General features: G+C 34.7%; 50 protein-coding genes, 2 tRNA genes, 2 pseudogenes and 1 riboswitch (1 of these 55 running past the window's edge). Of the genes and pseudogenes, 34 read left to right on the forward strand and 20 right to left on the reverse strand.

Features of this window, described 5'->3' with window-relative positions; all coding sequences use genetic code 11:
- Positions 1–77: 77 nt before the first annotated feature.
- The 3 genes and pseudogenes from ACPDHL_RS10515 to ACPDHL_RS10525 form a co-directional block, all read left to right on the forward strand.
- Positions 78–236 (forward strand): annotated as a pseudogene (locus tag ACPDHL_RS10515) (helix-turn-helix domain-containing protein); the annotation flags it as partial.
- 101 nt (positions 237–337) lie between these two features.
- The gene (locus ACPDHL_RS10520; protein ID WP_430532725.1) at positions 338–1,651 is read left to right on the forward strand and encodes a DUF3945 domain-containing protein; all 1,314 of its coding nucleotides are present in this window, start codon (positions 338–340) and stop codon (positions 1,649–1,651) included.
- Between the two features lie 11 nt (positions 1,652–1,662).
- Complete coding sequence (locus ACPDHL_RS10525; protein WP_430532726.1) at positions 1,663–3,726, forward strand: DNA topoisomerase; 2,064 nt, start codon at positions 1,663–1,665, stop codon at positions 3,724–3,726.
- A gap of 64 nt (positions 3,727–3,790) precedes the next feature.
- Here ACPDHL_RS10525 and ACPDHL_RS10530 read toward each other — a convergent pair whose 3' ends face one another.
- Complete coding sequence (locus tag ACPDHL_RS10530; RefSeq protein ID WP_002992177.1) at positions 3,791–3,982, reverse strand: hypothetical protein; 192 nt, start codon at positions 3,980–3,982, stop codon at positions 3,791–3,793.
- Positions 3,983–4,169: 187 nt separating this feature from the next.
- Positions 4,170–4,697: an antirestriction protein ArdA gene (locus ACPDHL_RS10535; RefSeq protein WP_430532727.1), complete on the reverse strand. Its 528-nt coding sequence runs from the start codon at positions 4,695–4,697 to the stop codon at positions 4,170–4,172.
- 249 nt (positions 4,698–4,946) lie between these two features.
- Here ACPDHL_RS10535 and ACPDHL_RS10540 point away from each other — a divergent pair, with 249 nt between their 5' ends.
- The gene (locus ACPDHL_RS10540) at positions 4,947–5,678 is read left to right on the forward strand and encodes a hypothetical protein (protein ID WP_430532728.1); all 732 of its coding nucleotides are present in this window, start codon (positions 4,947–4,949) and stop codon (positions 5,676–5,678) included.
- A gap of 13 nt (positions 5,679–5,691) precedes the next feature.
- Here ACPDHL_RS10540 and ACPDHL_RS10545 read toward each other — a convergent pair whose 3' ends face one another.
- Both ACPDHL_RS10545 and mobC read right to left on the reverse strand, forming a co-directional pair.
- Positions 5,692–6,162, reverse strand: a complete 471-nt coding sequence (locus tag ACPDHL_RS10545; protein ID WP_430532729.1) for a JAB domain-containing protein — start codon at positions 6,160–6,162, stop codon at positions 5,692–5,694.
- Between the two features lie 200 nt (positions 6,163–6,362).
- Entirely contained in the window at positions 6,363–8,366 is a 2,004-nt protein-coding gene (mobC, locus tag ACPDHL_RS10550; protein ID WP_430532730.1) for a conjugal transfer protein MobC, read from the reverse strand.
- A gap of 166 nt (positions 8,367–8,532) precedes the next feature.
- Here mobC and ACPDHL_RS10555 point away from each other — a divergent pair, with 166 nt between their 5' ends.
- Positions 8,533–9,000 carry a YbaK/EbsC family protein gene (locus ACPDHL_RS10555; protein WP_430532731.1) on the forward strand — a complete coding sequence of 156 codons (468 nt, stop codon included), beginning with the start codon at positions 8,533–8,535 and terminating at the stop codon, positions 8,998–9,000.
- Between the two features lie 198 nt (positions 9,001–9,198).
- Here ACPDHL_RS10555 and ilvA read toward each other — a convergent pair whose 3' ends face one another.
- From ilvA to ACPDHL_RS10585, 6 genes are read right to left on the reverse strand one after another with little or no spacing between them, the layout of a single operon-like run.
- Entirely contained in the window at positions 9,199–10,443 is a 1,245-nt protein-coding gene (ilvA, locus tag ACPDHL_RS10560) for a threonine ammonia-lyase IlvA (RefSeq protein WP_430532770.1), read from the reverse strand.
- A gap of 5 nt (positions 10,444–10,448) precedes the next feature.
- Positions 10,449–11,486 (reverse strand): ketol-acid reductoisomerase, encoded by a 1,038-nt coding sequence (gene ilvC, locus ACPDHL_RS10565; protein WP_430532732.1) that lies wholly within the window; start codon positions 11,484–11,486, stop codon positions 10,449–10,451.
- Position 11,487: 1 nt separating this feature from the next.
- Positions 11,488–12,039, reverse strand: coding sequence for an acetolactate synthase small subunit (gene ilvN, locus ACPDHL_RS10570; RefSeq protein ID WP_430532733.1), 552 nt, complete (start codon positions 12,037–12,039; stop codon positions 11,488–11,490).
- 16 nt (positions 12,040–12,055) lie between these two features.
- Positions 12,056–13,756 carry a biosynthetic-type acetolactate synthase large subunit gene (gene ilvB / locus ACPDHL_RS10575; protein WP_430532734.1) on the reverse strand — a complete coding sequence of 567 codons (1,701 nt, stop codon included), beginning with the start codon at positions 13,754–13,756 and terminating at the stop codon, positions 12,056–12,058.
- The gene (gene ilvD / locus ACPDHL_RS10580) at positions 13,753–15,438 is read right to left on the reverse strand and encodes a dihydroxy-acid dehydratase (protein WP_286468088.1); all 1,686 of its coding nucleotides are present in this window, start codon (positions 15,436–15,438) and stop codon (positions 13,753–13,755) included. Before ilvD ends, ilvB begins: the two co-directional genes overlap by 4 nt.
- Positions 15,439–15,452: 14 nt before the next feature.
- Positions 15,453–16,325, reverse strand: a complete 873-nt coding sequence (locus ACPDHL_RS10585) for a branched-chain amino acid transaminase (RefSeq protein WP_430532735.1) — start codon at positions 16,323–16,325, stop codon at positions 15,453–15,455.
- Positions 16,326–16,840: 515 nt separating this feature from the next.
- Between ACPDHL_RS10585 and ACPDHL_RS10590 the strand changes: the two genes are divergently transcribed.
- From ACPDHL_RS10590 to mobB, 3 genes are all read left to right on the forward strand, one after another.
- Positions 16,841–17,242 (forward strand): PDZ domain-containing protein, encoded by a 402-nt coding sequence (locus ACPDHL_RS10590; RefSeq protein WP_430532736.1) that lies wholly within the window; start codon positions 16,841–16,843, stop codon positions 17,240–17,242.
- 124 nt (positions 17,243–17,366) lie between these two features.
- Complete coding sequence (locus tag ACPDHL_RS10595) at positions 17,367–17,795, forward strand: hypothetical protein (protein WP_430532737.1); 429 nt, start codon at positions 17,367–17,369, stop codon at positions 17,793–17,795.
- A gap of 3 nt (positions 17,796–17,798) precedes the next feature.
- Positions 17,799–19,067 (forward strand): conjugal transfer protein MobB, encoded by a 1,269-nt coding sequence (mobB, locus tag ACPDHL_RS10600; RefSeq protein ID WP_430532738.1) that lies wholly within the window; start codon positions 17,799–17,801, stop codon positions 19,065–19,067.
- 333 nt (positions 19,068–19,400) lie between these two features.
- Here the strand turns inward: mobB and ACPDHL_RS10605 are convergent, their stop codons facing one another.
- Both ACPDHL_RS10605 and ACPDHL_RS10610 read right to left on the reverse strand, forming a co-directional pair.
- Positions 19,401–20,201, reverse strand: coding sequence for a hypothetical protein (locus ACPDHL_RS10605; RefSeq protein ID WP_430532739.1), 801 nt, complete (start codon positions 20,199–20,201; stop codon positions 19,401–19,403).
- A 215-nt stretch (positions 20,202–20,416) separates the two neighbouring features.
- Entirely contained in the window at positions 20,417–23,374 is a 2,958-nt protein-coding gene (locus tag ACPDHL_RS10610; protein WP_430532740.1) for a type I restriction enzyme HsdR N-terminal domain-containing protein, read from the reverse strand.
- 680 nt (positions 23,375–24,054) lie between these two features.
- Between ACPDHL_RS10610 and ACPDHL_RS10615 the strand changes: the two genes are divergently transcribed.
- From ACPDHL_RS10615 to traN, 15 genes and pseudogenes are all read left to right on the forward strand, one after another.
- On the forward strand, positions 24,055–24,822 hold the full coding sequence (locus tag ACPDHL_RS10615) for a ParA family protein (RefSeq protein WP_430532741.1): 768 nt from the start codon (positions 24,055–24,057) through the stop codon (positions 24,820–24,822).
- 4 nt (positions 24,823–24,826) lie between these two features.
- Positions 24,827–25,255: a DUF3408 domain-containing protein gene (locus ACPDHL_RS10620; protein WP_430532742.1), complete on the forward strand. Its 429-nt coding sequence runs from the start codon at positions 24,827–24,829 to the stop codon at positions 25,253–25,255.
- Positions 25,256–25,267: 12 nt separating this feature from the next.
- Entirely contained in the window at positions 25,268–25,540 is a 273-nt protein-coding gene (locus tag ACPDHL_RS10625; protein ID WP_430532743.1) for a DUF3408 domain-containing protein, read from the forward strand.
- A gap of 3 nt (positions 25,541–25,543) precedes the next feature.
- The gene (locus tag ACPDHL_RS10630) at positions 25,544–26,053 is read left to right on the forward strand and encodes a hypothetical protein (RefSeq protein WP_430532744.1); all 510 of its coding nucleotides are present in this window, start codon (positions 25,544–25,546) and stop codon (positions 26,051–26,053) included.
- A gap of 171 nt (positions 26,054–26,224) precedes the next feature.
- Entirely contained in the window at positions 26,225–26,533 is a 309-nt protein-coding gene (locus ACPDHL_RS10635; RefSeq protein ID WP_073145514.1) for a DUF4134 domain-containing protein, read from the forward strand.
- An 11-nt stretch (positions 26,534–26,544) separates the two neighbouring features.
- On the forward strand, positions 26,545–26,889 hold the full coding sequence (locus ACPDHL_RS10640; RefSeq protein ID WP_286468036.1) for a DUF4133 domain-containing protein: 345 nt from the start codon (positions 26,545–26,547) through the stop codon (positions 26,887–26,889).
- Positions 26,873–28,954, forward strand: a pseudogene (locus ACPDHL_RS10645) (TraG family conjugative transposon ATPase); the annotation flags it as partial. The gene ACPDHL_RS10640 and the pseudogene ACPDHL_RS10645, both read left to right, overlap by 17 nt.
- A gap of 553 nt (positions 28,955–29,507) precedes the next feature.
- Positions 29,508–31,319, forward strand: a complete 1,812-nt coding sequence (gene ltrA / locus ACPDHL_RS10650) for a group II intron reverse transcriptase/maturase (RefSeq protein ID WP_430532745.1) — start codon at positions 29,508–29,510, stop codon at positions 31,317–31,319.
- Between the two features lie 94 nt (positions 31,320–31,413).
- The gene (locus ACPDHL_RS10655; RefSeq protein WP_430532771.1) at positions 31,414–31,869 is read left to right on the forward strand and encodes a hypothetical protein; all 456 of its coding nucleotides are present in this window, start codon (positions 31,414–31,416) and stop codon (positions 31,867–31,869) included.
- A 63-nt stretch (positions 31,870–31,932) separates the two neighbouring features.
- Positions 31,933–32,541 (forward strand): DUF4141 domain-containing protein, encoded by a 609-nt coding sequence (locus tag ACPDHL_RS10660; protein WP_430532772.1) that lies wholly within the window; start codon positions 31,933–31,935, stop codon positions 32,539–32,541.
- 2 nt (positions 32,542–32,543) lie between these two features.
- Positions 32,544–33,539: a conjugative transposon protein TraJ gene (gene traJ, locus ACPDHL_RS10665; RefSeq protein WP_430532746.1), complete on the forward strand. Its 996-nt coding sequence runs from the start codon at positions 32,544–32,546 to the stop codon at positions 33,537–33,539.
- Positions 33,540–33,569: 30 nt separating this feature from the next.
- Complete coding sequence (gene traK / locus ACPDHL_RS10670; RefSeq protein ID WP_430532747.1) at positions 33,570–34,193, forward strand: conjugative transposon protein TraK; 624 nt, start codon at positions 33,570–33,572, stop codon at positions 34,191–34,193.
- Positions 34,194–34,204: 11 nt separating this feature from the next.
- The gene (locus ACPDHL_RS10675; RefSeq protein ID WP_430532748.1) at positions 34,205–34,489 is read left to right on the forward strand and encodes a hypothetical protein; all 285 of its coding nucleotides are present in this window, start codon (positions 34,205–34,207) and stop codon (positions 34,487–34,489) included.
- Entirely contained in the window at positions 34,467–35,750 is a 1,284-nt protein-coding gene (gene traM / locus ACPDHL_RS10680; RefSeq protein WP_430532749.1) for a conjugative transposon protein TraM, read from the forward strand. Before ACPDHL_RS10675 ends, traM begins: the two co-directional genes overlap by 23 nt.
- 29 nt (positions 35,751–35,779) lie before the next feature.
- Positions 35,780–36,703 (forward strand): conjugative transposon protein TraN, encoded by a 924-nt coding sequence (traN, locus tag ACPDHL_RS10685; protein WP_430532750.1) that lies wholly within the window; start codon positions 35,780–35,782, stop codon positions 36,701–36,703.
- 719 nt (positions 36,704–37,422) lie between these two features.
- On the opposite strand, the gene ACPDHL_RS10690 is transcribed toward traN, so the two are convergent.
- From ACPDHL_RS10690 to ACPDHL_RS10705, 4 genes are all read right to left on the reverse strand, one after another.
- The gene (locus tag ACPDHL_RS10690) at positions 37,423–37,689 is read right to left on the reverse strand and encodes a helix-turn-helix domain-containing protein (RefSeq protein ID WP_286468028.1); all 267 of its coding nucleotides are present in this window, start codon (positions 37,687–37,689) and stop codon (positions 37,423–37,425) included.
- A 112-nt stretch (positions 37,690–37,801) separates the two neighbouring features.
- Positions 37,802–39,064, reverse strand: a complete 1,263-nt coding sequence (locus ACPDHL_RS10695; RefSeq protein WP_430532751.1) for a site-specific integrase — start codon at positions 39,062–39,064, stop codon at positions 37,802–37,804.
- Between the two features lie 299 nt (positions 39,065–39,363).
- Positions 39,364–39,438 (reverse strand) — tRNA-Pro (locus ACPDHL_RS10700).
- Between the two features lie 6 nt (positions 39,439–39,444).
- Positions 39,445–39,528 (reverse strand) — tRNA-Ser (locus ACPDHL_RS10705).
- Positions 39,529–39,856: 328 nt separating this feature from the next.
- Between ACPDHL_RS10705 and ACPDHL_RS10710 the strand changes: the two genes are divergently transcribed.
- The 3 genes from ACPDHL_RS10710 (at position 39,857) to ACPDHL_RS10720 (ending at position 42,598) form a co-directional block, all read left to right on the forward strand.
- A complete protein-coding gene (locus tag ACPDHL_RS10710; RefSeq protein WP_430532752.1) occupies positions 39,857–40,393 on the forward strand; it encodes a GNAT family N-acetyltransferase in 537 nt (178 codons plus the stop codon).
- 88 nt (positions 40,394–40,481) lie between these two features.
- Positions 40,482–41,552, forward strand: a complete 1,071-nt coding sequence (locus ACPDHL_RS10715; RefSeq protein WP_430532753.1) for a GNAT family N-acetyltransferase — start codon at positions 40,482–40,484, stop codon at positions 41,550–41,552.
- A gap of 50 nt (positions 41,553–41,602) precedes the next feature.
- Positions 41,603–42,598 (forward strand): alpha/beta fold hydrolase, encoded by a 996-nt coding sequence (locus tag ACPDHL_RS10720; RefSeq protein WP_430532754.1) that lies wholly within the window; start codon positions 41,603–41,605, stop codon positions 42,596–42,598.
- Positions 42,599–42,743: 145 nt separating this feature from the next.
- Here the strand turns inward: ACPDHL_RS10720 and ACPDHL_RS10725 are convergent, their stop codons facing one another.
- Positions 42,744–43,244, reverse strand: a complete 501-nt coding sequence (locus tag ACPDHL_RS10725; protein ID WP_430532755.1) for a hypothetical protein — start codon at positions 43,242–43,244, stop codon at positions 42,744–42,746.
- A 139-nt stretch (positions 43,245–43,383) separates the two neighbouring features.
- A riboswitch (SAM-I-IV-variant riboswitch) is annotated at positions 43,384–43,489 on the forward strand.
- A gap of 82 nt (positions 43,490–43,571) precedes the next feature.
- Here ACPDHL_RS10725 and ACPDHL_RS10730 point away from each other — a divergent pair.
- The 5 genes from ACPDHL_RS10730 to ACPDHL_RS10750 all read left to right on the forward strand — a co-directional run bounded on the left by ACPDHL_RS10730 (position 43,572) and on the right by ACPDHL_RS10750 (position 49,423).
- Positions 43,572–44,864 (forward strand): Na+/H+ antiporter NhaC family protein, encoded by a 1,293-nt coding sequence (locus ACPDHL_RS10730; RefSeq protein WP_430532756.1) that lies wholly within the window; start codon positions 43,572–43,574, stop codon positions 44,862–44,864.
- A gap of 65 nt (positions 44,865–44,929) precedes the next feature.
- On the forward strand, positions 44,930–45,676 hold the full coding sequence (fabG, locus tag ACPDHL_RS10735) for a 3-oxoacyl-[acyl-carrier-protein] reductase (RefSeq protein WP_430532757.1): 747 nt from the start codon (positions 44,930–44,932) through the stop codon (positions 45,674–45,676).
- 261 nt (positions 45,677–45,937) lie between these two features.
- Positions 45,938–46,726, forward strand: coding sequence for a class I SAM-dependent methyltransferase (locus ACPDHL_RS10740; protein WP_430532758.1), 789 nt, complete (start codon positions 45,938–45,940; stop codon positions 46,724–46,726).
- A 13-nt stretch (positions 46,727–46,739) separates the two neighbouring features.
- On the forward strand, positions 46,740–47,285 hold the full coding sequence (locus tag ACPDHL_RS10745) for a putative glycolipid-binding domain-containing protein (protein ID WP_430532759.1): 546 nt from the start codon (positions 46,740–46,742) through the stop codon (positions 47,283–47,285).
- Positions 47,286–47,899: 614 nt separating this feature from the next.
- Positions 47,900–49,423, forward strand: coding sequence for a transferase (locus ACPDHL_RS10750; protein WP_430532760.1), 1,524 nt, complete (start codon positions 47,900–47,902; stop codon positions 49,421–49,423).
- 529 nt (positions 49,424–49,952) lie between these two features.
- On the opposite strand, the gene ACPDHL_RS10755 is transcribed toward ACPDHL_RS10750, so the two are convergent.
- The gene (locus ACPDHL_RS10755) at positions 49,953–50,756 is read right to left on the reverse strand and encodes a DUF4197 domain-containing protein (protein ID WP_430532761.1); all 804 of its coding nucleotides are present in this window, start codon (positions 50,754–50,756) and stop codon (positions 49,953–49,955) included.
- A gap of 26 nt (positions 50,757–50,782) precedes the next feature.
- The gene (locus ACPDHL_RS10760; RefSeq protein ID WP_430532762.1) at positions 50,783–51,316 is read right to left on the reverse strand and encodes a hypothetical protein; all 534 of its coding nucleotides are present in this window, start codon (positions 51,314–51,316) and stop codon (positions 50,783–50,785) included.
- Between the two features lie 119 nt (positions 51,317–51,435).
- Here ACPDHL_RS10760 and ACPDHL_RS10765 point away from each other — a divergent pair, with 119 nt between their 5' ends.
- From ACPDHL_RS10765 to sucC, 3 genes are all read left to right on the forward strand, one after another.
- Positions 51,436–53,772: an ATP-dependent helicase gene (locus ACPDHL_RS10765; RefSeq protein WP_430532763.1), complete on the forward strand. Its 2,337-nt coding sequence runs from the start codon at positions 51,436–51,438 to the stop codon at positions 53,770–53,772.
- 28 nt (positions 53,773–53,800) lie between these two features.
- A complete protein-coding gene (locus tag ACPDHL_RS10770) occupies positions 53,801–54,421 on the forward strand; it encodes an L-threonylcarbamoyladenylate synthase (RefSeq protein WP_430532764.1) in 621 nt (206 codons plus the stop codon).
- Positions 54,422–54,568: 147 nt separating this feature from the next.
- Positions 54,569–55,762 (forward strand): ADP-forming succinate--CoA ligase subunit beta, encoded by a 1,194-nt coding sequence (gene sucC, locus ACPDHL_RS10775; RefSeq protein WP_410880172.1) that lies wholly within the window; start codon positions 54,569–54,571, stop codon positions 55,760–55,762.
- A gap of 285 nt (positions 55,763–56,047) precedes the next feature.
- Here the strand turns inward: sucC and clpB are convergent, their stop codons facing one another.
- Positions 56,048–57,671, reverse strand: partial view of an ATP-dependent chaperone ClpB gene (clpB, locus tag ACPDHL_RS10780; protein WP_430532765.1) — the 3' portion only. The gene runs 962 nt beyond the window's last position; 1,624 of the gene's 2,586 nt are visible here — the last part of the coding sequence; its start codon lies beyond the right edge, outside the window; the stop codon is at positions 56,048–56,050.

Consider the following 57,671-nt stretch of genomic DNA (forward strand, 5'->3'; position numbering starts at 1 on the left):
TTTTTGTATTATTGTATAACTTTTTAAAGTGGCACCATTTGACCGAAATAGGTGGCACGGTCTGACCGAAATACCCAGTAATGGCACTTTTTAAAATAAGCCCTCGTTCCTTACAACGCTACCGCTCAGACGGTAGACTTCCTTATTATACAATTAGTGGTAAACTCTACTACAAACGCTCAGATGTCAATCAGTTTATCAGAGAATGTTTTAAACATCCTGTACGCAAGAAGTAAATAGCAGCTAAAAGCCAAGAGTGACCTTTAAAGCATACTATTTACTGACCAGGCTCTCTTGGCTTTAGTTTTAAGTTTTTAATCATTTAAAACTAGGTATTATGAGTACAGAAATCACCCAAAGACAAGTAGAGCACGATGTGCTTCTTGTCAATGACAAAACAAAAAACAAGATTCAAGTAGTAAAGGGATTAGATAAAGATGGAAAACTTGAAACCGTACCAGCTACAAAAAAGAATCAAAATCAATTTTTAAAAGTAGATCGCCATGGTGATTTCTTTTCCAACTTCTTTTCTAATTTTTTCAGCCAACTTAAAAATCCAACACAGTTTACTTTTTTTAGAGTGCCGGAACTATTGACAATCAAGATGGCTAACCAAATGCAAAAGGAGCTTAAGCAATCAGGACCTACTCATGAACTGTTTTTAAAACATGAGATAACAGAGATAGGCAATGAGCCAAAGAAAGAAAACAAGGTAGCTGAACCCACAAAAGAAGAGGGAAAGCACAATTCCAACAAGTTTGATATTAAAGATATTGATTGGGATTCACTCTCAAGACTTGGCCTTTCAAAAGAGAAGCTTCAAGAAATGGATTTATTAGAACCACTCTTACAAGGCTATAAAACCAAGGATTTAGTGGCTGTAAATCTTGATTTAGGCTCAGCGGTGTTTTCTTTGGATGCAAGACTGTCTTTACAGAAAAACGAAGAAGGTAAGGTGGTTATGGCACTGGAAGGAGTAAAAAAATATCCAAACTTAAATGTACCGCTTTATGGTCATGAGTTTTCAAAGCAGGATAAACACAACCTTTTAAAAACTGGTAATATGGGCAGGGTAGTGGATCTTGTCCATCCAACAACAAAGGAGAAGATTCCATCGGTTGTGAGCGTAGATAGACTAACCAATAACCTTGTAGTGACAAGAGTTGAAAAAATGCAGCTACCACAAGAGGTAAAAGGAATTGTTTTAAGTGAACAGCAACTCCAAACTTTAAAAGAAGGTAAACCACTTCTTGTAGAAGGAATGACTTCAGCTAAAGGGAATTTATTTAATGCTGAGATTCAGTTTAACGCAGCTAAAGGTCATATTGAGTTTTTGTTTGACAATACTAATAAACAGAATCAGAATCAATCACAAAACCAATCTCAACTCTCTGATGATTTAAAAAGTTTTAGAGGGAAAGAACTTACTGAAAAACAGCAAGGTGATTTATTGGAAGGCAAGGCTGTTTATATCAAAGATTTGTTAGATAAAAGAGGGAATACGTATCAAGGCTATGTGACGTATAACAAAGAAACCAAGCAGGCTGATTTCTCTTTCCAAAAACCGAACAAAGAACAGCAGTCAAAGGCGCAATCACAAGCAGAAAAACAAACGGATGAGCCAAAGAAAAGCAAAGGACGTAAAATGTAAAGCTAAAGACTATGATTGTAATTCTTGCAGAAAAACCAAGTGTAGCTAGGGAGATAGCAATGCTTGTTGGAGCCAAAACAAAAAAGGATGGTTACATAGAAGGAAACGGCTACTGTGTTACTTGGGCATTTGGTCATTTAGTATCACTAGCTATGCCTGAAGATTATGGATTTCAGGGCTTTAAAAGAGAAGCTCTGCCTATCTTACCAAGGTCATATTTGTTACTTCCAAGAAAGATCAAAAAAGCAAACAAATACACTTCTGATCCAAGGGCTTTAAAACAGCTTAAAGTCATTGATAAACTCTTTAAAACGTGCTCAGAGATTATTGTAGCTACAGATGCAGGTAGGGAAGGAGAGCTTATCTTCCGCTATATCTACCAGTATCTAAATTGCGATAAACCTTTTAAAAGGTTGTGGATAAGTTCATTAACTGAAAAAGCTATTAAAGAGGGCTTACAAAACCTTAAGGTAGGAAGTGAATTTGACGGACTTTTTAGAGCAGGCCACAGTAGAAGTAGAGCAGACTGGCTTGTTGGAATAAACGCCTCACAAGCACTAACTGTGTCAATGAATGATTCGGTGTATTCACTTGGTAGAGTACAAACTCCAACGCTGAGTCTTATCTGTGAACGGTATTTAGAGAATACTTCCTTTAAAAAGAAACTATATTATCAAATAGAACTACAACACTTAAAAGACGGTATATTATTTAAATCGCTCTCAACTGATAAATGGGATGATAAACAAAAGGCAGAGCAAGCACTCAAACTCATTCAAAAAGAACATGAAGTTAAAATACAAAAGGTTGAAAACAAAACAATAAGAGAAGAGTCTCCACTTCTTTTTGATTTAACCTCACTTCAAAAAAGAGCCAATGAGCTGTTTGGTTTTTCAGCCGATGAGACGCTCAGTATTGCTCAAAGCTTGTATGAAAAGAAGTTTATCACCTATCCACGGACATCGAGTAAGTATATTCCAGAGGATTTATGGACTGAGGTTCCTAATTTACTAAAGGTACTTTCAGATGATAATAGGTATAGTAACCTACTTTTAAAATTAAAGATGGTAAGGCTTAATAAGAAAATAGTTAATGATGTAAAAGTTACTGATCATCATGGGCTATTAACTACAGATAGACTTCCTTCAGCTATTAACGCTAAAGAAGAGAGCATCTATCATCTGATAGCTCAAAGAGTATGGGAAAGTATATCTGAACCTTGTGTAAAAAAGCAAACTGAGGTAACTTTAAGTGCTATGGATTATGAGTTTAGTTTTAAATCATCTTCAATAATAGAGCTTGGATGGAGAGAGATAAGAAAAGAACTTTCTACTACTGACGAGGTAGTAATAGATTTACCTGATTTACAACAAGGCGAGAATCTAAAAATTAAAGAATCAATTGCTCTTGAAAAATCAACAAGACCAAAAGCTTTATATACAGAGAGTTCACTTTTATCAGCTATGGAAAACGCTTCTAAAGAGGTAGAAGATAAATCACTTCAGACCGTTATTAAAGAAGTTGGAATTGGAACAGCAGCTACAAGGGCTTCTATTATTGAAACGCTTTTAAAAAGAGACTACATCACAAGAAAAGCTAAGTCGCTTGTTCCAACTGAGAAAGGACTCAAAGTGTATGAAATAGTCGAGGATAAACTTATCTCCGATGTACTTCTAACAGCTAAGTGGGAATCTGCTTTTAAAGAAATTGAAGAGAATAAAACCAATATGGAAGATTTCCATAGGCAAATTGAGGCTTATACTACAGAGATAACAGCAGAGCTTTTAGCTACTAAATCAATCACAGAAACAGATCATCTATCTTGTCCTAAGTGTAAAGGGCATACACTTCAACTAAGAGAAAAGGTAGTGAAATGTTTAGATACTGATTGTAGTTGGGTGTTGTTTAGGGAGGTATGTGGAGTAAAACTAACTATTGATGATATCACTGACCTAATACAACAAAGCAAAACTAAACTCCTAAAAGGATTGAGAAGTAAAGCAGGGAAAAAGTTTGATGCTTACCTTATCTTAAAAGAAGATTGTACTACAGGGTTTGAGTTTAAAAACAAGTAACTAAAATTAAATAAATAAAAAGGAGTTATCTAAAAATCAGGTAACTCCTTTTGATTTATATCTATTAGTGTTTATGCTTTTTAGCATGTTTTTTCTGTTGTCCAGGAGCGTAAGGTTTAGCAGACTTTGATCCTGTTACTTTTTTCATTTGTCCAGGAGGTACATCGTTATTTCCATGTGATTTTACATGTACAGAACAAGAAGCTAAAAGTAAAGTCGTTAAGGCTAAGACACCTAATTGTTTAATTCTTTTCATATTTTTTGTATTACTATTTAGTAAGATAAAAAGTACTGATTTGTTTGTACTTATTTAAGCTTATTAAACAATGAGAAAACAAAGTTAAATAAATTTTAAAACCCATCCGTTTAAAACTAATAAAGTAAAACAAGAAGTTATCTAATTCAGATAGCTTCTTGTTTTAAAAACTAATTGAAATAATCAATTAACTATTTCTAAATACATGACCATTTTCATAAGTATAATCAGTCATAAAAAGATCTCTAGCAAAGCTGTCATAATCAAAGTATGATTTTACAAAATCAGATAAATCGTAACATTCATCAATGATTTGATAAGCGAAATCTTCTTCACTGTTATAATATCCTTGATAATCATCTTCAAATGATTCAAATAACGAATCTATATCATCAGATTCAATATTGTAATTACCAATGCTTATCCAAGCTGAAAGAGCTTCTAAGGTTTTATAATCTAAATCTGATATTTTTTCAATGATTGAAAAGGTATTTTCTGAAAGACTACTTTCTGAGATTAATACAGATGGGATGTTTTCCCAATCTTGAAACATAAACTCTGGATCTATTTCATCACAATGTAGTTCTGTACAGAATTCATAAAATTCTTCTATAGAGCTAAAGTTACTTAACTCAATCCATTCTCCTTTAATTGAACCATCGTTATACTTAGCATAAGTACCAACATAAACTTTTGAATGTATTAAATTTTCCATGATAAATAGTATTTTGACCTTAGGGTCTGGTTAATTTCATGGCATTTGAGTTTTGATTTTTAGGTTAGGCAAGTTTTACAAAATAAATACGCTCATAGTGTGAGGAAGATTTATTGCGGTAATCCATAGGACATGAATTTGTAAGAGCTAAAAGCTAAAAAATTTTGCCTATTGAAATACCAGTGCTAAGTCATTGACTAATACTATCTAAATTTTAATACTTCTTATGTTTGTAGTTAATTTTAAATAATGAATAAGGGATTATTGTTTAATGAGTACAAGGAGTGTTATGTTAAAGCTAGATCAAGAAACACTGTATTAACTGATTTAGAAATAAAGAATAAAACGCTCTATTTTAAAAGAGGAGGAATCATAGGGGGAATTTTAGGCATTCTGATAGTAATACTTTTATTTCCAAATAATTTATGGTCTTTTAGATTTTTAATGTTTTTTATTAGTTTATTTTCTTCAATTTATATTTCTCTTTGTCTGTTTGATATACTCAAAGCAATTAGAGTATTTCGAGATAGTAAAATGGAGAATTTGAAGAATATCCTAAAAGGAGATTGGAGAACTCAAAGTATGAAGAAAGATGAACAAGTTAACTTTAAGAATAATTTAATTGCAAAAGAGATTTTACAAAAAGATAATGAACAGAAAAATGTAATTATACTTGAAGCTGATTTAAAACACCTTCTATCTCTTGTTGATAGAAAAAAAACTAATTTTAAAGATACTATTAACTCAAATAGTAAAATTATAGTTTTTTTCATGGGAGGTATTTGGACTTTGTACATAAAAGAGGTAAGTAGTAATACTTCGTTGTTAAACGTAGTTTTCTTAGGCCTTACTCTTTTTGTAGCAGTGTATTTCTTTAAATGGTATGTAAATAAAATAGTTTTAGATGAGGTAAAAGAATGTTTAGTTATTTGTGATGAACTTACTGAAATTAAGAACAATATTATAAGAAAGGATAACTAAAAAAATAAAAGCGTCATAAGACGCCTTCATCAGCAAAAGAGTAATAACTCTCAGAAGTTATTATTAAATGATCTAAAAGAGCAATATCAAGTATTTGACTTGCTTGTTTAATTTTTTGAGTGATTTGTCTATCTGCATCACTTGGCTGTAATTTTCCAGAAGGATGATTATGTACTAAGATAAAAGCAGTTGCTTTTGCTTTTAATAAAGCAGCAAATATCAATCTAAGATCAACGACTGTTCCAGTAATACCACCTGATGATATTTCAAGAACACCAAGTACTCTATTGTTGTTTGAAAGCATAAGTACATTAAATTGTTCTAATAGTTCAATCTTATTTTCATCCCATGCTTTTAAAGCTACTTCAAAAGCGGAGTAAGAAGAGTCAATACGTGGTCTTTCAGATACTTTAACTTTAGACTTGTAGATTAGTTCTATCTCTGATGCCACTAACCAATTGTTGTTTAAAACTGCACTTTCCATAATATTATATTTTTAAATTAATTATGGAGCAGCTATAGGTAATGCTTAAGCAAGCTCAAAAAGCAACGCAATAAAGCGTAGACAAGGTCAAGCATTTATGGGGGAATTTTTTGAAAGCGAACCGCGGAGTATTACCTAGCTTAGTGAGAGAATTGATAAAAAATAAAACCACTACTAGCTTAAAGAACTAAAAGATAAGACTACTTCTTCTTATTAATCAAATGAGCCAATTCAGGATCGTTTTCAATGCGTTTGAGCTCGGATTCTATAATAGACTCAACATCAAGTTTAACTTGCTTGTAATTCGCTTGAATCGTCTGATCTAAGGTATTATTACCCTTAGCATCTAAAAAAGAAGTTATCTGAGGTATCTTTTGATAGGATTTCATTTCTTTAGAGACTTTTTCATTATCAATCACTATTTCTGAGTGAAATATCTTTTGCTCTATACGCTGTTCAAAATTATCAGATACAGCTCCTACAAACATTCCTTGAGTAAGTGTTGATATTTTAGATGCAGGAATAAGCGTGTCAAGCTGAGTGGAGAAGGAGGTAGAACGGTCATTTCTATTAATGGATATGCTTTGACGTTTCTGAAGTATTTTACCAAAGCGTTCTGATAAGGCTTTAGCTGTATCTCCAACTACTTGACCAGAGAAAATGTTTCCAACTGTGTTTTGAATTACCTTACTTTCTTTATCTCCGTAATCTCTGTTAAGCTGTGAGAAATCTTGAAACCCTAAACATACCGCTACTTTATTACTACGAGCAGTAGCAATAAGATTGTCGAGTCCTCTAAAGTAAATAGTTGGTAACTCATCAATGATAACAGAGCTTTTAAGTTGACCTTTTTTATTGATTAGTTTTACAATACGTGAGTTATAAAGCCCAAGAGCAGCAGAGTAAATGTTTTGACGATCAGGATTGTTGCCAACACATAGTATTTTAGGCGCTGCCGGATTATTGATGTCTAAAGTAAAATCATCTCCTGTCATTACCCAGTATAGCGATGGAGAAATCATACGAGAAAGGGGAATTTTAGCAGAAGCTATTTGTCCCTGTAATTGGTCTTGCGCTCCTCCTTCCCAAGCATCCATAAAAGGAGAGAGGTAATTCTCTAAATCAGAATAGGAGGTAAGGATGGTAAATACATCAGAATATTTTTTATTTAAAAGCTCAATAGCGTGTGGAAACGTACAGTATTTCCCATTTTGATAAATCTTTAAAAACCATATAATAGCTGCTAAAAGTATGATTGGAGATTCCACAAAAAAGTCACCTTGTTTTTGTATCCACGAGCGGTTAAGGTTAAGCATGATGGTATAAGCAGATTCATAAGCATCAGATATATCTGTCATAAAAGACGGGTTAATTGGATTACAACGATGACTGCGACTTGGATCATCAAAGTTTATAACGTAGAACTTGGGAGTAATAGCGTATTTATCTTTGTGTAACAGTAAATGATTATAAGCGATAGTTGATAAATCATCAAACTTAAAATCGTAGATATACATGGAGAATCCCTTTTCAATTTGTTGTTTGATAAAGCTATTTACCACAGCATAGGATTTACCTGAACCTGGAGTACCAAGTACAATTGTAGCTCTAAATGGATTAACGATGTTTATCCAACCACTATTCCATTTACCTTTGTAATAAAACCTTGAAGGAAGGTTAATAGAGTATTCATTCTCAATTAATCGTGTCTCTTGCATAAAACTCTCGTTTTCAAAATTAAATACGTCCTGCATAAGGTTATCGTATAAGAGCCTACTAATCCAAGCTCCTGAGACAAGAAGTAAAATATAGCCTAAGAAGGTACTTGCTATATACAGTATAGCACTCCAAGAGTAGCTAAAATCAAGTAAGAAGAAATTGAAAAAGAACAGAGTAAAACCAACTGTTAAAACACCTATGATCTTAGAGATTGTTATCTTTTCATGTTTTACACCTTTGCCTCCCCACTGGCTTAAAGAGAGTAAAACCAGACAAAAGAGTTTAGTATAAAGTAAATGTGAAAACAGTCCTGCTGTTTGATTAAAGTTAACTAGTATTCGATCTACAACAGCGTGTGTTACTTCAAGACTTAAAAAAAAAGAATAACAGTACCAGTATAAGTGCATAAGCATAAGTAAAACACTTACTGCTCGCATAAACGCTAAGATTTTAGCAAGCGCTTTTAAATCATCTTCTGAATGCATGATAAATGTAATTAAGATTAACGATTTAAAGTAAAAGTAGATTTAAGAACACTAATTGAAATGGTACTAGATAGTATTATTTGACCTTCATTGATAACAAGCCTACACTATTAAAACTTGTCAATTGTTTTATAATTCCTATTTTTAAAAACCAATATTAATTATTATGAACCATTTAAAAGTGAAAGACTATCTAAAAAGCAAGGGCTTTGAAGATCGTTTTATTGAATTTAAGGAGAGTACAGCTACTGTAGGAGAAGCTGCAATTGCGATTGGTTGTGATAGCGACCAAATAGCAAAGAGTATAACGCTTTATGCCCCAGAAGAGGGGGCTGCTATTTTGGTCGTCGCATCAGGAAATAGTAAAATAGATAATAAAACTTTTAAAGACACTTTTGGTATCAAAGCCAAGATGCTTAAATATGAAGATGTAGAAGAGTTAGTAGGTCATCGAGTAGGAGGAGTCTGTCCTTTTAAGGTAAAAGAATCAACAAAAATCTATTTTGATGAATCTTTAAAAAAACATCAAGTACTCTATCCAGCAGGAGGGAGCGCTAATACTGTAGTCCAATTAAAACAAGAAGAACTACTTGGCTTATGTGATTTTGTTGATTGGGTATCTGTTACAAAGTAGATTAATACGATTGTTTGCTTTTCATAGATGGTTAGCAATTTTTTTAATGTTTCTTCATTTGGATATATTATTACTGTTTTTTTAACTAAAAAAGGAAAAGCATAGAAAATATAAAAGAAATTGTCGTTTTTGCTTAAAGTGAATAATAAAGTAAAGAGAGTTAAAGGAGTGGAAGTTTTATCCACTCCTATTTTAACACTAGAAGATCAAATGTGTAAACAATTCTTTTTGTTTGTTCAAATGTTGATAGCTTATTTTTTTAGTTTTCATTTTTTGTTCTACCTTATCTAAATCAGAACTGTATCTTAATTCTAAGCCAACAACAGCTGGACCTTCTTCACGGTTGTTCTTTTTAGTAAATTGGAAATAAGTAATGTCATCATTTTCTCCTAAGACATCATTTACAAATTCTTTTAATGCTCCTGGTCTTTGTGGAAAGTTAATGATAAAATAATGCTTCAATCCTTCAAACATCAAGGATCGCTCTTTAATTTCTTCCATTCTTGTAATATCATTATTGCTTCCACTAACAATGCACACCACATTTTTACCTTTGATTTGATCTTTATAGGAATCTAAAGCTGCAATACTTAATGCACCAGCTGGTTCTACAACAATGGCCTCTTCGTTGTATAATTGTAAAATTGTTGTACAAACCTTTCCCTCAGGCACTAAAACGATGTTGTCTAATGTATGTTGGCAGATCTCAAATGTTTTGTCGCCCACTCGCTTAACGGCAGCTCCATCTACAAATTTATTAATGTTCATTAATGCAGTATTTTTACCGATTTCCAGCGATGTTTTCATAGAGGCGGCTCCTTGTGGTTCTACACCAATAAGTTTAGTTTCGGGACTCAATTGTTTAAAAACCGAGACGACTCCTGCTGCTAAACCACCACCTCCAATTGGAAAGAATAAAAAATCAATCTTAGATTTGGTATCTTCCACAATTTCCAATCCCACAGTTCCTTGTCCGGAAATAACTAATTCATCATCAAACGGATGAACAAAAACTGCCTTATTTTTCTGACTGAAAAAAAGAGCTTCGTTATAGGCATCGTCAAAAGTATCACCTTTCAAAACCACTTCTACGTTTTCTTTTCCAAAGAGTTTTACCTGCTTTATTTTTTGTGCGGGTGTAGTAATAGGCATATAAACCACAGCTTTTATGTTTAGTTTCTTACACGCAAAAGCTACTCCTTGAGCGTGATTACCTGCACTTGCACATACAACACCTAGTTTTATTTCATTCTTAGAAAGTGAACTAATTTTATGATATGCACCTCGTAATTTATAGGATCGTACAGGTTGCAAATCTTCCCGTTTCAAATAAACCTGAGCAGCAAATCGCTCGCTCAGGTTTTCGTTTTTTATAAGGGGAGTATGCACCGCCACACCTTTCAGGCTTTTGGCTGCCTTTTTTATATTTGTTAAATGTATCATTTGGTTTAAGGTCTTAACTTTCGAACTTGCATTCCAGTTTGCCATAATTCACTAAGTTGTATTTCTTTAAGTTCTGCATTGAGTTTTTCTCTATAATCTAGTTTGCTGTTGGCTTCGATAACGATGGCTGCTTCTTTACCAGAAAGTACGTCATCATATAGTTCATTAAAAATAGGTGTAGTAGCATCTCTAAATTTACCTTTCCAATCCAATGCTCCGCGTTGTGCAGTGGTACTACAATTGGCGAACATCCAATCCATTCCGTTTTTGGCTACCAAAGGCATTAAACTTTGGGTGAGTTCTTCTACAGTTTCATTGAAGGCTTCACTAGGTGAATGTCCCCGTTGACGGAGAACATGATATTGTGCTTCAAAAATTCCAGCAATAGCCCCCATCAGAACACCTCGTTCACCTGTTAAATCGCTATATACTTCTTTTTGAAAAGTGGTTTCAAAAAGGTAACCAGAGCCAATAGCAATCCCCAATGCTAATGCTTTTTCTTCAGCTCTTCCAGTTGCATTTTGAAAAACTGCATAACTAGAGTTCAATCCTTGTCCTTTTAAAAATAATGTTCTTAAAGAAGTCCCAGAACCTTTAGGAGCTACCAAAAATACATCTACATCTTTGGGCGGTATGATACCCGTTTTATCATAAAAAGTAACACCAAAACCATGTGAAAAGTATAGAGATTTGCCTTTCGTTAAATGTTTCTTCATCATTTCCCACGCCTGTATTTGTCCTGCATCAGATAATAAATTCATAAGTAGAGTACCTTTAACACAAGCAGTTTCTAGATCAAAAAGAGTTTCGTTTTCTACCCAACCATCAGCAAGTGCTTTTGCCCAACTTTTAGTTCCTTTGCGTTGTCCTACAATTACTTTTACACCATTGTCTTTTAAATTTAATGCTTGTCCTGGGCCTTGGACGCCATATCCAATGACCGCAACAGTTTCATTCTTTAATACTTCTCTTGCCTTTTCCAAAGAAAACTCTTCTCGTGTTACGACATTTTCCATTACGCCGCCAAAATTTAATTGTGCCATTTTATATTGTATTATTTATTTTTAAATTACATTCTAATTCTTTTAAATAAGTGCTTAGTTCTTTCATCGGTTTAGTAACAGCTACTCGTCCTGAGCAGGCAAACTCTAAAACTCCAAAAGGTTTCAGTTTTTCAAATAAAATTTGAGTTTCTATCTTGTGTCCCGTTTTTTCAATGACTATATAATCAGAGTCTACAGTGAGAACTTTTGCATTATTTTCTCTCACTACTTGCTCTATATTGTTCGATTTAAGTTCTGTTGTTTTGATTTTGTATAACGCCATTTCCTGATGTATAACTTCATTATCTTCATGCACAAAGACTCTTAGTACATCAATTAATTTGTCGATTTGCCCAATGACTTTATCTATTTTCGATTCGCTTGTTTTCAAAACGATAGTGTAACGATGAACATTCTTAACCTCTGTCTCAGAAGCTGTGATACTGTCAATATTCAGGTGGCGTCTTGTAAAAATTATAGTGATGCGGTTGAGCATTCCTATTGTGTTTTCCGTAAATATGGATACGGTAAATGTTTTGTTCTTTGTTTCCATTTTATTTGTTTTATAATCAATGTAACCGTATGTCACTAACTGAAGCACCTGTTGGGATCATTGGAAAAACATTATCTTCTCTAGCGACCTTTACTTCAAGTAGATACGCATTATTGGAGCTTAAAAGGTTATCTAGTGCTTTGTTCAATTCCTCCTGTGTTTCTACTTTTTCACCATTGATGTTGTAGGAAGATGCCAAAGCCACAAAATCAGGACTTTGAATATCAGTAAACGAATATCTATTTTCGAAGAACATTTGTTGCCATTGGCGTACCATGCCTAAATAACCATTGTTTAAGATGATTATTTTTACGTTAATATTGTTTTGCATCATGGTCCCTAATTCTTGTAAGGTCATTTGAAACCCTCCATCTCCGATGATAGCTACGACTTGTTTTTCTGGATTTGCTACTTTTGCTCCAATAGCAGCTGGAAGTGCATACCCCATTGTTCCTAATCCACCAGATGTAACATTACTCCTAGTTTGATTATATTGATAGAATTGCGCCACCATCATTTGGTGCTGACCCACATCAGTTACAATAATTGCATTTCCCTTGGTTTTTTGAGAAAGTAAATCAATCACTAAATCCATTCTTAGTTCATCTAAAAATATCTTTTCTCTATTTTCGGAAAGTATTCGTAATTCATTGTACTTAGCTTGATGAAATTCATCCAACCAATTTTGATAATTTTGTTTTTCGACTAAATCAGCTAAAATTATTAATGCATCTTTGGCATCAGCAACAATAGGAGCATCAGCTTTTATGATTTTATTGATTTCGGCAATGTCAATATCGATATGAATCACTTTTGCTTGTGTCGCATATCTGGAAACATCCCCTGTAACACGGTCGTCAAAACGCATTCCTACAGCAAGTAGTACATCACACTCATTAGTTTTTACATTGGGAGCATAATTGCCATGCATACCTACCATTCCAACATATAAAGGGTGATGACTGGGAAAAGCTCCTAATCCCAAAAGTGTTGAAGCAACGGGAATACCCATTTTTTCGGCAAACGCTAGTAATTCTTCTTCTGCATTGGAAAGCATAATTCCTTGTCCAACAATCATTAACGGTTTTTTTGCTTGATTCAAAAACTTGATTGCTGCTTGCACTTGATCTATATTTAATTTCGGCTTAGGTTGATAGCTTCTTACTGATGTACACTTCTCGTGATTGAAATCCAGTTTTTCAAATTGAGCATCTTTAGTAATATCTACTAAAACTGGTCCTGGACGACCAGATGAGGCAATGTAAAATGCTTTAGCTAAAGTCGGTGCTATATCTGTTGCTTTGGTTATTTGACAATTCCATTTGGTTACAGGCATAGAAATTCCCATGACATCAGTTTCTTGAAAAGCGTCAGTTCCCAAGAGATGAGATGAGACTTGTCCAGTGATGCAAACCAAAGGTGTAGAATCAATTAGGGCATCAGCTAACCCTGTAATAAGATTGGTGGCTCCTGGACCCGAAGTAGCAAATACAACCCCTGTTTTTCCAGAAGATCTCGCATAGCCTTGAGCTGCATGTATAGCACCTTGTTCGTGTCTTGTCAAGATATGATTTACTTTATCTAGATGATGAAATAAGGCATCATAAATTGGCATAATAGCACCACCAGGATAACCAAATATCGTTTTTACTCTTTCAGCTGTTAAACTTTGTATTACTGCTTCTGCACCTGTTGTCTTTAATTGTGTTGTTTTCATTTTAAATATTTATCGGTTATACAGCCCAACGAAGCATTTGAAACACATTGTGTATATTTGTATAAGATTCCTTTTTTTACTTTCAATGCAGGTTGTTTCCATACTGATTTTCGCTTTTCTAATTCCTGTTCAGATACTTTTAAATTGATTGTATTATTTTTCGTGTCAATTACAATCACATCTCCATCATTTACCAAGGCAATTGTTCCACCTACAAAAGCTTCGGGGGTAATATGTCCTACTACAAAGCCATGTGTTCCACCCGAAAACCTGCCATCGGTAATCAAAGCCACTGAGTTTCCTAATCCTGCGCCCATTATCGCTGAAGTTGGTTTGAGCATTTCGGGCATTCCTGGTCCACCTTTTGGTCCACAGTAGCGGATGACTACTACATGACCCGGTTTTACCTCTCCTGTACGCACTCCTTCAATTACAGCATATTCATCATCAAACACTTTAGCCGTTCCTTCGAAATAATCACCCTCCTTACCACTTATTTTAGCTACACTTCCTTTGGTAGCTAAATTTCCATAGAGTATCTGTAAATGTCCTTTTGCTTTCACTGGATTCTCGATAGGGAGTAATACTCTCTGACCTTTTGTTAGATCTTCCACAGTTTCCAAGTTTTCAGTAATTGTTTTTCCTGTAACAGTTAGACAATCACCATGTAATAAATTGTGTTTTAATAAGTATTTCATCACTGCAGGAACACCACCTACATGATGTAAATCTTCCATGAGGTATTTTCCACTTGGTTTTAAATTAGCTAGTACAGGAACACGATCACTTATCTTTTGAAAATCATCTAAAGTCAACTCCAAATCCACTGAGTGTGCCATTGCTATCAGATGCATTACCGCATTGGTAGAACCTCCCAAAACCGTTACCATGGTCATAGCATTTTCAAAAGCTTTTCGAGTCATGATGTCTTTTGGTTTAATATTTTTCTTCAACAACTCTTTAATGGCTTTTCCTGTATCAGAACACTCTCTCTTTTTTTGGTTACTCAGTGCAGGATTGGACGAACTGTAAGGCAGGCTCATTCCCAATGCTTCAATAGCTGAAGCCATTGTATTTGCCGTGTACATTCCACCACAAGCTCCTGCGCCTGGACAAGCATTTTTGATAATACCTTTGTAATTTTCAACGGAAATACTATTATTGAATTTTTTACCCAAAGCTTCAAAAGCAGAAACTATATTAAGTGATTCTCCTTTCCACTCTCCAGCATGAATCGTTCCACCATAAACCATGATTGCTGGGCGATTTAATCTTCCCATAGCAATGATAGAACCTGGCATGTTTTTATCGCAACCTACTACAGCTAATACTGCATCGTACCATTGAGCACTTACCACTGTTTCTATGGAATCGGCAATTACATCTCTAGAAATTAGAGAAAAACGCATACCATCAGTCCCATTTGATATACCGTCACTCACACCAATAGTATTAAATATTAATCCTACTAAGTCTTCTTGTTGTACACCAATTTTTACTTCTTTAGCTAAGTCATTGAGGTGCATATTACAAGGATTTCCTTCGTACCCCATACTCACAATTCCTACTTGTGCCTTTTGTAAATCTTCTTCGGTTAAACCTATTCCATAAAGCATAGCTTGTGCTGCGGGTTGCGTTGCATCTTGTGTGATGGTCTTGCTGTATTTGTTTAATGTTTTCATTCGTTTAAATTGAATTATTTTAAAGGTTCTCGTACTAAAAGTGAATAAGTATCTTGGATTTTTTTGCCTAAGGAGTTAGTCCAGTTTTTTGGAAACTGATAATTGTCCACCGAGAATATACCTACTATTTCGGCAGCTGTTCCGCAATAAAAGGCACTATCTGCTTGAAAAAGATCTTCTTTAGTAAATTTTCCCTGATGTACTTCCATGCCCAATTTTTTAGCTATCTCTAAAACAGTAGTTCTAGTGATACCTGGAAGAATGTTTCCTAATTGAGGGGTGAATAATTTTCCATTTTTTTCAAAGAACAAGTTTGCTCCTGGTCCTTCGGCTAAAAAACCATCACTATCCAAAAGTAAGGCCTCGTCAAATCCATCATCTTTTGCTTGATTAGTTGCTAGGATAGAATTGACATAATGTCCACAGACTTTTGCTTCGATATGGATAGATCTTGGGTGGGGACGACAATAGGAGGATATGGTTAATCTCAATAATTTATCACCCAAATATGCTCCCCAGTCCCAAGCCGCAATCATTACTGAAACACTGGTAGGCTTTGACAAGCTCATGTTTGGTCCGCAGTATACTAAGGGTCGGATGTAAGCATTTTTTAGATTGTTTTTATCTAGTAATAAATAGGTGGCTTCCACAAGCTCTTGTATGTTATAATCGAAAGGTATTTTTACCAATTCGCAAGATTTTTTCAAGCGCTCATAATGTTCTTTAGCCTTAAAAATCTTAGTTCCTGTTTTGGTTTCATAAGAACGGATACCTTCAAATGCACCATAACCATAGTGAAGCGTTTGACTATACAAATCAATGGTAGATTCCTTAGCTTTTACAAATTCTCCGTTTAGAAAAAAGATAGTTTCGTTGTTTAAATACATGTTTATTTTTTTTAGAGTTGTTCGTTTATTTTATGAATAAAAAAAGCCTTTCCCAGAATGAGAAAGGCTTACAATTTGGCATATAGCAGCATCTCTCACAGTGGCGAGTTAATAATAATGCTGATAATAATAGTGTTGTTATATAATTTCATTTTGTCAATTTCTAATTTGTTTCATAAAAAAAGCCTTTCCCAGAATGAGAAAGGCTTACAATTTGGCATATAGCAGCATCTCTCACAGTGGCGAGTTAATAATAATGCTGATAATAATAGTGTTGTTATATAATTTCATTTTGTCAATTTCTAATTTGTTTTTATAAAAAAAGCCACCTAATTTCTCAGGAGGCTCTTCTTTTATATTATTTTGATTGTATCAAAATTATTCCCCCTCAGATTGTGAAACCACACCTATAAAAATAATAGAAGAAATAATAATTGAATTGTACATTTTTTTTGTTTTTCTGGCGCAAACATAACTTATAATTTCGAAATACACAAATTCTTTAATCTTTTTTAATGAAAAGTATCAATGTGCAGTGTCCTTCAGGAAAAACAACACGCTATAAGTTAATAAGTAATAGATTTTTTTTGGCTATGATAACTGTGTTTTTAATAGTCTTATTGATCAATTATCATTCAAGTTCTAGCAGTAAAAGCCGAAGGGATTGGGTAGCTAAGTTTTGTCTAAATGAGAGTAAACAAGTAGAAGTTTGTTTTATATGGGATGGATCTGAATTAGAACAAGCAGGCATAAAAATAGGAGATCAAGTTACATCGATTAATGATCAAATGATAAATTATCTGACTTATGCTGAATTTTGTGAACTAACGGCTTCTTTAAAGAAACTAAACAAGGCTACTTTTGGTTTTAAAAACACTAAAACAGAAAAGTTTGTTGAACTGAATAAGAATAATTAATTTTTAAATAGAAGATCATATTTTGTTTGCTTGTCCAATCTCCGCCATGGTAGACCACTAAGTACCTATAAAGTAGAAGTATTAGAAGCTAAACTTATCTTGACTCAAATCAAGATAAGACATTATGCAAACTACAAATAAAAACAAAGGAGGAAGAAAACTAAAATCCAATCCTAAAAAATATAGACATGTTTTCAGACTCACTGAATCTGAAAACCAAAGACTGCTTGCTTTGTTTACATCATCAGGAATGACAAACAAAGCAAGCTTTCTTGTTTCTATGCTTTTAGATAGACAAGTTAAAACAGTCAAAGTAGATGTTGCAGCACTGCAATATCATGCTACACTTACCAAACTATTTAATCAATTTCGAGCAGTAGGAGTGAACTACAATCAGATTGTAAAGTTATGCAATCAATACTTCTCTGAAGATAGAGCGAAACGTTCTATCTCAAAACTTGAAGAGTATACAAAGGACTTATCAAAGCTTTGTTATTACATTATCAAGCTAACCAAGGAGTTTGAAGAGAAATACCTAAATTCTAATCTATAAATTATGATAGTTAAGATTGGTAAAGGGAGTAATCTTATAGGAGCCTTGTCCTACAATCAATTAAAAGTTGATAAAGGACAAGGCTCCGTTTTGTTTACAAACAATCTGCCAGAACCAAATATCACTTCAAACTATATCGCTCAACTTTACAAGCACTTCGAACCCTATTTACTTTTAAATAACAAGACAGAAAAAGTTGTACGACATATTTCTTTAAATCCCAATCCCAATGATAAATTATCTGATGATACATTAAATGAAATAGCTAAACAATATATGGATAGTATGGGCTATAAAAATCAACCTTACATCATCTATAAGCATAGTGATATAGAAAGAGAACACATTCATATCGTAACAGTATGTACAGATTTAGAAGGAAAGAAAATTGATGATAAATACGATCATCTAAAATCAATGAAAACTTGTCGTGAAATTGAAAAGAAGTTTAATCTAACCTCTTCTATAAATCAAACAAAAGAGGAATCTAAACAAATTCAATTGAAACCAGTTGATTATACCAAACATAATTTAAAAGCTCAAATTGCCTCAGTAATAAGATATCTACCCAAGTATTATAAGTATGATAGTCTCACAAGTTATAATGCCTTATTATCTCTATTTAATATCAGAGCTGAAAGGGTGGAAGCTATTTACAACGAGCAAACAAAAAAAGGTTTAGTGTACTTTGCTTTAAATGAAAAAGGGGAGAAGGTTAGTAATCCGTTTAAGGCATCACTATTTGATAAAGATGCAGGCTATCAATCATTAAAAGGGTGCTTTTCAAAATCAAAGGAGATTTTACGAAGATCCCCAAACAAAGTTAATTTAAAACAGACAATTGAAGTAGCCTTAAACACAACCAACTCATTACAAGAGTTTAAAGGAGAACTTTTAAATCACGGAATAAACGTTGTTATTTTTCAAAACAAAGACAATCGTATCTATGGTGTAACTTTTATCGACCATAACTTAAAAGGTGTCTACAAAGGCTCTGATTTAAGTAAAGAGTTATCTGCTAATACACTGAATCAAAAATGGAGTAGTACAGAAGATTATCCTCGTTCAATTTTAATACTTTCTCAACAGGCTAATACTAATGAATCAGACGAGTTACATCCAATGTTTGAACATTTATATTCTGATACTACCAATTTTAATACTAATGAGTTTGTATCGTTATTCAATCTTCTAAGTAATAATCAGGAAATAGATTATGAAGAGTTGAGTTTTGAGAAAAGAATCAAAAGAAGAAAAAAAAGATCTTTCTGAGACAGTGCACCTAATTAGATATTCATATTATGAGCACTTTTAAAACAAATAACTATCTAAGTCAAATATAAAAGCCTGTAAACTCATTAAATTTACAGGCTTTTGTTTCGTTTTGAAACCTTTATAAGGTAATTATTCTAATTATGTTGTGGAGAAAGAGGGTTAGCCTCTTTTACTTCGTATGCTTTATAAATAGGGATGTTCACTTTTTTGAATTGTCGTAAGCACCTTATTACGAAAGTTTTTAACTATGATTGGAATCGTTTGATTCAATATCAAAGATAAAAAATTAATAATAAACAAACAGATATATCCTAACAAAGGAAGCTACTGTTATTTGTAGTATTTTTTAAAATTTATTATTTCTTCAATTGAAAATAAATTAAAAAATGTACCCTGAATATTACCAAAACATTTTGGTTCAAAACTCTGAAAACCATTTTTTATAAATGTTGAATGATGAATTGATTTTAAATATTCTTCTTGTTCCTTTATAATTTCTACAGTAAAACCATAAAGAATCGGATATATTACAATATTTGTTTTTATTTCAGCGCTCAAATTAATTGATTTGCTTTCAAACTTTTGGAGAAGTCTCCTATCCAAGAACTTTTGAAACTTATTTTTCTCGTATTTACTCGCATCAAAATCAATATTTACAACGTCAATATAGAAATCATGCCTTCCAGCTCTAAAGTGGAAATCTAAACTTTTTCCATTTTCTAAAACTTTTTCATACTTTAAAAACATTGCTTTATTACTGATGTCAATACAAGCAGCTATTTCACCTAAAATATGTTTAAAATTATTGGCTTTAAAGTTATTTATAGTTGACATTATCAAATCTTTAAAATCTTTAGTTTTACCAAATTCAATGAATTTGCCAAGCAAAAAATTAAAATACTTAAATTCATCTCTGATTTTGGTAGACGAATTTGTACAATGTTCCTCAATAAGTTTAAAGAAGATGACCAAAAAGTTATTATATGGAGTTCCTCCTCCATGTTTTTCTGAATGTAAATAAGATTTTCTTAAAAACTGTTCAAACTCTTTTTCTGAAATAAATTCAAATAGATTAGGTAGGTACATTTTCATTATACCAATTCCATTAAAAATCATGGTATCTGTTATCATAATTCCATTTTAATACATAAAACTAAGAGCAATATAAGTAGTATTTTGAGATTTGGAAGCAGTTGAAATTGAAACAAGAGTCTTAACCCAATACTACTTAGAGTTAAATTTTATTATATTGATAAAAAGTCTTTCTAATTTTTTTCATAAGTCAAAGATAAGTTTTTACGCTTAACTCTTTGCCCAGACTAAGTTAGCAAGTCCACAATTTCTTATTAAATATTTTCTCCGTTTTCTTTAAATAATTGTCTCATATCATTTTTTAGTAATCGATAAATCCAATTTCTTAAGACACAATAGCTATCAAGTTTATCTGTATTAATTTTATCTATAGTTTTTATGCGATTGTTCAAATAATCATCATTGTAGAGTATACTATCTAATGAAAAACCTTGTAATGAATATATTTCATCTTTTTCAAAAGCTTGTTCATGAATGTTTTCTTCTAATATTTTAAAGTAAACGTTATATTCATTACTTTTAGCAGAACGATAACCCAAATATCTATAACCATCGAAATTTTCATTCTTCATGTAAAAAAAATATTCATGAGGTATCGAATTATAAAAATCAAAATTCTTTTTAAAAGTAGGAAACAAATTTTCAACAACCTCTTTGTAAGAATTTTCTAGATGCTTAAAAAAAAGTTTGATATATTCTTTAGTTTGATTTTCACTATATTGTATACTTCTAATATATCTAAAGTATTTGTCACGATTTTGGCTAAAAATTTCCTGACTCTCACTTATAGTTTTATCAGGTACTGGTAGATGATGTGATTCGAGTTTACTATAGCCTTTACTCAACAATATATTAACAATTTTGTATAGTTCCTCAAATAGAGGAGCATCTCCAATTACATTGAAACATGGTATTTCAAGATTATTGTTTAATGTTTTTTCAATCAATTCATTTATTTGATGTCGATTTATTCCTTGTCTTTTGAAATGCTCTACGAGTCTAAAAATATTAATTCTATGTTTTAGATTATTTAAATCAATAGGATAAATTAAATTATATCGAGGAAGATTAAAATCTATAATATCAAAATCATAATCTAATTTTGCAGAGTAAAAATATAAAATAGATGATACTTGTTCTAATAAAAGTATATCGGAAGTATATAAACTAATTTTACCTTTTATTATAAACTCTTTTAATTGTTTAAAAACATTTTTTTTAATAATTTCACTCTGATCTCTGGTTAGTAAAGGTATATAGCTACCGTATATTGTTTCAATATTTAACTGATACAAATCATCGTCATAAAAATTTCTGTTAAAACTTAAATCTCGATATAGTAATTGGTTATTAGGCTCACAATCTAATGGGAAAAGTGAATAAGAATCGTTATTTAAGAGATCTTTTGATAAAACTACTCCAATGTCCCCCTTAGTCTTAGGAACAAACTTGTCTTTAAAAACTTTAAAATTTGTATTTAGATATGAGTTATAACCAATTGTATATTGAATTGCCTTGTCTTCTATATATTTAATTATTGTATTTTTATGATTTTCAGAGGAATTATCTAGATAAAATTTGATAGCACTTTGACCAATATGATTTTCATAAATTTCATCCAGAATATCGTATAGTTCAAAATTATTTTTATTATCCAATTTATAGGAATGAAAACAAATTATATAATCTCTAATTTTAGAATAATAAAAGGTAACATTGTGAGATTCCTCTTTATTAGACTTGATAAGCAAGTTTCTAGAAAACAATGCTTCAGGTATATTTTCATCTAAATTGAAATTTAATTGTTCAAGTAAATATTCTAAATCAATACCTTCATCTTTATAAACTTGCCTTTCAGTATACTTATGATTAGCTAGTATAAAACCAATTCTAGAAAGAATTCTTAAAGCAGATATTTTATCAATATTTACTTTTTCAAGAGATTTGTTTACATATTGTTTTATTAGTTCTTTATCACTAATCTTTTGTGGAATTTGTTTTTGAGAATAAACTTCGCTAAATATTCTTAAGAAAAAACCGTTTTTTAAATTCTCTTGTAATGAATTAGAAATGTTGCCTCTAAATTCAAAAGTTCTTTGATATAACGGAATAATATCCTTTAATTCTTCATCCGTAAACTCATTTATTTGATATCCTGGACAGTTATTTAAAGCGTTAGTTATACCATGGAATTTAATTAACTCTTCATAGAGATGAGTAGGTGTGTTAGTAGGCTTTAAAAATGAATTCCAAATATTTGTTTTACAACTAATTAATATTTTTATCTTTTTAAGATACCTTGAAGCTAGAGCCATATTACTTAATTCAATCGTAAGATTTTGATTTGTATTTTCATCAATAGCATCAATAAATATCAAAACATTTTTTTTGGCATATTGACCTATTTCATTAAGCTTTTTTAATACAGTCTCACTGTTACTTCTACCTGAAAAATGTAAATTCAAATCTTGAGAAATAGATTCTAATGGAGAGTTTATTATTGCAGCATTATAAAAAAAGACGAAATTTTTTTCTAAACTTTGTAGCGCTAATGAACAAAAGACATTTGTTTTACCTGTCCCCGCAGAACCAACTAATCCAAAAATAGAATTATCTGAAGATATAAATTCTTCAAATTTATTCTGTAAATCTTTACGTTGTACATGGAGTTCTTTAACAAATTTAGAATATGGACTATTAATGTCTCCTATTATTTGTCCCATTCTATCTGTAACTTGGTTACTACAAAAACTATTTAAGTTGTCTGGTGATAACGAAATAAAATTCTTTAAAGCTTCGTACCTAATTCGTAATTCTTCATCTGTAGATAATGTATAATCATTTTTCCAAAAAGATGATTGTTCTGAAATTTTAGATCCAGAAATTTCTTTTCTTGATATAGAATCAAAAATCCGCGTTATTTTGCCATTAGTAACTATAGTAAAAGGAGCAATGTCATCTAATAATAACCGTGCATATGAAATTCCTTGATCTATATCATCTTGAGTTATATTGACAGAATCTCTCTTTAATTCTATTACGAAAAGATTTTTATCATGTCTTTTACATAATATATCTGATCTTCCTGTAACCTTTACCCCTCTTCCTAATCTTATTTGAAAAGATCTTTCTAATGATATTTCAGAACTTTCACATCCTAAGTCATTTAAAAATGGTAATAATAGATTTCCCCTTATTTCTTCTTCAGTCATGGTTAATTGTATGGATAATTAATAAAAATATTCTAAACATACAAAAAGTAATTTTTAATAGCGATATATAGAATTATAAATAGTTTATTATTTTGAGTTTATCTCTTACTTCAACAAAACTAGCGACTTCGGAGTAGTTTTCTAGCCCTCTGCAAGAGCAAGTCGTTTTGATGGCAAGAATCTTAATTTCGAGTGCCTCAAAACATAACTTGCTCTAATCTTTCGATTAGTAAATCCGCCAATTTTACAAAGTAAAATCTAAAGTGATTTCACTTTAATAAATCACCCACTATTTGACACTAAAATGCCAAGTATTACCACAAAACGTCATAAATCAGATTCAGCTGGTTTATGAAGTTTCTTTGTATGTATAATCACATTTGCATATGTAGATAGATCAGTTGTTTTGTACTGATGTATCTAAAAAGGTAAGTAAAAAGGTCACTACGCACATTAGTATATAATTAGAGTTACCAATAGTTATTTAAGTATCTATTATACTAAGTGCAAGCGTAGCTATCCAACTATTTATGTAAAGTATTGCATAGAAAAGTATATAGCTAAACAGGTAATTAAAAACTTAGTTAAGTATTTAAAAAACTACAAGCATAGATGACCACAAATTTACCGATAGACCGAGGTATCTATTTACTTATGCAAATAGCTAAATACATACAATTATGAAAACAAAAAAAGAACCAATTTTTGTAGCATTCTCCTCGCAAAAAGGAGGAGTTGGTAAAAGCACATTTACCACGTTAGTGGCAAGTATTTTACATTATCAGATGGATTATAATGTAGTTGTCTTTGATGCCGATTTTCCACAACACAGTCTTGTAAAAATGAAAGAAAGAGATTTATCTATCGTTATGGAAAATGAGGTACTAAAAAAACTTGCTTATAAGCAGTTTACAACGATTAATAAAAAAGCCTACCCAATATTACAAGAGAAGGCAGAGAATGTACTGAGCGCAGCCAAACAATTTATAAGTGAGTCAACTATATCAGTTGATGTAGTTTTCTTTGATTTATCAGGAACGGTTAATACCGCTGGAATTTTAAACGCCTTATCGGGCATGCATTATATTTTTACTCCTATCACAGCGGATAGAGTAGTGATGGAAAGCACGCTTGTTTTTACCCAACTTCTTAGGGATGTTGTGATGAAAAAATCAGAGACAGCAATACAAAGTATAAATCTGTTTTGGAACCAAGTAGATGGGAGGGAAAGTACTCCTTTGTATGATGTCTATAATCAAGCTATCGAGGAATTAGATTTCAGTTTGATGCAAAGTCAGATTAAAAGTAGTAGCAGATTTCGTAAGGAGAGTGAAGCGGCAAGCAAGCTTGTTTTCCGCTCTACGTTACTACCTCCAGATAAACGTCTTAGTAAAGCAAGTGGCTTAGACCTTTTTGTAGAAGAATTTTTAACAATCATCCAATTATAATACCATGGAAAAAGAAAATAAAAAACAACCGCATATCGATGAAGAACTCATGATGAGTCTAATGGTAGATGGAGTTAGAAAAGAAGGAATAAAAGAACCATCTCAGGATATTGAAAAAGTAGAAGAACAGAGAAAGACAGAGGACACTCCTTTAAAGAAGAATTCTGTTTTAAAACAAAAGAAGCAAACAAAACAATCTGTTGAAACAAATTACGAGAGTATCTTTTTTAAAAAATCAGATACCAATGCCAGAGATGGTAAGACAGTGTATATAAGACCTGAATTTCATGAAAAACTAACTCGTATCATTCATATAATAGGTGAGGACAAAATAACAATTTATGCCTATTTAGATAATTTGTTAGACAATCACTTTAATGAGTTTGCTCAGCAGATAACTAAGAGTTACAATGAAAAGTATAAACCAATTTAAAACCAAAAAATCATGAAAAATATATTCAAAAAATCAGAAGCAAAAAACGATACTAAAAAATATGAGGATCAGTTTTTAGTTAATCGATTACCTGCAAATAGTAAAGGTAAAGTGGTATACATCCGCCCTGAACATCATGAGGTACTCATTCGCCTTGTTCAATTATCTAAAGAAAATAAAACAACACTCTATGCTTATATCGACAATATCTTAGCACAACATCTTAAGGATCATTCAGATGATATCAAGGCTTATTTTCAAGAACATTTTAAAGCAATTCTCTAATTTATGGAAATAGTTATCATAATCAGTCTTGTACTTGTTATCGCTCTTCTGTTATTAGATAAAAATAAAACCAGTAAACAAGAGAACCAATCTAAAACAGAAGAGTTACTCTTTAAACAAGATGTACCCATCAGCATTATAGGAGAAAGTAAACCAGTTATGCTAAAGCAATCGCTAACGAGTCAAACAAAAGATGAACTTGATTTAGAAGAGGAAGAAAAAGAACTAAGCAAGAATTTAGAACCTATAGATAATGAGCTTACTGAGCGAATTAGTATGGACGAACTTAATAATTTTGTGAATTCTATCGAACAAGAGTTAATTAATGAGACTACAGTAAAGACAGCTCAAAAAATTGAAGGATCAGAGTTATTGGAACTACTCCAACAGGCGATGCCTGATTCAGCTAAAACAATAGCAAAGTTATTAGATCAATCTTTAAATGAAAAATCACCAAAAAAGGAAGAAGAAGTAATAACTAGTGAAGATTTTAATATTAATGATTTTGTGTAAAGAAAAACTGTGAAGGCGTTATAGTAAAGTATACTTAACGCCTTTTTTATTGCACCTTATCGCCATGAGCATCCACTAACTTCCACAATCAATCCCTCAAAGAGTTTTCCAAAGACATTTACCAAAGTATCATGCAAAGGGCATGATTATAACGTACTAAATGTCATTCTTATGAAAACAAAAACAATTAAACAAAGGCTTTTCTTATTACTTGTTGTACTAAGTAGTTTACCGCTATTGGCTCAGGGAAACGGAGCTGCAGGGATCACTGAAGCTACCCAAATGGTTACCTCATACTTTGATCCAGCCACCAAGCTTATCTATGCTATTGGAGCTGTGGTTGGTTTAATAGGCGGGGTAAAGGTGTACAACAAATTTTCAAGTGGTGATCCCGATACAAGCAAGACAGCGGCAAGCTGGTTTGGGGCTTGTATCTTTTTAATTGTAGCAGCTACAATCCTACGTTCATTTTTCCTTTAAACGATACGCTTATGAAAAAGTATAGTATCAATAAAGGCATTGGATCGAGCGTGGAGTTTAAAGGGCTCAAGGCGCAGTACCTGTTTTATTTTGCAGGTGGACTGTTAGCTGATTTAATTTTTGTTATGGTAATGTACATGGCAGGGGTAAACAATCTTATTTGTTTAGCCCTTGGCCTTGGTACATCTGGCTATCTTGTTTACAAAGTATTTTCCTTAAACAAGAAATACGGTCAGCATGGCCTTATGAAACTTCAGGCAAGGAAGTACTTTCCAAAGTATATCATTTCAAGAAAAGATGTTAGAGGATATTTCCACAGAAACTTAAAACTAAGAAACTATGAGAAATACAGCTAAGACAAACACTCTTGAGCGGATGTTTCCCATTCTATCGGTGGAGAACAACTGTATGGTTTCTAAACAAGGAGATATAACAGTTTGTTATAAAGTGATCTTACCTGAGATATTTACCATTTCAGATAAAGAATATGAAACGATTCACAGCGTGTGGCATAAGGCTATTAAGACGCTTCCTGAGTTTACTGTGATTCACAAGCAAGATTGGTTTGTAAAAGAAAGCTATGAGGCTGATTTTAAAGATGAACAGCAAAGCTATTTAAGTAGAAGCTTTGAAAGGCATTTTAATGAGCGTCCCTATTTGAATCACAGTTGTTATCTCTATATTACAAAGACTACAAAAGAGCGAATCAAAAGTCAGAGTAATTTTTCATCCCTTACAAGAGGGGAGCTCATTCCAAAAGAAATCAGAGATAAAGACATCGTTCAAAGCTTTTTAGAGGCAACCACGCAATTGGAAAAAATAGTTAATGACAGTGGACTGATAAACTTAATTAAACTATCTGAAGAGGATATCATAGGCTCAGAAGATAAAAGTGGACTCTTAGAGCAGTACTTAACGCTAAGCACAACTCAAAGAGGAAGCCTTCAAGATATAGCTATTAGCGCAGAAGAGGTTAGAGTAGGAGATAACAGGATTTCTTTACACACTCTTTCAAGTACAGATGACTTGCCTACTGAGGTATCGTATTTATCTCGCTATGAAAAACTATCAACCGATAAAAGTAGTATGGCTTTATCTTTTGCAGCGCCAATTGGACTCTTGCTTAATTGTAACCATATCTACAATCAGTATTTGTTTATAGAGGATAGTGACTATAATCTAAAGCAGTTTGAAAAGTCTGCTAAAAATATGCATTCCCTTGCCAGATACAGTCGTGCTAATCAAATCAACAAACAGTGGATAGAAGAGTATTTAAATGAGGCTCATAGTAAAGGATTAACATCCATTAAAGCTCACTTTAATGTAATGGCATGGTCTGATAATCATAGTGAGCTTAAACAGCTTAAAAATGATGCAGGAAGTGCAATCGCTTCAATGGATTGTGTACCAAGACATAATACGGTAGATGCTCCAGCGCTTTACTGGGCAGGTATGCCAGGTAATAGCGCAGACTTTCCCAGCGAAGAAAGTTTCTATACTTTCATTGAACCAGCACTTTGTTTTTTTGCGGGGGAGACTAATTATCAAAACTCACTATCTCCCTTTGGAATAAAAATGGCAGATCGACTTACTGGTAAACCAATTCATTTAGATATTTCGGATCTACCGATGAAAAAGGGAATTATCACTAACCGTAACAAGTTTATCTTGGGACCATCGGGAAGTGGTAAGAGCTTTTTTACCAATCATATGGTAAGGCAGTATTATGAACAAAATGCGCATGTGCTGCTAGTTGATACAGGGAATTCTTATCAAGGATTATGTGAGCTGATTAAAGGAAAAACAAAGGGGGAGGATGGGGTGTACTTTACCTACACAGAGGAAAACCCAATTGCCTTTAATCCATTTTATACCGAGGATGGGGTGTTTGATATAGAAAAAAGGGAGAGTATTAAGACTCTTATCTTAACGCTTTGGAAGCGGGATGACCAGCCGCCCTCACGAGCTGAGGAAGTAGCGCTTTCAAATGCTGTTAGTGGGTATATTCAAAAACTTCAAAGTAGCAACATAAAACCAAGCTTCAACACTTTTTATGAGTATATCAAAACAGATTACAAAGCTGAGTTAGAACAAAAACAGGTTAGAGAAAAAGACTTTGATCTGGCGAACTTTTTAAATGTGCTTGAACCCTATTACAAGGGAGGAGAGTATGACTATTTATTAAACTCAGAAAGTGAGCTTGATTTACTCAACAAACGCTTTATCGTCTTTGAAATTGACGCCATCAAGGATCACAAAATCCTCTTTCCTATAGTGACTATTATCATCATGGAAGTGTTTATAAATAAGATGCGACGTCTTAAAGGTCAGCGCAAGTTAATCTTAATTGAAGAGGCTTGGAAAGCCATAGCTAAAGAGGGGATGGCGGACTATTTAAAGTATTTGTGTGCGCCCGTAAAGGTGGCTTAGTAAATATCTCTATGGCAAGAGATTAGGTCAGAGTTCACTAAGACCTATCATCAACCAACTTATCTGAAAGGGAAACTAGACAGGGAGTGTAGCATGTTGGTAAAGTCATAAGTTAGTTAGCTATCAAACTACTACTGAATGGCAAGATGAAAAGATGAATATAAGGATAAAATCCGAATTGATTAAACGATAGTCCAAGTGGTTCCTCTTGAAGCTATGACGTAAGATAGCTATCAATCGTCATACTGTAATACTCCACTAGTGAATAGGTATAGTTTGGAGCAAGAACTAATTACAGCACAGTCGCAGTAAGCGTACAAAGGACGGAAGTCGTATCCGATAATTCATCGCGCTAATAGTTGCTAAGTCGCAAACGGGGATTACCTAAATCGGAATGCCGAAAGGCTATGAAAGTTAAGCTTTCTGAATATCCGACATGGTAACGGAGCTTCCGTAGTAGTCTGAGCAAGGGAAAGCCTTGTACATGGCCAAGGGAAGCAGCTAATTTTATTAATACAACTAAAAGGAAAATGTGAGAGACATTATGAGAAATCCAGAAAGAGTATTAAACAGTCTAATAAGACACAGTAACGATTCTAGCTACAAGTTCGAAAGGCTTTACAGAATTTTATTCAATCAAGAGATGTTCCATGTTGCTTATCAGCGCATTTATGCAAAAGAAGGCAATATGACAGAAGGCTCAGACGGTCAAAGTATTGACAATATGAGCTTGTCACGCATTGAGAAACTGATAGCTTCATTGAAAGATGAAAGCTATCAGCCCCAACCATCGAGGAGAATTTACATACCGAAAAAAAACGGTAAGGTCAGACCTCTTGGCATACCCGCTTTCGATGACAAGCTGGTGCAGGAAGTGATAAGAATGATTTTAGAAGCCATTTATGAAGGGAGTTTTGAATATTCTTCACATGGTTTTCGCCCAAATCGTAGTTGTCATACTGCACTAGCTCAAATCAAGAAATCGTTTAACGGAGCTAAATGGTTTGTTGAAGGAGATATAAAAGGATTCTTTGATAATATCAGTCATGATATATTGATAAGTATCCTTAAAGAACGTATCTCCGACGATAGATTCATAAGGCTAATTAGAAAGTTTTTAAAAGCAGGTTATATCGAGGATTGGAAATTTCATAAAACGTACAGCGGAACGCCGCAAGGAGGTATTGTAAGCCCAATATTGGCAAATATTTACCTCGATAGATTAGACAAATACATGAAAGAGTACATCTTAAGATTCGATATAGGGAAGAAAAGAAAACCAAGTAGAGCTCGTATGGACTTTGAGAATGCGAGAAAAAGAACTGTGAGAAAACTAAAGTCTGTAGAAGACAAACAAGAAAGAGCAATTTTAATTCAAAGAATTAAGGATGAAGACAAGCAGCGTGCTATGTTTTTTAGTGGAGATGAAATGGACATAAATTATAAAAGGTTGAAATATGTTAGATACGCAGATGATTTTCTAATAGGGATAATAGGTAGTAAGCAAGACGCAAAACAGGTCAAGGAGGATATTAAAAACTTTTTAGACCAAGAGCTAAAATTGGAACTATCTGATGAGAAAACACTCATTACTCATACAGAAGATTCAGCACGTTTTCTAGGATATGAAATCTTTGTGAGAAAGTCCAATTCACAAAGGCGCGATAGTATAGGCCGATTAAGAAGGACCTATGGAAAAAGGGTATATCTAAAATTGAATACAGAAACAATTAGAAACAAGCTACTCAACTATGGTGTATTGGAATTTCGATACCAAAATGGAAAAGAAATTTGGAAATCTAAATGTAGGTCTGGACTTATATTCAATGACGACCTTGAAATTCTCGACCGATACAATCGGGAAATACGAGGTTTCTACAATTACTATGCTATTGCCAATAATTGCTCTGAGTTGCACAACTTTAAATACATTATGGAGTACAGTATGTATAAAACTTTTGCGGGAAAATATAAAACTTCTACGAGGAAGATAAATTCTAAATATCGTAGAAATGGAAAATTTACAGTAAAGTTTACTACAAAATCAGGTGCAACTAGGGAAAGGTACTTCTACGATTTAGGTTTTAAAAGAATAAATCCGATGACAGATTCACGCTTTGACATTATGCCTTACTCCATTTTCGATGCAGGAAGAACAAGTCTTATAGATAGACTCAAAGCTGAAAAATGTGAAATATGTGGGGCTGCACAGAAACTAGTAATGCATCATGTGAGAAAACTCAAAAACCTAGAAGGTAAAAAGAGTTGGGAAAAACATATGATTGCTAGAAGAAGAAAAACTGTTGCTGTATGTCATAGTTGTCATCAGAAAATCCATAATGGAACATTAGACTGATAAATTAGTGGAGAGCCGGATACATGGAGACGTGTAAGTCCGGTTCGGGGGCGAGCATTTGGAAACCTACCATAGAAATATGATAAGGCGCTGGGTGCTTAGCCTACTTAAGACTGTTAGAAAGTTCTTTGGAGAGGCAATTGTAGTTACCCAAGAGGTGGATGACATTATCCAATCACCTATTGTAAAGGAAAGTATTATCAATAATTCAGACTGTAAGATTCTTCTTGATCAGCGCAAGTATATGAACAAGTATGATGACATACAGGCTATGCTTGGTCTGACTGACAAAGAAAAAGCACAGATACTTTCAATCAACTTAAACAATAATCCAAACCGTCTTTATAAAGAAGTATGGATTGGTCTAGGAGGAACTCATTCAGGCGTATATGCTACGGAAGTAAGCTATTCAGAGTATTTGACTTATACAACAGAGGAGACTGAAAAGTTAGAGGTGATGAATCTAGCTAAAGAGCTTGATGGTAATGTAGAGCTAGCAATAAAACGTCTGGTACAAAAAAGGCAGGAGAATAAGAGTACTACAAACTAATATCTCCTGTAGTAAACAATCAACTAAAATACAATTTCAATGAAAAAACTAATTCACGTAGTAATGGTAGCTGTGCTACTAGTACTACCCCTACAAATTCACGCCCAATGGGTGGTGAGTGATCCTGGAAATTTAGCTTCAGGAATACTAAACAGCGCCAATGAAATTATCCAAACTTCTGCCACAGTGGATAATGTAATTAAGAATTTCAAAGAAGTAGAAAAAGTCTATAAACAAGGCAAAGAGTATTATGACAAGCTACAGGCGGTGAATAATTTGATTAAGGATGCAAGGAAGGTACAACAAACAGTACTACTTGTTGGAGACGTTTCAGAGCTCTATGTCAAGAACTTTGGTAAAATGCTCAATGATCCAAATTTCTCTGCTCAGGAACTTGTTGCTATTGCTAATGGTTACGCCATTCTTTTAAATGAAAGTACCGAGCTTTTAAAAGAACTCAAGCAGATTATAAGCGCTTCAAGTCTTTCGTTAAATGACAAAGAGCGCATGGATGTAATAGACAGGGTTTACAATGAGGTCAAAGACTATCACAATCTTGTGAGTTATTATACTAGAAAAAATATTGGTGTCAGTATACTCAGGGCTAAGAAGAAAAACAACGCTCAAAGAGTACTTGATTTATATGGGACATCCAATCAAAAATACTGGTAGCTATGGGAGAGAGTAATTTACATGAGGTATTACAGAACCTCTATTACGATATGATGCCACTCTCGGCAGAAATGGCAGGGGTAGCTAAAAGTGCAGCCGGTCTTGGTGCTCTTTTTTACATTGGGTTAAAAGTATGGCAAGCTTTAGCAAGCGCAGAACCCATTGATGTGTATCCAATGCTAAGGCCCTTTGCTTTGGGCATCTGTATTATGTTTTTTCCAACCCTTGTACTTGGAACACTAAACACAGTGCTTAGCCCTGTGGTTAAAGGGACGCATCAGATATTAGAGAATCAAGTAATTGATCTAACGAGTTTGCAACAGCAAAAAGATGTTTTAGAAAAAGAAGCCATGCTCAGAAATCCAGAGACTGCTTATTTAGTTTCTAAGGAAGAGTTTGACAAAAAGCTTGATGAGCTTGGCTGGTCCCCTTCTGATTTAGCAACCATGAGCGGGATGTATATTGAAAAGGGAATTTATGAAACGCAGAAAGTAATTAGAGATGCCTTTAGAGATTTTTTAGAAATGCTTTTTCAAGCCGCAGCCCTTGTCATTGATACGATTCGCACGTTCTTTTTAGTTGTGTTGTCCATACTAGGTCCCATTGCTTTTGCCATCTCAATATGGAGTGGTTTTGAATCTACAATTACCCAGTGGCTTACGCGGTACATAAGCGTCTATCTCTGGCTTCCAGTAGCGGATTTATTTAGCGCTATGCTTGCTAAGATTCAATCATTAATTATCGAAAGAGATATGCAGATGCTTTCAGATCCTAGTTTTATCCCCGACACCTCCAATACTGTTTATGTCATATTTATGATCATTGGCATTGTAGGATACTTTACAATTCCTACAGTAACAGGCTGGGTTATTCAAGCTGGTGGAGCTGGAAACTTTATGCGCAACATGAATCAAACGGTAATGAAAGTTGGAAATATGGCAACAGCAGGAGCAGGCGCTGCAGCTGGAAATATCGCAGGTAAACTCATGAAAAAATAGACACAATCAATTATTAAAACTAATAAAACCATGGAATTTAAATCACTTCGAAATATAGAAAACAGTTTTAAACAGATAAGGCTCTACGCTATTTTATTTGCTACGGTTTGCTTACTAATTGTAGGTTTCTCTATCTATAAAAGTTATGATTTTGCTAAAGAGCAACGAGAGAAAATCTATGTGCTGGATAAAGGTAAATCACTCATGCTTGCCCTGTCTCAAGACGCAAGTATAAACCGGCCAGTAGAAGCAAGGGAACATGTAAGGCGTTTTCACGAGCTGTTCTTTACCCTCTCTCCTGAGAAGGCAGCCATTGAAGGGAATATGCAACGAGCATTTAATCTAGCAGATAAAAGCGCCTTTGATTACTACAAAGATCTACTTGAAAAAGGGTACTATAGTCGTGTTATCTCAGGAAATATTCAGCAGCGAGTTGAGGTAGACAGTATTAAAATAGACTTTAATAGCTATCCCTATAAAACGATGACCTATGCCACCCAGTACATCATACGTTCAAGTAATCTCACTAAAAGAAATCTTGTAACAAGTAGTCAGCTCATATCTGCGGTTCGGTCTGATAATAACCCTCAAGGATTTATTATCGAAAAGTTTATAGTTATAGAGAACAAAGACTTAGAAGTTGTTAAACGCTAAAAAACTAATCCATGAATAAATTACAACTTTTAAGACATAGTTATTCCAGTAGACTGCAAATCTATTGGAATAGCCTCTCAATAAAAAGGCAACGAGTTTTATTACTTGCTGTATTTACACTTTACAGCCTTGTTTGCTTTTTTATTGTAAAGACAAGCTTTAGTTCTAAACTAACATCAGGTAGTCAAGAGAAACAAAGCAATATCAAACCTGTAAAGTATTTGCTTGATAGGCAAAAGATAGAATCACAATCACCTTTTAAAATCAAGAGTTATGAACCACAATCAATCAGATAAAACCCACCAAATAGAGAAAGTACCCAAAGAAAATAAGGTATTTCAAAACCTTATAGAAAAACACAAAAAGCATATTGTCTTTGCTTTAATGGGTATTGTGTTTTTAGGGGCAATGTATCTTTTATTTAAACCAGAAGATAAGGAGCTTATCACACACAATGATTCCGTTCCCGAAGCGATAACACAGGGGATGCCCACTGATAAGGTCAAAGCCTATGAAAAAGAGCTATGGGAACAAAAGCAACAAGAAAATGAAAACCAGATGCACTCCTTAGCGGATTATTGGAATGATAGGAATGAAGAGTCAACAAGTAATTATACTCATCAAGATTATAATCAGGAATCAACTTATACTCCCTATGAAAGGTCTTATCAAAACTATAAGCAAAGCCAAGAGGTGCTCAGTAGTTTTTACGATAGTACTGAAAATCCAGAAACAGATCGCCTTAAAAATCAGATAGAAGAATTAGAAAAGCGATTAGAAGAAAAAGATACTCCAATTGCTCTTACCATGGATAATCAATTAGAGCTTATGGAAAAGTCGTTTCAGATGGCTGCAAAGTATTTGCCAGGTGATCAAAACCAAACTGAATTACCACCTTTAAATGAGACTACAAAAATCAAAACTATCTCTAGTACAAAACAGACTATAACAGTGGTTGATAAAACCAGCAAAGAGATTGTCTCCTCACTTGTAAAGCCAATGAGTTTACAAGATTTCTTACCAATTAGTTCTGAAAATAATCAAACTTTTTATACTGCTGAAGGAGAACGTAAAACACAAACTCATAAAAATAGTATAAGAGTAAGTATTAAAGAAGATCAAGTCATTATAAACGAAGGTTATATTAAACTAAAACTTTTAGAAAGCATAGTAATAAATGGGGCTCTATTACCTGAAGCAAGTACGATAATAGCTAAAGTAAAGATTAGTAACACTCGATTAGAGCTTAGTGTAAACTCTATTAAGATCGACGATAGTATCATTGATACAGAGCTTATTGGTTATGATAACTACGGACAAAAAGGCTTAGAGGTATTAGACCTTCAAGAAATAAGCACTTCAAAAGAAATCATTGCCAACATGGGACAAACAGCAGGTACGAGTATATCGATGAGTAGATCAGCTTCAGACCAAATTGCAGGAGATTTAACCAAAGGACTTATTCAAGGAGTGTCTGGTTACTTTTCAAAGAAAGTAAAAGCCCAGAGAGTAACCTTAAAACAAGGACAAGAACTGTTTCTTGTTCCTAAAGAATAACAATCAATCACCAAGTAAATTAAATCATTATGAAAATAATTATTAACTATATGCTACTGTGCTTACTAGCAGTAAATACAGTAGCCGCCCAAAATAATCCGAAGGCTATTAAACTTTCAAATGCTGAGGTAATGCCTTATGAAGTAGAGCTCACCCAAAACAAAACAACGCATATTTTATTTCCAAGCAGCATTGAATATGTGGACTTAGGAAGTAGTGACATAATAGCAAACAAAGTAGAGGCTACTTCAAATGTACTTCGTTTAAAAACGATAAAAGAAGGCATCACAGCTACAAATTTCACAGTAATCACAAGCGATGGTAAATACTACAATTTTAATGCTACCTACAAACTAGAGCCACTACAACTGAGTTATGACTTAACCAAGTTTGAAAAACAGAATAACAAACAGCAAAGTGAAGTCCTATTTAAAGACTTAGGGGACACCAGTCCAACTCTAGTAGATCTTTTTATGAAAGCAATTATCAAAAAAAATAAGAAAGAGCTAAACATTAAAAGCAAAAACTACTCAGTAGAAGCAAGACTAAAAAGCATCTACACTCAAGATGGTAAACTGTACTTTCACATCTCCATCGATAACAAAAGCAATCTACCTTACATAGTTGATTACATTAGCTTCAAAATTAAAGATAAAAGAACAGGAAAACGTACAACGATACAAGAAGTGAGTTTAAAGCCAATTAGAAGTTATAGTGATGCTCAAATTATCAATAGTCATAGTAAACAAGATAATATTTTTATGTTTGACCAGTTTGCTTTGTCTGATAAGCAAATGTTAATCATAGAGATTAATGAGAAAAGAGGTATAAGAAATCAGACATTGAAAATTAAGAGTGCGGATATTTTAAAATCAAAACAGAAAAGCAATGTAGATTATATTACAATAGACTCAGATACTATGATCCTAAAAGATGAAGGGTATATTATATAGTTTATATACTGAATTACTTCAAGAAAAAAAATGGAAAGGTGCAGATAAAGTAATTAAAGGAGTTCAGATATAATGAATGCTAAAAAAGGATTATATGAAAAATAGGAATTATAGACGTAAAATTAATAAAAAGTAAAGTAGTATATAAAAAAATAAAAATTAATTGTAAATAAATAAACATGTTCTTTAGATGTTTTTAAAAAACATATTAGATTGTACTAGGAGAAAATGATATTTCATAGGAAGTGAACATGGTTGTTTTTTTATTTAATTTATTTATATATTTTTGTTCTAATTGTAAGAAATTTTGGTGGGCTGAAAATTTTTTATGATATAAGATTAAAAGCTATCTATAAATTAAGATAGCTTTTTTAAATTTATTACCTAGTTATTTAAAAATAGGGAATTTGAATAACATTAAAATACGTTTTAGCTGTCTTAGTTTATTTTAAGACAGCTTTTTTATTTAATTAGAAATTATAAATAATCTTCGAAAAAAAATATTGTAAGACTGTCTTACAATATTTTTTCAATTTATTGACTTGTGAAGAGTTTTTACATAGAAATGAACTTGTTACAATTGTTTAAATAAAAAAAAACTGATTCATTTTGTTTTGAATCAGGCTTAACTAGATTGAATTTGAGGATAGATTGCAATCGTAGAAATACAGACTAATACAATTTATGTTATATTCTCTTAGATAGTCAAGAGATTCATTTCATTCGCCTTCCATCATCTTTAAAATATCTTCATACCTATAAAATATCAATCCACCAATCTTCTTAAAGGGTATGGTACCATTTATTCTCATATTTTGCAAGGTACCAGGAGAAATACCAAGAAGCTTTCTTACTTCATAGCTTTTGATCCATTGTTTTATCTGTTGATCTTTTTTTCTATTAAAAGGGCTATACCTTCTTATCTCAGTAATAATCTCTTGCTTAAAAATCTCAAGATCTTCTTTTGTGATAAATTCTACTTTCATAATACATAGTATTTAGGGTTAGTTTTGATTTGTTATAAGCTACTAAAAGCTTAGTTCTAACCCTAAATAACAATTTATTTGTGCTAGTTATGTTCTGTTGTCTTTAGAAGGTTTATTTTGACTTTTCAAAGTTGTACTTGTGATTTTTTTGAGTAAGTCTTCTTTCCCTTAAGTTATCCATATCTTCACCTAGCTTATGTTCTAATACTTTAGCATAAATTTGAGTAGTCTGTATGGCAGTATGACCTAGCATTTTACTTACGGATTCAATTGGGACGCCGTTATTTAATGTAACAGTTGTAGCGAAGGTATGTCTAGCTAAGTGAAAGGATAAGTTTTTATCTATCTCACATATAATAGCAATCTCTTTTAAGTAACCATTCATTCGTTGGTTGCTAATAACAGGAAAAACTTTTCCTTTTGCAAAGGCTATAGGATGTTCTTTGTACTTTTTAACTAGCTCTAAGGCTTCAGGGAGTAGTGGAACCCTAACAGGTATTTTAGTTTTCTCTCTACTTGATATAATCCACTCTTTCCCATCACTTCCTTTAGCTATATTTTGTGGTGTTAAGTTAAAGATGTCTATATAAGCTAAACCAGTATAACAACTAAACAAAAACATATCAAGAACAGCTTGTAATCTTTCAATTGCAAAATTCTTGTTTACAAGGATTTCAAGTTCAGATTTAGTTAAGTGCCCTCTTTCTGTCTTCTCAAAGTGAAGTTTGTATTTGGTAAAGGGATCTTTTTCAATCCATTCCATTGTGATAGCTAAGTTGATTAACTTTTTAAATCTTTCAATGTGTTTCATAATGCCATTGTTATTTAATGGTTGATGTTTATGAATAGGTTTGCAGTTTCTTAAGAAGTTTTCAAAGTCAAAGATAAATTTGTAGTTAATCTCACTTAAATAGATGTCAGTTCGATTGTGTACTTTACGCAAATAGCTTTTAAGGTACTTTTCTGTAGAGAAATAGTTCTTTAGTGTACCATAAGCTAATTTATTTGTAGCAATCTCTCTGTGATAGTCTATAAGCTTTAAAAGTGATGATTCGGTGTCATCATGCCCAAGAAAGATATTTTTAACAGCTCCTATGGAGACAACTCTTTTTTGTTGGACTAATTGATGATAGGTATCTGTAATGAGAGAACGTACTCGCTCAATATGTGCGTTGATTCGAACCGTGTCTTCACTTTTGCCCTTCGCTTTTCCTTTAATATTATCCCAAGAAGTAGGGGATATTTTTAATTTTAAAGAAATTTCTGTTCGTTGTCCATTTACCGTTATCCTTGCATAGATAAGGGATGGAACTGTTTTGTTTGAATTAGAAACACGTATTATAAAGTGTATTCCAAATGTGTTTTTTGTTTTCATATCAATCTATTTTAATGTTAACCGAACTGTTTTGATATGGTTTTTAAAAACTACTCACCTGAATAGTACTCAAACAAGACCAAAAAGCACTGAATTAAACTATAATGAATTGTATTTAATTTACTGAAATACAAATAGTTAAACTCGATTCGGTGAGCTAATTTACCTTTTAAAAATAGCTCACCTAATAGCTCACATTTAGATTGATTTACTATGGATTATTATGATACATTTAAAAATAAAAAAATCCGTAAGTAATTGATACTTACGGATTTAGGCACATTCTGATACCCTAAAAGTCGGGGTGGCAGGATTCGAACCTGCGACCTCCTGGTCCCAAACCAGGCGCGATGACCGGGCTACGCTACACCCCGAAGAAGCGGAGAGACAGGGACTCGAACCCTGGCGACCGTTACCAGTCGACAGATTAGCAATCTGCTCCGTTACCACTCCGGCACCTCTCCTGAAAATTGAGGAATCCCTCATTTTTACTGGAGCAAACATACTATTAGTTTTTATTTTATGCAAATAAATTAAAGGAGAAAATAGTAGAAAATGACCTACTTTTTTTTACTGCATTAAGGATGAGGAAAATAGGAAGTAAAAAAAAGAAACAAAAAAAAGATATTTCCTCATCATCTGCCGTTTTAAAGGGCTTCACAATGGAAAAAGACGACATTTTTAAAAGTTAGAAGCACCATTCGCTTTAAATTATCACCTATATTTGCATCAGAAATAAGAATAAAGCTGAAATTGTAACAGCATTTTTAGCCCAAATGATTCAAACAGCATATGAAATTTGATACAACCCTGACTTTTTCAAGTGATCGCTTGAAGTTTATCATCGTAAATGACCACTATGTAGATGATATTTTTAGAGAATTGACACCAACCGTAGCGAAGTTTTTACCTTTTATTCCCACGCAAAAAAAAGAAGATACTTTTGGCTTTGTTGCCTATAGCTTGGGACAATTGGAAAAACAACAAGATATTACTTTGTTGGCAACTGATCGACTAACAGGTGAATTTATCGGCTGTTGTGGGATTCACGATATCAATGAAGAATCCATTTCATTGGGAATCTGGTTGAAAGAAAGCGCAAGCGGTAAAGGCTATGGCACAGAAATTATCAAAGCCCTAGAACAGTTTGTATTTGATCATATGTCCGTAGACTATTTGATCTACAATGTGGAACAAGACAATAAAGGAAGTATTAATATAGCCGAAAAATTAGGCTATGTCTACAATACTAGTTTTGTGCGTAACATCAGTGAGGAGAAAATACTGCATATGTTACAGTATCGCAAAGATAACTTGGCAAAGAAGTAAGAAACTAAAATAAAAACAGTACATTGAAAAAGTTCAGTTTGATTCATCGAATTAAGCTGAACTTTTTATCTGTAAAGACAAAGCAAACATGAGAAATAAGCCGATAGAACAGGTAGAACGTCTACTTACTCTTCCTTTTTTAAATGCCTCAGCAAGAGAAACAGGGGAGTTGTTTTTAGCAATTACAAGAGGGGAAAGCACTTGGTCTACTTTATTGCTTTCTGTTGAAACAGCCACACAGCTTTCGGTTATAGATCCCTCTATCCTACAGCTGTTGTTGGATGATTTTTCTCAAACTACTACTGTGATCGAACGGGAAGTACAGTTGAGACTCTTGCGTGCATTCTTGCATCTCATGGGAAAACATTGGAATTCGTATCGAATGGAAACATCGCTTGTGGGGCATCTGTGGTCGGATGATTGGACAGTTATTCAAACGTGGAAGCAAGAGCAAGCAGCCCAATACACCTGGTTTCAACTGTTGAGCATGCTAATCGATGCTAGAGATAATATAAGCCAAGCACAGGCGTTTAATCCTATTCAAGAAGGGATAAAACAAGAAGTGCTTATGATTTTGGATATGCTAGAACCCCAAGAGCGAACTGTTTTTCCTACAACACAACAATGGGAGAATCAAAGCTTGTGTTTTCGAAAGATTACAACAGAAGATGCTCCCTTACTACAACGCCATTTTACCCCTGCAGTTGGACAATACTTGAGCATAGACTCCTTTGCCCATCCGTTGTTGGCTGCTGAATACATCCGACAAGCTCAGTTGGAAATGCAACAGGGGAGTTGTTTGGTTTTATTGGCTTTTGAAAAGCCAGAAAAGGAGTTTGTCGGATGCGTAACCATCAATGATATTAATCAACGAACTGTTGAGATTGGCTTGTGGATCAGTGAAGAACAACAAGGAAAGGGCTATGGTGCTAATTTGCTAGAACAAGTACTCGCTATTATAATTGACCGTATTCCAACAGCTGAGATCATCTATACAGTTGAAAAAGAGAACCAAAGAAGCATCAACCTATGTGAGAAATACGGATTTCAATCTAGTCGGGAGTTTATCTTAGAACCTACACCACTCAAAAATAAGTATAGAGCTATGATTCAATATACCAAAACGTTGAATGGATTTAGATTCAAGGCGAAAGAGTAGGTGGATATAGTTGAAAAATACTATATTCGGAAAAGTTAATCCTATTGAGTATGAAAAAAACCATTACCCTACTGTGTAGCTGCATTCAATTCTTTGTTTTTGGACAAACGAAAACACCTGAGGAATTAGGATTTAGACATATCACCTATACGTATCAAGGCGATGTAGTCGATGTGATTGTCAAATCTAAAAAAGGAGAAGAAAATCAACCCAAACCCTTGTTCTTTTTCTGCCAAGGTAGCTTACCTGATCCGACAATCAAATACTTAGGTGATCGCGTATTGGTTTTTCCTTTCGATATGGAGATCTATGCAGAACAATACCATTTGGTTATCGTTGGAAAACCAGGAAGTCCTTTGGTGCTCGATTTAGCACCTTTTGCTCCTTCCTATCAATTTAGACAAGCAGGAGAAAAAGTACCACAAGCCTATACCGATCGCAACTATTTGAGCTACTACGTAGAAAGAAATATAGAAGTACTCCAAGCATTAGCCCAAGAAGAGTGGGTCTCATCAGACCAATTGGTTGTAGCTGGACATTCAGAAGGCAGTACAATAGGGGCTAAGATGGCACTATTATATCCTGAAATTACGCATTTAATTTACTCTGGTGGAAATCCAATGGGCCGTATAATGTCGATCATAACGGAATATCGCTATGGAGAAACAGAAGCGGATCAAAGAGCAGAACATATGTTTGATCATTGGCAATGGATTCTGGATAATAAAGAAAGTGTAACAGATGAACGCGGCGATAGCCCTAGGGCAACCTATGAGTTTTCTGAACCTTCCTTTGACGTTTTGGAGCAATTGAAGATTCCGGTGCTCGTAACCTACGGAAGCAAAGATTGGAGTGCGCCATTTAATGATTATTTACATCTCGAAGCCTTGAGAAAAGGATGGACAAATTTTACATTTAAAGCCTATATCGGTACGGAACACAATTTCTTTCCTGTGAATGAGCAGTATGTGCCAGATCACAAGGTACGCAATTGGCCAAAAGTTGCTACAGATTGGCTGACTTGGTTAACTGTGAATGGTGAGTAGTGAGTAGTGAGTAGTGAGTAGTGAGTGGAGAATGGAGAGTTGTGAACTATAAACTGTAAACTATAAACTATAAACTGTAAACTAAAATAGCGAGGAAAACCTCGCTATTTCAAATCGTTATTAAGAGAAAAGAGAAAACATTTTTTTAGAATTTATAGCGTACGGCTACACCAAAGTCGATGTAGAGTCCGTCGCGATAGGAGTTATTTAAGTATAATTCAGGACGGGCATCCAATGCAATTTGCAAGGGAATTTCATTCAATGTATATTCAATTCCCACAGTACCTGTAATTAAACCAAATGTACCATTGTCTTTGTATCTTTTACCTGAATGATTGTAGTATTTGTAGCTATAATTACCTACAGCCGCACCTACACCTGCATACCAATCAAAGTTCCCTTCAATAGTCCATACCCATTCGTATATACCCGTAACTTTTGTTGCGTTGTAGTCGTCATTGTTTCTAAATCCTAGGTTTAGTTCTAAGCGATTATTGCGCATTAGATCTCTTTGGTAAGAGATTTCAGTCCCTAATCCCGAGTTTCCACCAAAACGCAACCCAATTGCATTTTTAGGACCTTGCTGTGCAAAGGAAGCCGTAGTTAATAAACCCGCTAATCCAAGTGAAAGCAGTAGTTTTCTCATTTCTTATTGTATTTTTTTGTTAGGAGAACAAAAGTAAGCAATATCTAGTAGGATTAAAAAACAGATGGGAGTAAATGAATAAAATGAAGAAAAATATGTTTTTTGTTGCCATTTTTAAATAATGGTTTTACCTTTGTGACTTAATTATCAGGAATTTTTCTAAAAACAAGTAGAAAAATAGCAACCTGCAACAACAAGCAAGGTGCTCCAAAGGATAAGCCAGTCATGGAAAAAATGTTGATCTACCAGTGTTTGGTAGTTGAGTTGTACTATATTTTTTTCGATAGGTATCTCTGGTTACTTGTTAGTAGAAGCAAAAGAATATATATGACAGAGAACAAATTCTACACCCTCATTCCCTTTTTTGTTTTTGTAGCTGTTTTTCTAGGAAGTGGAATAGCTTTAGACAACTTTTATCAATTGCCATCGCCCATTGCTATTAGCGTGGGGATTATCACGGCTTTTGTCTTATTTTATAAAACCCCAATGAAAGAGCGCATCACCGCCTTGGTCGAAGGATGTGGAGATAGTAAGATCATGACCATGTGTTTGATTTATATCTTAGCAGGTGCTTTTGCTACCATCACCAAAGCCATTGGTGGGGTAGATGCGATGGTTCACATTGGGTTACAGTATATTCCCGTAGCCTATTTAGGGGTGGGAATTTTTATTATTGCCTGCTTTCTTTCCTTGTCTATTGGAACTTCCGTAGGAACAATCGTCGCATTGGGACCTATTGTCGTCGGGTTAGCAGAAAAAACAGGGAGTTCTATGGGACTTTTATGTGGTTCGCTATTAGGCGGAGCAATGTTTGGCGATAACCTGTCAATTATTTCCGATACCACTATCACGGCTACACAAACGTTGGGGTGTCAGATGAAAGATAAATTTAGAGCTAATTTTAAGATTGCTATCCCTGCGGCCATACTAACAATAGCAGTGCTGTTTTTTACAAAAAATGATGCTGCAGACTTTGCGTTGGATGTAAATCAGCAAGCCAATTATGTATTGCTGATTCCCTATGTGTTGACTATTGTACTCGCTTTGGCGGGAGTTGATGTTTTTGTGGCCCTGTTTTTGGGCATTCTTTCCGCGGGAATCCTCGGCTTAGTACGAGAAGATTTTGACTTAGCTGGATTGGCCAACCACACCTACCTCGGGTTTACCTCGATGACGGAAATATTTCTCCTTTCCATGTTAACAGGTGGACTTGCGCGTATGATTGAGCGTCAAGGAGGTTTGGCATGGATTCTCCAAAGCATGAAAAAGAAAATTAAGACCTCAAAAGGTGCTGTTTTCGGCATCGCCTCTCTCGTATCCGGCGTAGGGGTTTGTATGGCCAATAATACCGTATCCATCCTCGTAGTGGGTAATGTCGCTAATGATGTAGCGACAGAATATAAGTTGAACCGCCCTTATGTCGCTTCTATTTTGGATATTTTTGCCTGTATTGTGCAAGGAATCCTGCCATATGGTGCACAAATCCTTATCTTATTGAGCTTTACAGAAAAAAAATTAGGGTATATTGAGCTGCTAACACAAGGGTACTATTTTCTCTTCTTGCTCCTCGTTACTTTATTTTATATGGCCTTTTTTAGAAAAGAGGTACAAACAGTTTAAAAAATTCAGTCCCGAATTACAAATTGTTTATATTTGCCCTTTGTCAAAACAAAATTGAAATATACATGAAATTATTAGAAGGAAAAATAGCAATTATTACCGGTGCCACTCGTGGAATAGGAAGAGGTGTAGCTTTAGCTTTTGCAGAACAAGGAGCTAACGTAGCATTTACCTACAGTTCATCTGTACAAGCAGCAGATGAGTTGGTCAATGAACTTGTTGCTTTAGGCGTTCAAGCAAAAGGATATCAATCAAATGCAGCTGAATATGCAGCCGCAGAACAATTGGTAGAAGAAGTTTTAAAAGACTTTGGTAATATTGATGTTTTAATTAATAATGCAGGTATCACAAAAGATAACTTATTGATGAGAATGTCTGAACAAGACTTCGATGCAGTAATTGAAGTGAACTTAAAGTCTGTATTTAACATGACCAAAGCAGTACAACGCACCATGTTAAAAAATAGAAAAGGTTCTATTATCAATATGAGCTCAGTTGTAGGAGTGAAAGGAAATGCAGGACAAGCCAATTATGCAGCATCAAAAGCAGGAGTAATCGGATTTTCAAAATCAGTTGCTTTAGAATTGGGATCGAGAAATATTCGTTGTAATGTCATTGCCCCAGGATTCATTGAAACAGAGATGACAGGAAAATTAGCGGAAGACGTAGTGAAAGGATGGACAGATGCCATTCCATTAAAACGCGGCGGAAGACCAGAAGACGTTGCCAATGCTTGTGTATTCTTAGCTTCAGAATTATCAGCTTATATTACAGGACAAGTAATCAATGTGGATGGAGGAATGTTAACCTAATCCAAATCGAAAAATAAAACAGCAAGGGAGAATAAAAGGACAGCTTTTATTCTCCCTTTTTTTGTTGTATTTGGTCGTACTGTACACCGTTTCAACCCACCTCACAACCAACTTATTATCACTAGAAAAGCGATTTTTAAAACGAAAAATGAACGGGTAAAATGGACGAAGTGCGAAAAAAAGATTTGATTTATACGATAAAAAAGGATACTTTTAAATAGTCAGTTGAAATAACTCAACAGCCATTTATTTAGTATATCATTGAAAGATTTTATAAAACACAATCAAAAGGCATGGGATAGCCAAGCAAGAGCAAATGTTCCTTGGTCTCAACCTGTCAGTAGTGAAGTAGTCGAAAAGGCAAAACAAGGAATAAGGGAGTTGTATGTCCTGCCTACAAGCCTAGATAAGGATTGGATTGGCGATATCAAAGGAAAAAAAGTACTGTGCTTAGCGTCTGCTGGTGGCCAACAAGGGCCTATACTAGCAGCTTTAGGAGCAGAAGTAACCGTGTTTGACCTATCCGAAGAACAATTGTCAAAAGACCGTGATGTAGCAACAAGAAATCAGTTGAATATAGTGACGAAACAAGGGGATATGCGAGATCTTCGTGTATTTGAAAACGATTGTTTTGATCTAATCGTCCATCCAATCTCTAATTTATATGTCGATGATGTTACAAAAGTTTGGGAAGAGTGTTTTCGCGTGTTGAAAACAGGCGGAAAACTAATCAGTAGCTTTTATAATCCCGTTGTATTTATAGAGGACCGACAAGCAGAAATAAAAGCAACAGGAATGATTCAACCCAAGTATACGATTCCCTATGCTGATCAAACCGATTTGTCTGAAGCGGCATTGAACCAAAAAATAGAAAAAGGAGAAGCCCTTGTCTTTGGTCATTCCCTCAAAGATTTGATCGGTGGACAAACCAGAGCAGGATTTGCTATTATAGCTTATGATGAGGCTTTGCAACCCCATCCACGCTTTACCATAGATCCTTTTATCCCCACCTTTATTGCAACGCTTAGTGTAAAATTAAATAAATTATAGTTTCTTGAATCATATGGAAAAAAAACGCACTTGGTTAGGTATAGATTCTATATCCGTGGAACATTTTACCACCATCGAAAAAGAAGGTAGTTTTCACTGTAAAGGTGAAGTAGTAGGGAATAAAAATAATCGCATTTACGGCTTGGAATATCAGGTAGTTACAACGTCTAATTGGGAAACTCGCTTCTTTGATATCCGCTGTCAAGAGGGGCATCGTTACTTTCAGCTCAGTGGACATAAATTGAACGAGCAATGGTTTATTGATGAACAGGAATATCCTCACTTCAAAGAATGCCTCGATATCGATATTGCCCTAACACCTTTTACCAATACGTTGCCAATTAATCGATTGAACCTAGCTATTGGGGAATCCAAAATCATTCCCGTATTGTATATTAATCCGCTAGAAGAGAATTTTACACTTGTTCAACAAGAGTATACCAAATTATCCGAAAATACGTACCATTATAAAAATATTTGGAGTGATTTCGAAGCAACCATTACCCTCGATGCAGCGGGGTTTGTAACGGAATATCCCGGTTTATTTAAAGTGGTTTAACTTACAACAAAGAGGATGTCTCAAAAGGACATCCTCTTTGTTTTTGCCTGTTTTATCGACGTTCAAGGACTCTTATTCCCCTTTTGTAGGGGTTTCCTTTTATATGTCAGCCTAGTGCATGCGTTATACATCCATGGTGCGTCTATTAAAAACAAGCTTTTTTATAGTCTCACCATGGACTCACTATGGACTCACCATAGATTTACTTCAAAGGAAATACCTTTCATATCCCTACCAATGATGTCTCGTCCTGCTCTAGCTGTACCGTTCTTGTTTATACTCCTCTTATCTACTAAACCATTATTTTTCCATGCTTTTATTGTTTCGTTCTCTTAGACTTGTATAAGAAAGAGTTCCATTTTTTTTAAAGCAGTATCTTTTTGTTAACTTTCTTGTTTGCTGATCTGTGTTTTAACGCTATCGCTTGTATTTGAACTGTTTTTTGAAATAATTTTATCCTGTTTCCTAGGAGTAATAACCAATGCCATTGGGAATCGTATTGGATCGAGGAAATAATCGTAGTGTTAAAATGATACAAGGGCTTTGTAACTAATCTAAAAAAGAGATGTTTTCCGATTAAAGCGAGAAAAGTTGAAATTCAAAACGTTATAGCGATGAAAAAGTACAAAATAACCAATGAGTCCATGGAGTATAATGGCTGTCTACTTTGGCGCATAGAATGTTTGAAAACGCATAGAAAAGGAGGATGGATAGAAAGTGAACTCAATTTAAGTCAAACGGGAAGTTCATGGATAGCAGATAATGCCAAAGTATATGGCGAGGCTGCGATATTAGACAATGCTAAAGTTAGTGGAAATGCCGAAGTATTTGGTGCAGCGCGAATTACAGCGGAAGCTCAGGTATATGGCAATGCAATCGTGTCTGATTATGCGATCGTTACGGCTTATGCCCAAGTGTATGATGAAGCATCAGTGGAAGATTCGGCTCAGATTTATGGCAATGCAACCATCTCGGGAAATGCGTTAGTATCTGCCTATGCGAAGGTCTATGATCATGCTTCTGTAGAAGGTTCAGCACAGGTCTATGACAATGTACAGGTCTATGGACATGCAACCATTAAAGATCGCGCTTATCTATACAAAGATGCCCATGTTAAAGGAAATACCATAGTATCCAATAACGAATGCATTGGGGAAAATTTGTACAATTGGGAGGATGTAAATGCATTGACCATGTTGAATATTAGCCTAGTACATGGCGCTAAATCCGCAGAGCTGTACGCAAATGGAAAGCATCAACTAGCAATTAAAATTAGCTTACGAGCAAAAGATAAAAAAGACAAGTACATCAGCATACCCGCCAGTGAAATTATAGAAAACATTGAATTAGTCGATGAAGAGAATAATCCAATTCAGCTGAAGATTCACTATACGCATCTAGCAGGTTTGTACGTCTATCCGCCAATGGGAGAAGCCAAACAACAAAGCGATGAAAAAGAGTCTTTTGCCGTGATTTATTTAGCTGTACAGGAATGGATGAAAGCTTTTAAACTCTGTGTGCGTTGTAAAGTTAAACAGTGGTCGCAGGATCATAAAATACAGCGGATCAAACGCGTGGAGTATACTACTGCAAAAGAGCACAACTACAGCTCTATTGCCGCAGATTACATTGCAATTACCGTATTGCCTAAACGGCAATTTACCCAGTCTAATATCCGCGTACAAACGTTTACTGAACTAGATGTCAATGGGATTGAAAATTCTAAGCTAACGAAGTATTATGTGCAATTTAACCCTCAAGATGGGTTAGTCATCCGACATACCTCTTGCATAAATAGCAAGTGGTTTCACTATAAGCAATCGGGCATATACAAGGGCTGTACCATCTCAACGGATCACACCTTTGCAGCCGATGACAGTGCTGTATTTACAGCAAAGTTTGAATTTACCTCGAGTAAATTTAGAAAAGTTAGGGCCAAAAACCACGAAGTGGAGGGGTTGTGTTTTTGGGTGTATCAAGCTTGGGAAGGACTCGTCTGGTCTTATTACGAATGGGGAGGTGAAATGTATTTTTCTCTGTTTGATCAGTGGGGTAATGAAGCGAGTCTTATTGCACGGACTGGTGAAGAGGAACACTTGCAATTTCATGTGCGAACAGAGGAATTTAATCACGGGTAAAAAACGAAAGAGCAAATCTTTCTTTCGAACAGCTGAAGGCATGTTAGAGTAGAAGAATGAGGGGAATGAAAAAGAGCGTTGATTTTTCAACGCTCTTTCGGGTTAAAGCCTAAGGGATACCGATGGCGTGGGTTTAAGATGTAAATCCGCGCGAGCGGGAATCGATCTTTGCTATTTACAAGCTACAAACCTACATCAGTCGAAATTAACCTGCAATACCCCTTTCGTTATATGGAAAAAAAGTTCAAATGACTTTATTTGTCTCTAGATAAAAAAAGCAAACAACTGTTTTTCAGTTGTTTATTTTACTCGGTTTTTGTTTGGGTATATTAATTTAAGGAGGATGATTAATTAAAATTAATACGGGATTTGTATAAAAAAAAGGAGCATTGGGTTACAATGCTCCTTTTGGTATCAACTAACTTTAACTATTTCGATATGAAATCATATATTTATGAGACAAATATCTATTTTTCTTTTTGAAATGATATTACCGTTAGGTTATGTGATTGTTATTGTTGATCTGAGATTAAAACAGGTCCAATAAGCTCTTTTTCTTTTCCTTTTTAGGGGTTGCTTTTTTGTCAGAATCCGTATTCTTAGCAGACGTTGTATTCGCTGTTTTATCCTGTTTGCTGAATACGTCTTGCAATACGTTTGTAGATCTTGAATGGGGTTTATTACCGCGAATGTTATTTTCTTCTACAGCGATCATGGTAAATACACCATCCATGGTTTTCTCCGTTACATAATTCGTCAAATCGGGATTGACAGGAGAAACTAAAGGCAGGCTATTGTATTTGGTAAAAATACCTTCCCAAGCTGTTGTAGCGCCTACTTTAGATAGAGATTCTTCGATGATGGGTGCAAATTTAACGGCTAATTCCTTCGATGTTTTTGCTTTTAAGTAGTCCGTAGCAGATGATGGTCCACCAAGTAAAATAGTAGCAGCATCGTTAAAAGTTAAGTCTTTGATGGCTTGAACAAAAATAGGAGTTGCTTCTTCTACAGCGCTTTCGGCAGCGCGGTTTAAAAGTTGTAAGCCTTGGTCTGCCACGCTTCCCATACCCATAGAACGAAGGGTTTTGTCTACCTTTTGTAACTCATCCGGTAGCATGATTTTAACCATTTCATTCTTAAAGAAACCGTTGGGTTTTGCAAGTTCACTCACTTGTTGTTGAATCCCTTTGTCTAAGGCCTCTTTTAGCCCTTTTCCGATCTGATCTTGGGATAAACTACCCAATACGCCACCCAATTTACTTTGAGCCGTAACGGTGTAATTGGAACCTAAAACACCAAGTAACAAACATGCGCTTATCAAAATTCTTCTCATGATTTTTAAACTATTTTATTGATTTATTATAAGTTATGTTTGGTCTCTTCTTTAATGGCTCGGAGTAGAATATCCACTTTGTTTTGGATATTAACCGATTCATTTAACAAGAGATTTTGAAGCAACAAAGCGGAAGTCGCCTCAGCTAGCTTGGCCGTTTGTTGAATCGTGGAAATAAGGGTGTTTTTGGTATGCACAACAATAGCCCATAGCTCTTCGGATACATAAAGCTGTTGTGTGACATTATATTCAAATTCTTGTTCAAGATGTTGGACCAACAAATGCGCATAGGCTTGTGTGTCGGTACTTAAAGGTTGTACACGGAGGATTAATTTCTTTAAATCGCTTCGCTCTGCATAAATCACCAAACGCTCACAAGCTTGTAGTTTTAGGGCCTTGCTGTCAATACCCGAATCTTTTGTGGTCAATTCCTTGATGATAAAGTAATCCCGTTTTGATTGTTTCTCTAAGATTTTTTGAAAAAAAACATAAGACAACCCCGCAACGACTAAAGCAGGCACTACATATTGAAGTGAGGTAAGAATAAAATTGAGATCCATGAAATTAAAGTTTGAACAAAAGTACTATTATTTGTTTAAGATAAAACGCTTTAATAGAAACAAAACTTGTTATAAAGTAATAGTAGTTGTAATTTTGGCTTTTTACGGTTTTAGACACTATGCAAAGTTATATTGATCAACTTAATGAAGCTCAAAGAGCACCTGTATTACAGAAAGACGGCCCCATGATTGTCATTGCTGGAGCAGGTTCGGGAAAAACAAGAGTATTGACCTTGCGAATCGCTTACTTGATGCACCAAGGCGTGGATGCCTTTAATATTTTATCTTTAACATTTACCAACAAAGCCGCGCGCGAGATGAAAAACCGCATCGCTCAAATTGTCGGTAGTGGTGAAGCTAAGAACTTGTGGATGGGTACTTTTCACTCGGTTTTTGCACGATTGTTGCGTGCAGAAGCAGATCATTTGGGATACCCCAGTAACTTTTCGATTTACGATTCACAAGATAGTCAACGACTGATTGGTCAGATTATCAAAGAGTTGCAGTTAGATAAAGACATCTATAAACCCAAAGAAGTAGCAAGCCGTATTTCATCGTATAAAAATAACTTGGTTACGGTAAAAGCGTATTTCAATGACGCTGAACTGCAAGAAGCCGATGCCATGAGTAAACGCCCGCGTATTGGGGAGATTTACGAGCACTATGTAGAGCGTTGTTTTAAAGCAGGTGCAATGGATTTTGATGATTTACTGTTGAAAACCAATGAACTATTGACCCGTTTTCCCGATGTATTAGCGAAGTACCAAGATCGCTTTCGCTATATTCTAGTGGATGAGTACCAAGATACCAATAACTCCCAATACCTGATTGTACGCGCCTTATCTGATCGCTTTCAAAATATCTGTGTTGTAGGGGATGATGCGCAAAGTATCTATGCCTTCCGTGGGGCTAACATCAACAATATCCTCAATTTCCAAAAGGACTTTGACAACGTACAGCTGTATCGCCTAGAACAAAATTACCGTTCAACAAAAAATATCGTAGAAGCAGCCAACACCATTATTGACAAGAATAAAGTCAAGTTGGAAAAAGTCGTGTGGACAGACAATGATTATGGACCTAAGATTAAGGTACACCGTTCCTTAACCGATGGGGAAGAAGGGCGATTTGTTGCCTCTACTATTTTTGAAGAAAAAATGCAAAATCAAAAAAACAACAGTGATTTTGCGATTCTATACCGTACCAATGCACAGTCACGTGCCATGGAGGATGCCTTGAGAAAAAGGGATATTCCCTATCGTATTTACGGGGGATTGTCCTTCTATCAACGCAAGGAAATTAAAGACGTATTGAGCTATTTGCGCTTAATTATCAACCCCAAAGACGAAGAAGCTCTCGTGCGCGTCATTAATTATCCGGCAAGGGGAATTGGTGCAACAACCTTAGATAAACTAACCATTGCTGCGAATCACTACAAACGCTCGATTTTTGAGGTGATGAGTCATATTGATAAGATTGACTTGAAAATTACCGCAGGAACAAAAAATAAATTAACCGACTTTGTCAACATGGTCAAAGCTTTTCAAGCCTTAGAGGAAACTAAAGATGCTTATGAAATGGTGGAACATGTGGTGAAGAAAACGGGATTGGTACAAGAACTACGCAAAGACACCACACCAGAGGGAATTACGCGTATGGAAAATATTGAGGAATTGCTCAATGGTATTAAAGATTTTATCGAAGGACAACGCGAAATAGACGGCGCTCGTGGTGCATTATCCGAATTTTTAGAAGATGTTGCATTAGCAACAGACTTAGATAAAGATACAGGAGACGATGATCGCGTGGCCTTAATGACGATTCACTTAGCCAAAGGACTGGAGTTTCCAACTGTTTTCTGTGTGGGAATGGAAGAAGACCTCTTTCCAAGTGCAATGAGTAGTAGTACGCGAACCGAATTGGAAGAGGAACGCCGCTTGTTTTATGTGGCTTTAACGCGTGCAGAACACCAAGCGTATTTGACCTATGCCCAATCGAGATACCGTTGGGGGAAGCTCATCGACTGTGATCCTTCGCGTTTCATTCAAGAGATTGACGATCAATACTTGGAATTCTTAACACCAGTAGAAACCAATTACCGCTATACGCCTAAAATTGATGCTGATATTTTTGGCGACGTAGATAAAAGCAAGTTGCGCTTGTCAAAACCCGTAAAAGGGACACCACCAGCCTACCTGAAAAACAACGAAGAACCAGTTTTGGATCGAAATATTCGCAAGCTTAAACCTGTGAATGCCGCCTCAACAACCAGTCAAGGTGATGCGGCTAACAGTGGTCTTGTAATAGGACAACGCGTGATGCACGAGCGATTCGGTCAGGGGGTAATCCTAAACCTAGAAGGAGTAGGAGCAGACCGCAAGGCGGAAATCAATTTCGATGTAGGGGGAATTAAAAAACTATTGCTGCGATTTGCGAAGCTTCAAGTTTTAGCGTAAATTGTATAAATCAATAAAAATCAAAGATATGGCACAGTTTGTAAAGATTTATCCAGAGAATCCAAATGAAAGGGAGATCAATAAGGTCGTAGAGGTTTTGCGCAATGGTGGATTGATTATTTATCCCACCGATACCGTGTATGGATTGGGATGTGATATCACCAATACAAAAGCCTTGGAACGCATTGCTCGTATTAAGGGAATCAAATTAGAAAAAGCCAATTTTTCTTTTGTCTGCCATGACTTGAGTAATATATCCGATTATATCAAACAAATTGATACCGCAACATTCAAAGTATTGAAGAAAGCCTTACCAGGTCCTTATACCTTTATTCTCCCAGGAAATAACAATTTACCCAAAGAGTTTAGAAAGAAAAAAACAGTGGGAATCCGCGTACCAGACAATACTATCGCCAGAGAAATTGTCCGCCGACTGGGAAATCCCATTGTGTCAACGTCAATCTATGACGAAGATGAAATTTTAGAATACACCACAGACCCAGAATTGATCCAAGAAAAATGGGATAATATCGTCGATTTAATTATCGACGGGGGATATGGTGATAATCAGGCATCTACTGTTATTGATTTGTCGGGAATCGAACCAGAAATTATAAGAGAAGGAAAAGGATCGATTGATATTTTCTAAATTATACGAATACAAAACAAATATTTTTTAAATTTAATAAAGTCAAATCCAAGAATAAATGGGACATATGCAGAATTAAATTAGGGAAATTCAAACCTAATTATTATTTTTGTATCTGTTTATTTTTAAAGCTAAACGTATTACACTATGAATTTACATGAATTTCAAGGTAAAGAAATATTAGCTAGCTACGGGGTAAGAGTACAACGTGGGTTAGTAGCTAACAACGCAGATGAAGCTGTTGAAAAAGCAAAACAACTTACAGAAGAAACTGGCACAAGTTGGTATGTAGTAAAAGCTCAAATCCACGCAGGGGGTAGAGGTAAAGGAGGAGGAGTAAAGTTAGCTAAGAACTTAGATGAAGTAAAAGAGCTAGCTGGAAAAATCATCGGAATGGACCTAATTACTCCACAAACACCACCAGAAGGTAAACGAGTGAATAGAGTATTAGTAGCAGAAGATGTTTACTATCCAGGTGAAAGCGAAGTTAGTGAGTTCTATATGTCTGTATTATTAGACCGTTCTAAAGGTAGAAATATGATTATGTATTCTACTGAAGGAGGAATGGATATTGAAGAAGTTGCTGAAAATACGCCACACTTAATTTTCAAAGAAGAAATCGATCCTGCAGTAGGATTACAAGGTTTCCAAGCAAGAAGAATTGCATTCAACCTAGGGTTATCAGGTAATGCATTCAAAGAAATGGTTAAATTCGTTGACGCTTTATACAATGCGTATATCGGAAGTGACTCTTCTATGTTTGAAATCAATCCTGTATTAAAAACATCGGACGATAAAATTTTAGCTGTTGATGCTAAAGTAACATTAGATGACAATGCATTATACAGACAAAAAGTATATGCTGAATACAGAGATATCACAGAAGAGCGTCCAATCGAAGTAGAAGCTAAAGAAGCTGGTTTAAACTATGTGGATTTAGATGGAACTGTTGGATGTATGGTTAACGGTGCTGGTTTAGCTATGGCTACCATGGATTTAATCAAATACGCAGGTTTTGAACCAGCTAACTTCCTTGACGTAGGAGGAACTGCTGATGCTAAACGTGTGGAAATTGCTTTCCGTATTATCTTAAAAGATCCAAACGTAAAAGCAATCCTAATCAACATCTTCGGAGGAATCGTTCGTTGTGACCGTGTTGCTCAAGGTGTTGTAGATGCTTACAAAAACATGGGTGACGATATTAAAGTGCCTATTATTGTACGTCTTCAAGGAACAAACGCTGAATTGGCAAAAGAATTGATCGATCAATCAGGTATGCCAATCTTATCAGCTGTAGCTTTCCAAGAAGCAGCAGATCAAGTAAAAGCAGCTTTATCTTAATTAGATAAACGTCTAGATAAAAAAAAGCAGTGAACGAAAAGTTTACTGCTTTTTTTTTTGGTTATGAGTTATGGGTGAAAATTTTCTAGATAAAAACAACCTAACAAAAGAACAAAGAACAAAGAGCAAATCGCAGCGCAGCGTAGATTCATCGAACACCAAAATAAATATAAACTAGGTGAGATAAACCGCGCGATGAACAAAGAGCAAAAAAGGGATTTGATCTTCAAAAGATCAAATCCCTTTCTATCATAATACTTCACTCTTCACTCATTCTACATCATCTTACTTATTTCTAAAAACGAGTTCATCGTTAAATGAATCTAGTAAGATCATACTTTCTGCTTTGATATTTCCTGCTAAAATTTCTTTAGACAACTTGTTCAAAACTTCGCGTTGAACCACTCGTTTTACGGGTCTAGCACCAAATTGTGGATCAAATCCTTTGCGAGCTAAGAATTCTTTCGCTTCTTTGGTCGCCTCCAAATGAATGTTTTGTTCATTCAACATTTTCATCACTCCTTGCAATTGAATATCGACAATTTCAAGAATATTCTCTTGTGTAAGTGGCGTAAACATGACAACTTCATCAATACGGTTTAAGAATTCTGGACGTACGGATTGTTTTAGTACATTCAATACTTCTTCTTTTGCTTCTTCCGAGGCTTGTTCCATATTGGTTGCTTGTTCAAATTTCTCTTGGATAATGTGGCTACCCATGTTAGACGTCATGATGATGATGGTATTTTTAAAATCAGCCAAACGTCCTTTATTATCGGTTAGACGTCCTTCATCCAATACTTGAAGCAAGATGTTGAACGTATCGGGATGTGCTTTTTCTATCTCATCCAGCAATACAACAGAATACGGTTTTCTTCGAACGGCTTCAGTCAGTTGTCCTCCTTCATCATAGCCCACGTATCCTGGAGGTGCACCAACCAATCGGCTTACGCTGTGGCGTTCCGAATATTCACTCATATCAATACGCGTCATCGAATTCTCATCGTCAAATAAATAAACTGCTAAGGCTTTGGCAAGTTCCGTTTTACCCACACCAGTTGTTCCTAAGAATAGGAAAGAACCAATCGGTTTTTTTGGATCTTGTAATCCCGCACGACTTCGGCGTACCGCGTCACTAATTGCTTCAATGGCTTCTTCTTGCCCCACTACGCGTTTGTGTAGCTCTTCTTCTAAATGCAAGAGTTTCTCACGCTCACTTTGTAGCATTTTAGTTACGGGTACTCCTGTCCATTTGGCTACAACTTCCGCAATATCATCGCTAGTTACTTCCTCTTTAATTAAAGAATGCCCTTTTTGATTCTCTTCGAGTTGGGCTTGTGCTTTTTCAAGCTCTTCTTGGGCCTGTTTGATCTTGCCATAACGCAATTCAGCTACTTTTCCATAATCGCCTTCGCGTTCTGCCTTTTCCGCTTCTAACTTGAAGGATTCAATCTCTTGCTTACAGGTCTGTACGCGATCCACAACCTCTTTTTCTGATTGCCATTTAGCGAAAATCTCATTGCGTTCTTCTTTTAAATTGGCTACTTCTAATCCGAGCAGTTTTAATTTATCCTCGTCATTTTCGCGTTTAATGGCTTCAATCTCAATCTCCAATTGCATGATTTTACGATCTAAAACATCCAATTCTTCTGGTTTTGAGTTGATCTCCATACGCAATTTAGCCGCTGCTTCATCCATCAAGTCAATGGCTTTATCCGGTAAGAAGCGATTGGTAATATAGCGTTCTGATAAATTGACCGCCGCGATAATGGCTTCGTCTTTGATGCGCACTTTATGGTGTGCCTCATATTTTTCTTTAATACCACGCAAAATAGAGATGGCGCTTTCGGTATCAGGCTCATCGACAATTACCTTTTGGAAACGACGTTCTAGCGCTTTGTCTTTCTCA

The sequence above is a fragment of the Myroides sp. C15-4 genome, assembly GCF_050522745.1.
In the GTDB taxonomy this organism is placed as follows: domain Bacteria; phylum Bacteroidota; class Bacteroidia; order Flavobacteriales; family Flavobacteriaceae; genus Flavobacterium.

What these genes read in the sequence shown, in the direction of transcription:
- ACPDHL_RS10520 (WP_430532725.1), top strand. Translation starts at nt 338, where the DNA reads ATGAGTACAGAAATCACCCAAAGACAAGTAGAGCACGATGTGCTTCTT.
- ACPDHL_RS10525 (WP_430532726.1), top strand. Translation starts at nt 1,663, where the DNA reads ATGATTGTAATTCTTGCAGAAAAACCAAGTGTAGCTAGGGAGATAGCA.
- ACPDHL_RS10530 (WP_002992177.1), bottom strand. Translation starts at nt 3,982, where the DNA reads ATGAAAAGAATTAAACAATTAGGTGTCTTAGCCTTAACGACTTTACTT.
- ACPDHL_RS10535 (WP_430532727.1), bottom strand. Translation starts at nt 4,697, where the DNA reads ATGGAAAATTTAATACATTCAAAAGTTTATGTTGGTACTTATGCTAAG.
- ACPDHL_RS10540 (WP_430532728.1), top strand. Translation starts at nt 4,947, where the DNA reads ATGAATAAGGGATTATTGTTTAATGAGTACAAGGAGTGTTATGTTAAA.
- ACPDHL_RS10545 (WP_430532729.1), bottom strand. Translation starts at nt 6,162, where the DNA reads ATGGAAAGTGCAGTTTTAAACAACAATTGGTTAGTGGCATCAGAGATA.
- mobC (WP_430532730.1), bottom strand. Translation starts at nt 8,366, where the DNA reads ATGCATTCAGAAGATGATTTAAAAGCGCTTGCTAAAATCTTAGCGTTT.
- ACPDHL_RS10555 (WP_430532731.1), top strand. Translation starts at nt 8,533, where the DNA reads ATGAACCATTTAAAAGTGAAAGACTATCTAAAAAGCAAGGGCTTTGAA.
- ilvA (WP_430532770.1), bottom strand. Translation starts at nt 10,443, where the DNA reads ATGATACATTTAACAAATATAAAAAAGGCAGCCAAAAGCCTGAAAGGT.
- ilvC (WP_430532732.1), bottom strand. Translation starts at nt 11,486, where the DNA reads ATGGCACAATTAAATTTTGGCGGCGTAATGGAAAATGTCGTAACACGA.
- ilvN (WP_430532733.1), bottom strand. Translation starts at nt 12,039, where the DNA reads ATGGAAACAAAGAACAAAACATTTACCGTATCCATATTTACGGAAAAC.
- ilvB (WP_430532734.1), bottom strand. Translation starts at nt 13,756, where the DNA reads ATGAAAACAACACAATTAAAGACAACAGGTGCAGAAGCAGTAATACAA.
- ilvD (WP_286468088.1), bottom strand. Translation starts at nt 15,438, where the DNA reads ATGAAAACATTAAACAAATACAGCAAGACCATCACACAAGATGCAACG.
- ACPDHL_RS10585 (WP_430532735.1), bottom strand. Translation starts at nt 16,325, where the DNA reads ATGTATTTAAACAACGAAACTATCTTTTTTCTAAACGGAGAATTTGTA.
- ACPDHL_RS10590 (WP_430532736.1), top strand. Translation starts at nt 16,841, where the DNA reads ATGAAAAGTATCAATGTGCAGTGTCCTTCAGGAAAAACAACACGCTAT.
- ACPDHL_RS10595 (WP_430532737.1), top strand. Translation starts at nt 17,367, where the DNA reads ATGCAAACTACAAATAAAAACAAAGGAGGAAGAAAACTAAAATCCAAT.
- mobB (WP_430532738.1), top strand. Translation starts at nt 17,799, where the DNA reads ATGATAGTTAAGATTGGTAAAGGGAGTAATCTTATAGGAGCCTTGTCC.
- ACPDHL_RS10605 (WP_430532739.1), bottom strand. Translation starts at nt 20,201, where the DNA reads ATGATAACAGATACCATGATTTTTAATGGAATTGGTATAATGAAAATG.
- ACPDHL_RS10610 (WP_430532740.1), bottom strand. Translation starts at nt 23,374, where the DNA reads ATGACTGAAGAAGAAATAAGGGGAAATCTATTATTACCATTTTTAAAT.
- ACPDHL_RS10615 (WP_430532741.1), top strand. Translation starts at nt 24,055, where the DNA reads ATGAAAACAAAAAAAGAACCAATTTTTGTAGCATTCTCCTCGCAAAAA.
- ACPDHL_RS10620 (WP_430532742.1), top strand. Translation starts at nt 24,827, where the DNA reads ATGGAAAAAGAAAATAAAAAACAACCGCATATCGATGAAGAACTCATG.
- ACPDHL_RS10625 (WP_430532743.1), top strand. Translation starts at nt 25,268, where the DNA reads ATGAAAAATATATTCAAAAAATCAGAAGCAAAAAACGATACTAAAAAA.
- ACPDHL_RS10630 (WP_430532744.1), top strand. Translation starts at nt 25,544, where the DNA reads ATGGAAATAGTTATCATAATCAGTCTTGTACTTGTTATCGCTCTTCTG.
- ACPDHL_RS10635 (WP_073145514.1), top strand. Translation starts at nt 26,225, where the DNA reads ATGAAAACAAAAACAATTAAACAAAGGCTTTTCTTATTACTTGTTGTA.
- ACPDHL_RS10640 (WP_286468036.1), top strand. Translation starts at nt 26,545, where the DNA reads ATGAAAAAGTATAGTATCAATAAAGGCATTGGATCGAGCGTGGAGTTT.
- ltrA (WP_430532745.1), top strand. Translation starts at nt 29,508, where the DNA reads ATGAGAAATCCAGAAAGAGTATTAAACAGTCTAATAAGACACAGTAAC.
- ACPDHL_RS10660 (WP_430532772.1), top strand. Translation starts at nt 31,933, where the DNA reads ATGGTAGCTGTGCTACTAGTACTACCCCTACAAATTCACGCCCAATGG.
- traJ (WP_430532746.1), top strand. Translation starts at nt 32,544, where the DNA reads ATGGGAGAGAGTAATTTACATGAGGTATTACAGAACCTCTATTACGAT.
- traK (WP_430532747.1), top strand. Translation starts at nt 33,570, where the DNA reads ATGGAATTTAAATCACTTCGAAATATAGAAAACAGTTTTAAACAGATA.
- ACPDHL_RS10675 (WP_430532748.1), top strand. Translation starts at nt 34,205, where the DNA reads ATGAATAAATTACAACTTTTAAGACATAGTTATTCCAGTAGACTGCAA.
- traM (WP_430532749.1), top strand. Translation starts at nt 34,467, where the DNA reads ATGAACCACAATCAATCAGATAAAACCCACCAAATAGAGAAAGTACCC.
- traN (WP_430532750.1), top strand. Translation starts at nt 35,780, where the DNA reads ATGAAAATAATTATTAACTATATGCTACTGTGCTTACTAGCAGTAAAT.
- ACPDHL_RS10690 (WP_286468028.1), bottom strand. Translation starts at nt 37,689, where the DNA reads ATGAAAGTAGAATTTATCACAAAAGAAGATCTTGAGATTTTTAAGCAA.
- ACPDHL_RS10695 (WP_430532751.1), bottom strand. Translation starts at nt 39,064, where the DNA reads ATGAAAACAAAAAACACATTTGGAATACACTTTATAATACGTGTTTCT.
- ACPDHL_RS10710 (WP_430532752.1), top strand. Translation starts at nt 39,857, where the DNA reads ATGAAATTTGATACAACCCTGACTTTTTCAAGTGATCGCTTGAAGTTT.
- ACPDHL_RS10715 (WP_430532753.1), top strand. Translation starts at nt 40,482, where the DNA reads ATGAGAAATAAGCCGATAGAACAGGTAGAACGTCTACTTACTCTTCCT.
- ACPDHL_RS10720 (WP_430532754.1), top strand. Translation starts at nt 41,603, where the DNA reads ATGAAAAAAACCATTACCCTACTGTGTAGCTGCATTCAATTCTTTGTT.
- ACPDHL_RS10725 (WP_430532755.1), bottom strand. Translation starts at nt 43,244, where the DNA reads ATGAGAAAACTACTGCTTTCACTTGGATTAGCGGGTTTATTAACTACG.
- ACPDHL_RS10730 (WP_430532756.1), top strand. Translation starts at nt 43,572, where the DNA reads ATGACAGAGAACAAATTCTACACCCTCATTCCCTTTTTTGTTTTTGTA.
- fabG (WP_430532757.1), top strand. Translation starts at nt 44,930, where the DNA reads ATGAAATTATTAGAAGGAAAAATAGCAATTATTACCGGTGCCACTCGT.
- ACPDHL_RS10745 (WP_430532759.1), top strand. Translation starts at nt 46,740, where the DNA reads ATGGAAAAAAAACGCACTTGGTTAGGTATAGATTCTATATCCGTGGAA.
- ACPDHL_RS10750 (WP_430532760.1), top strand. Translation starts at nt 47,900, where the DNA reads ATGAAAAAGTACAAAATAACCAATGAGTCCATGGAGTATAATGGCTGT.
- ACPDHL_RS10755 (WP_430532761.1), bottom strand. Translation starts at nt 50,756, where the DNA reads ATGAGAAGAATTTTGATAAGCGCATGTTTGTTACTTGGTGTTTTAGGT.
- ACPDHL_RS10760 (WP_430532762.1), bottom strand. Translation starts at nt 51,316, where the DNA reads ATGGATCTCAATTTTATTCTTACCTCACTTCAATATGTAGTGCCTGCT.
- ACPDHL_RS10765 (WP_430532763.1), top strand. Translation starts at nt 51,436, where the DNA reads ATGCAAAGTTATATTGATCAACTTAATGAAGCTCAAAGAGCACCTGTA.
- ACPDHL_RS10770 (WP_430532764.1), top strand. Translation starts at nt 53,801, where the DNA reads ATGGCACAGTTTGTAAAGATTTATCCAGAGAATCCAAATGAAAGGGAG.
- sucC (WP_410880172.1), top strand. Translation starts at nt 54,569, where the DNA reads ATGAATTTACATGAATTTCAAGGTAAAGAAATATTAGCTAGCTACGGG.